Below are 56,702 nucleotides of genomic sequence, written 5' to 3'. Positions count from 1 at the left end.
CCCGATAATATTCCCCTGCGCGTTACAGCATTAGCGCCCTTACCGGATACATTCTTTCTCTGCGGCATGTGTTGCCGCTCTCATTTTCTTGCCGCGCCGCTGGCACCCTATAACAAACTGATTACACTGTCAGGTCTGACCTCCTTGGCAATGATGCTGCGGTCGCGGTTAACAGGTGAGAATAATGAGCAGAGCGCTTCCTTTGCTGACGCGTCAGGGCGATCGCATCGCCATTACCCACGGGCTTCGCACCCCGTTTGCCCGTCAGGCGACGGCGCTGCATGGCATCCCGGCGGTTGAACTTGGCAGAATGGTGATCGGCGAACTGATGGCCCGTAGCGAAATCCCGGCGGAGATCATCGAACAGCTGGTTTTCGGACAGGTGATTCAAATGCCCGAAGCGCCCAATATCGCGCGCGAAATCGTGTTAAGCAGCGGGCTTGATGTCACAACCGATGCCTACAGCGTGAGCCGCGCCTGCGCCACCAGCTTTCAGGCGGTGGCGAACCTGGCGGAAAGCCTGCTGGCTGGCAACGTCCGCGCCGGGATCGCCGGCGGGGCCGACTCCTCATCCGTATTGCCGATTGGCGTCAGCAAAAAGCTGGGCAGAACGCTGGTCGATCTCAATAAATCCCGCACCCTGAGTCAAAAAATTAAACTATTCAGCCAGCTGCGTCCGCGAGATTTGTTGCCGGTGCCGCCTGCGGTGGCGGAGTATTCTACCGGGTTGCGCATGGGCGATACCGCCGAACAGATGGCGAAAAGTCATGGCATCAGCCGTGAGCAGCAGGATGCGCTGGCGCATCGCTCCCATCAGCGTGCGGCGCAGGCCTGGCGGGAAGGTAAATTAGCCGATGAAGTGATGACCGCCTGGGTGCCGCCTTGGCGCGCGGCGCTACAGCAAGATAATAACGTGCGGGAAAACAGCGCCGTCGAGGATTATGCCCGGCTGCGTCCCGCCTTTGATCGGCAGCACGGCAGCGTGACGGCAGCGAACAGCACGCCGCTGACCGACGGCGGTGCCGCGGTTATTCTGATGACCGAATCGCGGGCGCGCGAGCTGGGCATTACGCCGCTGGGCTATCTGCGCAGCTACGCCTTTACCGCCACCGATGTCTGGCAGGACATGCTGCTGGGCCCTTCTTACGCTTCGCCGCTGGCGCTGGATCGTGCTGGCGTCACGCTACAGGATCTGACGCTGATCGATATGCACGAGGCGTTCGCCGCACAAACGCTGGCTAATCTGAAAATCTTCCGTGATGAACGCTTCGCCCGTGAGGTATTAAATCGCCCTGCGGCGCTGGGGGAGGTGGACGAAGAGAAATTCAACGTGCTGGGTGGTTCGATTGCCTATGGACATCCCTTTGCCGCCACCGGCGCGCGCATGATTACACAAACGCTGAATGAGCTGCGGCGGCGCGGCGGCGGGCTTGGTCTGGTTACCGCCTGTGCGGCGGGCGGCCTGGGTGCGGCAATGGTACTGGAGGTTGAATAAGGTCATGGAACAGCAATCCGCATTTCATCTGAGCATGCGCAGCGACAACGTCGGCGTCATTGTGATCGATGTGCCCGATGAAAAAATGAATACCCTGAAGGCGGCGTTTATTGCGCAAATTCGCGCGGTGATTAGTCAGGCGCGGCAAAACCCGGCGCTGGCCGGGCTGGTGTTTATTTCCGGCAAGCCGGACTCATTTATTGCCGGTGCGGATATCAGTATGATCGACCGCTGCCGCAGCGCTGACGAAGCGCGTCAGCTGGCCGAACAGGGGCAACGCGTGATGTCAGAGATCGCCGCGCTGTCGGTGCCGGTGGTGGCCGCGATTCACGGCGCCTGCCTTGGCGGCGGGCTGGAGCTGGCGCTGGCTTGCGATCGACGTGTCTGTACGCTGGATGATAAAACCCGCCTTGGGCTGCCGGAAGTGCAGCTTGGCCTGCTGCCCGGCAGCGGCGGCACGCAGCGTCTGCCACGGTTGATTGGCGCATCGCAGGCATTGAATATGATTCTTACCGGCAAAACTCTGCGGGCAAAACAGGCGCTGAAGCTGGGGCTGGTGGATGATGCGGTGCCGCACAGCATTCTGCTGGAGACGGCAATTAAAATGGCGCTGAAAGGAAAAAGCCCACGGCGCACATTGCCATTGCGCGAGCGCCTGCTAAACGGTCCGGCGGGACGCGCCATCCTGTTCCAGCTGGCGGCGCGCCAGAGCGAGGCGAAAACCCACGGCAATTATCCGGCCACGCGGCGCATTCTGGAAGCGGTCAGAACCGGACTGGAGCAGGGGATGCGCGCCGGTCATGAAACAGAAGCGCTGGCCTTTGGCGAGCTAACCATGACTCAGCAGTCCGCCGCGCTGCGCCAGATCTTTTTTGCCAGCACCGCGCTGAAAAAAGAGTATGACGCCGAGCCTGCCGCGCTGCGCACCATTGGCGTGCTGGGCGGTGGCCTGATGGGTGGCGGCATCGCAGCGGTTACCGCCGCCAAAGCGCAGCTGCCGGTACGCATCAAAGATATCAGCGTGGAAGGGATTAACCATGCGATGAAATATAGCTGGGATCTGCTGAGTAAAAAGGTCAAGCGCCGACAAATGAACGCCGCTGAACGACAGCGACAAATGGCTCTGATCACCGGCAGCACCGACTATCGCGGCTTTCACCAGCGCGATCTGATTATCGAAGCGGTATTCGAGGATCTCAACTTAAAACAGCAGATGGTGGCGGAAATTGAGCAGCATTGCGCCGCACACACTATTTTCGCCTCGAACACCTCATCACTGCCCATAGCTCAGATCGCCGCACGGGCGCAGCGCCCGGAAAACATTATCGGCCTGCACTACTTCAGTCCGGTAGATAAAATGCCGCTGGTGGAGGTGATACCCCATCAAACCACCGCCGAACGCACTATCGCCACCACCGTGGCGCTGGCGAAGCGGCAGGGCAAAACGGCAATTGTGGTGGCCGATCGTCCGGGCTTTTACGTTAACCGCATTCTGGCGCCCTATATAAATGAAGCCATGCGCTGTGTGCTGGAAGGTGAGCCGATAGAGGCGGTGGATAAGGCGCTGATCAAATTTGGCTTCCCGGTGGGGCCGGTACAGCTGTTGGATGAGGTAGGGATCGATGTCGGAACCAAAATCCTGCCGATTCTGGAGCAGGAATATGGTATGCGTTTTGCCGCGCCGGATGCGTTCGCCGCCGTGCTGAACGACAACCGCAAAGGGCGCAAGAACGGGCGCGGCTTCTACCGTTATCAGGGCGGAAAAAAACGGCCCGATAAAAGCATCTACGCACTGCTGCATATTCAGCCGCAGCGGCGGCTGGACGGTGCGCTGATTGCGCAACGCTGCATCATGATGATGCTGAACGAGGCGGCGCGCTGCCTGGATGAAGGCGTTATTCGCAGCCCGCGCGACGGGGACATTGGCGCCGTATTCGGCATCGGTTTTCCGCCTTTCCTCGGCGGCCCTTATCGCTATATGGATAGCCTTGGCGCAGCCAATGTGGTTAACACATTAGCCAGCCTGATGCATCAATATGGCGATCGTTTTGCTCCGTGTGAGGCGCTGCGCCAGCGCGCCGAGCGCGGCGAACACTTTTACAATTCATCGACAAATGCCAATACCCACAATGATTCAGCGGCTTAGGTTGCAGGTGGTTTTGTTGCGTCAGACGACGGATTCCGACAATAGCTCGTTTAATAAACAATCGGTTGACTATACTCAAGTCATTAGGTTACAACACAGCGTTCATTCGCAGAATGAAGCGTCGGACAGCCTGATGATCCGACGATTTTGTTAAACAACAGCGGTGCTTTATGCAAGTTTTTATCATGCGTCACGGCGACGCTGCACTTGAGGCAGCCAGTGATTCGGTTAGGCCTCTTACCCATTGTGGCTGTGATGAATCACGCCAGATGGCAAGCTGGCTGAACAGCCAGACTCTGGATATTGAACGGGTGCTGGTCAGCCCTTACCTGCGCGCGGAGCAGACATTAGCCACGGTGCGTGAAGCTCTGCGCCTGCCGCCGGAGCAAGAGGTGTTACCTGAGCTGACGCCGGGCGGCGATCCGGCGCTGGTGGCCTGCTATATACAGGCGCTGGCGCAAGAAGGGGTGAAATCGGTGCTGGTTATTTCGCATCTTCCTCTGGTGGGCTATCTGGTGTCGGAGCTGTGTCCGCAGGAGCCGCCGCCGATGTTTGCCACCTCGGCCATTGCCTGTATCGATTTTGATGCCGGGAACAGCGAAGGGAGCTTAAAGTGGCAGGTCAGTCCTTCCAGGCTGGCAAAAGCGATCTAATCCTCCTCTGCCGTCAGGGTAACTCTGGCGGCTGCCACTCTTCTACCTCAATCAGCACCAGCAACGCCGCATCGCCGCCAAAGGCTTTAGGCGCCTGGTGGAACGCCATCACGAAAGGATGCTGCGCCAGCCACAGCGGCGTTTGCTGCTTCAGCACATGCTTGCCGTGACCGTGCATCACGCTGGCGCAAAAAATATGTTCGCGCCGACAGGCGGCCAACAGCGCGCCCAGCTCCTGTTTAGCCTGCTGCTGCGTTAATCCATGCAGATCGAGAAAGATTTCCGGTGAATAGTCGCCACGGCGCAGTTTTTTCAGCTCATAGTGGCTGACGTCGCTGCGCACATAGCGCACCGGGCCTTCTTCCGCCAACAGCGGCTGAAATTCATCCGAAAAGTAGTGGCTGTTATCCGCCTGTTCCGACAGCTGGCGCTTCAGCGACACCTCCGCTTTTTTACGGGCGGGTTTATGCACCAGGGTATCCTGCTTTAGCTTACGCGTGCCGGTCATCAGCTGGCGAAACAGCGTTTTATCATCGTCGCTGAGCTGCTCTTTTTTCTTCATAATCGTCAATTTCTGGTGGGTGAATGGCGCAGGTTGCACGGCCTGCCGGCTACGATAACCCGCATTGTCAACAAAAGTCAGCTTTTTCACCTCGTCGCGCTGAATTCTCGCCCGCTTCATGGCAAACTACCCGCCGTAATTACGGAACGGCCTGTGGAGGGCAAGTGGACAAAATTTTCGTCGATGAAGCAGTGAATGAACTGCATACCATTCAGGACATGCTGCGCTGGGCGGTCAGCCGGTTTGCCGCCGCCAATATTTGGTATGGCCACGGTACCGATAATCCCTGGGACGAAGCGGTTCAATTGGTTTTGCCCACGCTTTACCTGCCGCTGGATATTCCTGAAGAGATGCGTAATGCACGCCTGACCTCCAGCGAGCGTCACCGCATCGTTGAGCGCGTGATCCGCCGCGTGAATGAACGCATTCCGGTCGCCTATCTCACCAATAAATCCTGGTTTTGCGGTCACGAATTTTATGTGGATGAGCGCGTGCTGGTGCCGCGTTCACCGATTGGCGAGTTGATTAACAGCCGCTTCGCCGGGCTGGTCAATCAGACGCCGCAGCATATTCTGGATATGTGTACCGGCAGCGGCTGTATCGCCATCGCCTGCGCTTACGCGTTCCCGGAAGCGGAAGTGGACGCGGTGGATCTCTCGCTTGATGCGCTGGCGGTTGCCGAGCAGAATATCGACGAACACGGTATGATTCATCAGGTTACGCCAATCCGCTCCGACCTGTTCCGCGACTTGCCGAAGCTGCAATACGATCTGATTGTCACCAATCCGCCCTATGTGGATGCGGATGATATGGACGATCTGCCGGATGAGTATCAGCATGAACCGGAGCTGGGGCTGGCGGCGGGCAGCGATGGCCTGAAGCTGGTGCGGCGTATTCTCGCCTGCGCGCCGGACTATTTACAGGAAGAGGGCGTGCTGATTTGCGAAGTGGGCAACAGCATGGTGCATATGATGGAGCAATATCCTGATGTGCCCTTTACCTGGCTGGAATTTGATAACGGCGGCGACGGCGTCTTTATGCTGACCCGTCAGCAAATTATCGACGCCCAGCATCATTTCAAATTTTTCAAAGATTAATCGCACAATAACGGAGCCGAGATGGCAGGCAACACGATTGGACAGATTTTTCGCGTCACCACTTTTGGTGAGTCGCATGGCATTGCGCTGGGCTGTATCGTTGACGGCGTGCCGCCGGGGATTCCGCTCACCGAGGCGGATTTACAACACGATTTGGATCGGCGTCGTCCGGGCACCTCGCGTTATACCACCCAGCGGCGCGAACCGGATCAGGTGCGCATTCTGTCCGGCGTGTTTGAAGGCGTGACCACCGGCACCAGCATTGGCTTATTAATTGAAAATACCGATCAGCGCTCGCAGGATTATGGCGCGATCAAAGATCTGTTCCGTCCAGGCCACGCTGATTATACCTATGAGCAAAAATATGGCCTGCGCGACTATCGCGGCGGCGGGCGCTCCTCCGCGCGCGAAACGGCGATGCGCGTGGCGGCAGGCGCCATTGCGAAAAAATATCTGCAGATGAAATTTGGCGTGCAGGTGCGCGGTTATCTGGCGCAGATGGGCGATATCGCCTGTGAGCTGAAAGCGTGGGACCAGGTTGAGCAAAACCCGTTTTTCTGTCCCGATCCCGCTAAGCTGGAGGCGCTGGACGAGCTGATGCGCGCGCTGAAAAAAGAGGGCGACTCCATTGGCGCGAAGGTCACCGTAGTGGCGGAGAATGTGCCGGTTGGCCTGGGCGAGCCAGTGTTCGATCGCCTGGACGCCGATCTGGCCCATGCGCTGATGAGCATCAACGCGGTGAAAGGCATTGAAATCGGCGACGGTTTCGCCGTGGTCAACCAGCGCGGCAGCCAGCATCGCGATGAGATCCGCGCCAACGGTTTTCAGAGCAACCATGCAGGCGGCATTCTTGGCGGCATCAGCAGCGGCCAGGCGGTGGTGGCGCATCTGGCGATGAAACCTACCTCAAGCATTACCGTGCCCGGCAAAACCATCACCCGCAGCGGCGAAGAGGTAGAGATGATCACCAAAGGCCGTCACGATCCTTGCGTGGGGATTCGCGCGGTGCCGATCGCCGAAGCGATGATGGCGATCGTACTGATGGATCACCTGCTGCGCCATCGCGCGCAGTGTGCTGACGTTTCAACCAACGTGCCGCGCTGGTAATGATGAAAAAACCGTTTCTTATGCTGGCCGCGCTGCTGCTGAGCGCATCGGCGCTGGCCGCCACGCCGTGGCAGCGCATTGCCCAGCCGATTCCCGGTGCGCCGCAGGCAATTGGCGGCTTCGCTAACGGCTGTATTGTCGGTGCCGAAGCGCTGCCGCTGAACAATCCGGCCTATCAGGTGATGCGGCCCGATCAGCGACGCTATTTTGGCCATCCCGATCTGCTGCTGTTTATTCAACGTCTGACCACGCAGGTGCATAACCTGAGGCTGGGTCAGGTGCTGATTGGCGATATGGGCATGGCGGCCGGCGGGCGCTTTAGCAGCGGTCACACCAGCCATCAGAGCGGGCTGGATGTGGATATCTGGTTACAGCTGCCGCAGCAACGCTGGACGTCGCAGATGCTGTTAAAGCCGCAGCCGCTGGATTTGGTGAGCGCCGATGGCAAGCGCGTTGTGGCGCGCCACTGGCAGCCGGAAATCGACAGCCTGATTAAGCTGGCAGCGAAAGATGAGCAGGTCACACGCATTTTTGTTAATCCGGCGATTAAAAAGCAGCTTTGCGCCGATGCCGGTAGCGATCGCGACTGGCTGCGCAAGGTGCGCCCGTGGTTTGGTCATCGCGCCCATATGCATGTGCGCCTGCGCTGTCCGCCAGAGAGTCTGGAGTGCCTGGATCAGACGCCACCGCCGCCGGGCGACGGCTGTGACGCCGAGCTGGAAAGCTGGTTCTTGCCGAAAAAACCGGGCAGCGGCGCGCCGGTGAAGCGTGAACCGCCGCCGTTGCCGCCATCCTGTCAGGCGCTGCTGGATAAACATCTACTTTAGGACATTACATGGAATGGTTGGTTGTCTCGCCGCAGATGATAGCGGTACTGTTTTTCATCGCTATGCTGGCGTCGTTTATTGATTCGATCGCTGGCGGCGGCGGCCTGCTGACCGTTCCTGCGCTGCTTTCCGCCGGGCTGACGCCCGCTCAGGTGCTGGCAACGAATAAGCTGCAGGCGGTGGGCGGATCTTTTTCCGCCAGCCTCTATTTTGTACGGCGCGGCGCGGTAAAGCTGCGCGAACAGCGTCTGAATATTGCGATGACCTTTATCGGCGCGCTCTGCGGTACGCTGCTGGTGCAGCACATACGCTCTGACTTTTTGCGCCAGGTGTTGCCGCTGCTGATTATCGGTATCGGTCTCTATTTTCTGCTGATGCCGCGCTTAGGCGAAGAGGATCGGCAGCGCCGTCTTCATGGTCTGCCGTTTGCGCTGATAGCGGGCGGCACGGTGGGCTTTTACGACGGTTTTTTCGGTCCAGGAGCCGGTTCTTTCTATGCGTTGGCTTTCGTGACGTTAGCCGGTTTTAATCTGGCGAAATCCACCGCGCATGCCAAGGTGCTGAATTTCACCTCAAACTTTACCAGCCTGCTGTTTTTTATGCTGGGCGGCAAAGTGGTGTGGGGCATTGGGCTGGTGATGCTGGTGGGGTCGATTTGCGGCGCGCGCCTTGGCGCACGCATGGTGCTGTCGCGCGGGCAGTCGCTGATCCGTCCGATGGTGGTGATCGTTTCGGTGGTGATGAGCAGCAAGCTGCTGTATGAAGATTACGGCGCGGCGATAGGCCAGTGGCTAACGCACCTTGTTGGATAATGCTCGTCAATGCGCACGCTTAGTGCGACAATTTGCGCGTTTTTTTTAGCAGACGTTTAGGTATATGAACACGACGCACCACTATCAGGACCTGATTAACGTATTCGATCGCTGTTTCCAGGATGATTTTCAGACGCGTCTAATTAAAGGCGACGACGAACCCATTTATCTTCCGGCGGATGAGACGTCGCCCTGGCATCGCGTGGTGTTTGCGCATGGTTATTACGCCAGTGCGCTGCATGAGATTTCCCACTGGTGTATTGCCGGGGCCGAGCGGCGCAAGCTGGTTGATTTTGGTTACTGGTATTGTCCCGACGGACGTGACGCCACGACGCAAAATCAGTTTGAATCCGTCGAGATTAAACCGCAGGCGCTGGAGTGGATGTTCAGCGTGGCGGCGGGCTTTCCCTTTAACGTAAGTTGTGACAATCTCAATGGCGATCATGAGCCGGATCGCATTGCGTTTCAGCGTAAGGTTCATGCGCAGGTTATGCACTATTTTGCCAACGGTATTCCGGCGCGTCCGGCCCGTTTTATCGCTGAGCTACAGCGTTTTTATCACACGCCCCCGCTGACGGCGGCGCAGTTTCCCTGGCCGGAAGATCTGCGCTGAACGGAGGCGCGACTTAATGAGGAATTGAGATGATCGCAGAATTTGAAACGCGTATTCTGGCCCTGATTGACGATATGGTCGAGCATGCCAGCGATGATGAGTTGTTTGCCAGCGGCTACCTGCGCGGTCACCTCACTCTGGCGGTAGTGGAGCTGGAAAAGAGCAATGAACATACCGCCGAGGCGTTACAAATCCAGGTGCAGAATAGTTTGCAGAACGCGATTGCTGCCGGTGAGCTTTCACCGCGCGATCAGGCGCTGGTGATCGGTATGTGGGATAATCTGTTTTTGCAGGCGCGTCAGCCCGCCTGATAGCGTTGGTTGGCATTTTGCGGGAAATCATACTGTGCCTGCATGGGACATCACACCGTGCCTGCGTGGAGAAACAACTACCGTGCCCGCACGGGGCGTCCAGGCAGATCGTAAAGACGCAACAAACGTCATCCCTGACAGCTCGGCCCGCGCCATCCATGGCGCGGGACGCTTTACTCTTCTGCCTGGACGCCCCGCGCCTTGCGTTCAGTGTAAATTTGTATTCAACGTAACGTCGCGTTCGGCAAAATAAAAAAGTGGATTTTTGGACGCTTTACTCTTCTGCCTGGACGCCCCGCGCCTTGCGTTCAGTGCAAATTTGTATTCAACGTAACGTCGCGTTCGGCATAATAAGAAAGTGGCTTGTTGGCCGTTTGTGGACGCTTTACTCTTTTGCCTGGACGCCCCGCGCCTTGCGTTCGGTGCAAATTTGTATTCAGCGTAACGTCGCGTTCGGCACAATAAAAAAGCGGCTTGTTGGCCGCTTTTTTCCTTCAGATACAAATGGCTGTTAGTCCATCTTTTGCATGTATCAGGCGCTGTTAGTTCACCGGTTTGCCTTTTAACAGTTTGCGTACCCAGTAGCGATTAGGATTCAGGGCGGTGAGCGTGTTGCTGTCCAGCGGGATCGGCTCGTCGCACAGCTGCGCCGCTAATACTTCCGCCGCCAGCGGGCCGCTGCATAAGCCGCGCGAGCCCAGCGCGCCCAGCACAAACAGGCCTGACCATGTGGGCGCGGAGGTTATCTCTGCCTGGGCGTCGCGCTGGCGCGGCAGGTCGGCATAGCAGGCGAGCAGCCTTTCATAATCGGGCAGGTTGCCCGCCATCGGCAGATGGTCGCGCGTGGCACAGCGTACGCCGTTGCGCGCTTCGCCAGCGCTAACGTCCACCGCCTCCGTCCAGTCGCACTCCGGCAGACAATGTTGCAGCCGCTGACGATTCTCCTGCTGATCCTCTTCACGATAGCGCACCGAAGTATCACCGCGATGATAGCTGGCACCAATACAGTGCGTGTTAAATTCAGGGCTGACCGGCGTCAGATAGCCTTCATAGCAGAGTACCTGCTGCAAATCAGCCAGGCCGGATACGCTTGGAATATGGCTGACCTGGCCGCTCACCGGATAGACCGGCAGCTTCGCGCTTTGCGCCAGTGCGCTAATGGCATGACCGTTCGCCAGCACCACGTTCTGATGCTGCTGCTGTGGCGCGTCGGCAAACTGTAGTCGCCAGCCGCTATCCGCCTCTTCCAGCTGCACTACGCGATGCCGCCAGTGAACCTGCAATCCCTGCTGCTGCGCCAGCGCAAATAGCGCCGTGGTCAGCTCCGCCGGAGCCAGCCAGCCACCGGCGGGATAATGAATGCCGCCGCAGCCAAGCGCCACGCCCGCCAGCCGTTCAGCCTGCGCTGTATCAACGCCCTGCGCCAGCGCTTCCGGCAGCGCCATCGCCAGCATGTGCTGGATTTTATCGTGACTTTTCTGATCCCACGCCAGCTGCGTAACGCCGCACCAGTCATGGGCAAAGGCCACCGGCAAACTGTCATATAGCCGTCGCGCAAAGCTAAAGGCGGCGGGGAAAAACTGTGCCAGCGCCGGGTCGTGCTGATTAAGCAGAGGATAGAGCGCGCCCTGACGATTTCCGGAAGCGTTTTGCGCCGGTGCGTCATCCGCACAGTAAAGCGTCACCTGCTTTCCGCGCCGCAATAGCGCCAGCGCCAGCAGCATGCTGGCGATACCGCCGCCGATAACGGCAATATCGTTGCCCGCGGCAGGCGTGCGCGCGTACCAGGGCGCGGAGCAGGGTAGCGCGGGCGCATCAGCGAGCGTGCCGCACAGCATTTCGCGCTTGTGTCCGAACCCTTTGCGCCGGATCACCGTGAAGCCGGCCTGTTCCAGTCCACGCCGGACAAAGCCTGCGGCGGTAAAGGTGGCAAAGCTGCCGTCGGCACGCGCCAGACGCGCCATGGCCGCAAACAGCGCGGGCGTCCACATTTCCGGATTTTTTGACGGCGCGAAGCCATCCAGAAACCAGGCGTCTACGCTGCGCTGCAAACTGTCATCAAAATGATGAATAAGCGTATTAACATCGCCAAACCAGAGATCCAGCGTGACGCGCCCGCCATCCAGCAGCAAACGATGACAGCCCGGCAAGGCCAGCGGCCACTGTTGACGCAGTTGGTCTGCGTAGGGTGCCAGCTCCGGCCAGCGTCGGTGGGCATCAGCCAGATCTTGCTGCGTCAGAGGGAATTTTTCCATGCTGATAAAATGCAGACGCTGCAATGTCGCCTGCGGCTGGGCCTGATGAAAGCGATCAAACGCGTGCCACAGCGTCAGAAAATTAAGGCCGGTGCCAAAACCAGTCTCCGCAGCCACAAACAGCGCGCGCGTATGCGTGGCGAAGCGGGCAGGCAGATTATTGCCGCCCAGAAACACATACTGCGTCTCTTCCAGACCGTTCTGATTAGAAAAATAGACGTCGTCAAATTCTCGGGATACAGGTGTACCCTGATCGTTCCAGTCCAGTTTTGCATGTTCTATCGGGATGTTTTTCAACGGGAATGGCTCACTTATCAGGCAATGTCGCGATTTTAGCGAGAGCGGTCACATCACGCAAATTTACACAAGAATTTTGCTGATCGGACTTGTTCGGCGTACAAGTGTAAGCTAGAGTGCCTGTCAAAACCTAATTATGATGATGGAAGAGGTATTTTTGATGAAACGTGCAGTGATTACTGGCCTGGGGATCGTTTCCAGCATTGGCAACAACCAGGAAGAAGTCCTGGCATCTCTGCGTGAAGGTCGCTCCGGCATCACCTTCTCTCAGGAGATGAAAGATTCCGGCATGCGTAGTCACGTCTGGGGTAACGTTAAGCTCGATACCACTGGCCTCATCGATCGCAAAATCGTGCGCTTTATGAGTGATGCGTCCATTTATGCTTATCTTTCTATGGCTGAAGCGGTTAAAGACGCTGGCCTGAGCGAAGAAACCTATCAAAGCAACCCGCGTGTTGGCCTGATTGCCGGTTCCGGCGGCGGTTCTCCGCGCTTCCAGGTGTTTGGCGCTGATGCGATGCGTAGCCCGCGCGGCCTGAAAGCCGTCGGCCCGTACGTGGTGACCAAAGCGATGGCCTCCGGCGTTTCTGCCTGCCTGGCAACGCCGTTTAAAATCCACGGTGTGAACTACTCGATCAGCTCCGCCTGCGCCACCTCCGCGCACTGCATCGGCAACGCGGTAGAGCAGATCCAACTGGGCAAACAGGATATCGTTTTTGCTGGCGGCGGCGAAGAGCTGTGCTGGGAAATGGCCTGCGAATTTGACGCCATGGGCGCGCTTTCTACCCGTTATAACGAGACCCCGGAAAAAGCGTCCCGTACCTATGATGCGAACCGCGACGGCTTCGTTATCGCTGGCGGCGGCGGCATGGTTGTGGTTGAAGAGCTGGAACACGCGCTGGCGCGCGGCGCGCATATCTATGCCGAGATCGTTGGCTATGGCGCAACCTCTGACGGTGCCGATATGGTGGCTCCGTCTGGCGAAGGCGCAGTGCGCTGCATGAAAATGGCGATGCAGGGCGTGGATACCCCAATCGACTATATCAATACCCACGGTACTTCTACGCCGGTAGGCGATGCGAAAGAGCTGGGCGCGATTCGTGAAGTGTTTGGCGACAACCAGCCAGCTATCTCGGCAACCAAAGCCATGACCGGTCACTCGCTGGGCGCGGCGGGCGTACAGGAAGCGATCTATAGCCTGCTGATGCTGGAACACGGCTTTATTGCCCCGAGCATCAACGTGGAAGAGCTGGATCCGATAGCGGAAGGAATGAACATCGTCACCACCGCCACCGAACGTAAGCTGACCACGGTGATGTCCAACAGCTTCGGCTTTGGCGGCACCAACGCCACGCTGACGCTGCGTAAATATCAGTAACCGCATCATAAAAAGCCCGGCGCAAGCCGGGCTTTTTTGTGTCTGCTACCCCATATCGACATCATATTGCCTGCGCCTTGAGGGTAATGTCGGTTGTCAGCGCCCGGCTGGCGACAAATCCGCGCCCGGGCAATATTCAGGAGAGACGTGACGCATGTCCGCAACGACAATCACCGCTTCTTCCCGGAGCAAGGCGTTAGTCGCCTGCACCTCCTTCGCTGTGTTTTTAACCTACCTCACCGCAGGCCTGGCGCTGCCGGTGATCCCGCTATTTGTGCATCAGGAACTGGGCTACAGCAACGTGATGGTTGGCGCGGCGGTGGGCATTCAGTTTTTCGCCACGCTGCTCACGCGCGGGCTGGCGGGGAAACGCGCCGATCGCCACGGTGCGAAAATCACCACGCAGCAAGGCATGCTGGCGATTGCGCTGGTGGGCGTCGCCTATCTGCTGGCGGCGCAGCTGGCGCTGCCAGCGGCGGGAAAATTTGCGCTGCTGGTGGTGGGACGCCTGCTGCTGGGATTTGGCGAAAGCCTGCTGTTAACCGGCAACATGACCTGGGGGCTGGGACTGGTGGGGCCGAAGCGCTCTGGCCTGGTGATGTCCTGGAACGGTATGGCAATTTATGGCGCGCTGGCGGCTGGCGCGCCGCTGGGGCTGTGGATCCATGGACGCTGGGGATTCAGCGGATTAGGCATCGTCGCGCTGGTGCTGCCGCTGATCGCGCTGGCATTGAACAGCGGCATTCGCGCGGTTCCGACGCAAAGCGGCGAGCGGCCTTCGCTGTGGCGCGTGGTAGGGCAGATCCTGTCGCCGGGCAGTGCGCTGGCGCTACAGGGCGTGGGCTTTGCCGTGATTGGCACCTTTACCTCGCTCTGGTTTGCGGAACGTCACTGGGGCAATGCAGGTTTTGCGCTGAGCGCGTTTGGCGGCGCTTTTGTGTTAATGCGCATCCTGTTTGGCGGTTTGCCCGATCGGCTGGGCGGCCTGCGCGTGGCGATGGTCTCGCTGGCGATTGAAGCGGGCGGGCTGATGGTGCTGGGATTTGCCGTCAACGGCTGGATGGCGCTGGCGGGCGCGGCGCTCACCGGCTGCGGCTGTTCATTGGTGTTTCCGGCGCTGGGCGTGGAGGTGGTAAAACGCGTTGCGCCGCAGGTGCGCGGCACCGCGCTGGGCGGATTCGCCGCCTTTCAGGATGTGGCTTACGGTATCAGCGGGCCGTTGACCGGCCTGCTGGCGACTTCGCTGGGTTATGGCGCGGTCTACCTGGCCGCCGCGGCCTGCGCTGCGCTTGGCCTGCTGCTGGCGCTGGTGATGCGGCGTCAGGCAACGGCAGGCGCATCCGCGTCGTAACGCCTCGTCGCTGACAACCTGCGCCAGCAGAAACGCGCCGTCAGATGGTGTACGCGTTAATCATTTCCGCGCGTTCCGGCGCGGAAATCTCATCAGAACAGCAGCCACAGCAAACCCATCACCAGCAGCACGATCAAGGCCGCCAGCGCCGGTCGCCTGGCCAGCGGTTGCAGCGGCGCCGGAAGCCAGGGCACCAGCGGATTATAGATGGGCTGCGGATGGATATCGCTGGCGGCGCGCGGCGTCTCGCTTTCGCTGATGCGTTCAGCACGGCGCGAAAATAGCAGATTCAGCAGATCCTGTGCCTGAGCGGTGGTCAGGATCGTCTGCGGCGTCGCCTGGAAATTCTGCTGGCTATACTGCTCCAGCATCTGCTGTTCCGCGTGATCCAGCGGATGCTTCAGAGCCGTTTCCAGCATATGCAGCGTCGGCGCATGCTGCTGGCTTAGCGTCTGGCGAACCTGCAAATATTGCGTCAGCAGCGGAAAGTGGCGTGACGGAATCGGATCGCCGCTTTTCAGGCCCACCAGCTTCAGCGCGGATGACCAAACGGTCGAAGATTGCTCGCCGGTTGCCGCCGCCAGTTTCACCACCTGCTGATTCAGCGTTTGATGCTCAGCAGGCAGCAGCGAGCGATCGCTGTTGCGCATCAGCTGCGGCTGCGGAATCGTCATCTGGCCGTTCTGCAACATCGTCAGCACCTGACGCAGCTGATCCTGCGACAGCGAACTGAGCACCGTATGCCCAAACTGCTGACGAATAAAGTCGCTCACCGCCTGGCGATTATTGCCCTGCGGCAGCAGGTCGGTCAGCTGTTGCAACAGCTGGCGCGTGGCGTGCGTATTCTGTACCTGCGTCAGCTTGCCATTCAGGAAGTTTTCCGCGACAGGAAAATGACGCGATTGCAGCTCGGCATCGTTTTTTACCCCTACCTCACGGCGTAATCCTGCCCACAGCTCAGGCGCTTTTAACGTGCTGAGCGACATAATACGCACCACTAACCGTTCCAGCGTGGTGCGCTGGCCGGGAGAGAGCGGTTGCTCGCCGGGCGTGCCGCCGCTGCGAGGGGGCTGGCCAGATACAGCTGTACGATCGCCCAGGGGCGCGCCGGGGCCAGTAAGAGGTTGCATGGCGGAATCCTTAAAACGGCAGGTCAATATCCGGGGCGCGCCGGAAAAATAGAATAGTCGGTTATGATACCAATCCTGGCGGGGAAAATGTAGGGAATCAGACCGGATAATTCACCGCTGGCGGCGTTTATTGCCGGCCGATGCGCAGGCATAGCGACATCGGCCCTGAAAATGCGGAAAAAGCGGGCAGCATTGCCTTCACTCCGTGGGATGCTGGCGCGCTTAGCGCGCTGATTTCAGCGGCGTGCGCAGGCGTTGCGCCACTATCACGCCAAGCAGCGTGATGCCGCCGCCGATGAAATGATAGCTGTGCAGGGTTTCATGCAGAAACAGCACCGCAATCACCGCGGTAAAGATCGGCACCAGATTCATAAAAATGCTGGTGGTGCTGGCGCCGATGCGCAGCACGCCCTGAATCCACAGATAGGGGGCGATAATCGAGGCGGGGATGCCGGCAAACAGCACCAGCGGTATGTTTTGGGCGTTAAGGCTGACATCCGGCGCGTGCAAAAAGCCAGGCAGTAACAGCAGCACGCCAAAGAAAATCTGCATATACAGGCTTTGCCAGCCCGGCAGAGTCAGCGCCCAGCGTCGCGTCAGCACGCCATACAGCGCATAGGCGGTGGAGGCGGCAAACATCATCAGCTCGCCGGTGCCCAGACCGTGCGTCAGCAGCTGCGCCGGACTCCCCTGGCTAACCAGCCAGATAAGCCCGCCAAACGAGAGCAAACTGCCCAGCAAAATACCCAGCGTCGGCGCAACGCGCAAAATCACCACGCTTAGCAGCACCGTTAGCAACGGAATCAGGGCGTTCAGAATGCCCATAAACAGGGCGGTAACGCTGTGCGCCGCGTAATAGGTTAAACACTGATACAGCACCATGCCCAACAGGCCCAGTACCAGCAGCTTCCACCAAACCTGCGCTATCGCGCGGCGGTTGCGCCAGACGGCGGGCAGCACAAAAGGCGTCAGCGCCAGCCACGCCAGCGCCCAGCGATAGAAAGAGATTGCCGCCGGATCGATCGCGCCAGCGGAAAGCTTGCTGACAATGGCGTTAACCGACCAAATCAGGACTGCAAACAGGGGAAACAAGTAGTTCATCGTCATTTCATGGTGTCTGAATTCATGGCGGGCAGTGTACGCTTGTCCGTTTTCAAACGGATAGTTAAAATCGGACAAAATTAATCACTGACCGGACAGATTAACGTTCGGCGCAACCGGGAGCAGAGATGGTGCAGCTTGTGTATCAGGAACCGGCGTTTGCCAGCGATTTTCGCTTCTTCCTGCGTTATGAGCAGACCAACGCCCGGACGGAATATTTGCCGCACGCGCATCGCTGGGGGCAGCTGATTTTTGTCGAAGGAAACGTGTTACAGATTGAGGCGCAGGGCAAACGTCTGCTGACGCCTGAGGCGTTTCCGGTCTGGATCCCGCCTGAACTTGAACACGCCAGCTATAACCATAAGCATACCCGGCTGCTGACCTTTAATATCGCGGTGGAAAACTGTGTCGGCATGCCGCAGCAGGCCTGCCTGATCCAGAGCGGGCCGATCGTGAAAGCGATAATGGCGGACTTCGCCGCGCGTCAGCTGCATCTGCCGCAGCGCGCAGCGGATATGCGCCTGTGCGAAGTGGTGCTGGATCAGCTGCTGCAGGCGTCGGTGCAGGAGAGCTATCTGCCGCGTTCCGATGATAAATATCTGGCGCCGGTGCTACAGGCGCTGGAAAACCATCCCGGCGATAACCGTACGCTGGCGCAATGGGCGCAGCAGGTTTATACCACCGAGCGCACACTGGCGCGACGCTGTCAGGCGCAGCTGGGCATGTCCTTTAGCGAGTGGCGACAGCGGCTGCGTTTCCTGCGGGCGATCTCGCTGTTGGAGCAGGGCAGGCAGGTACAGGATATTGCGCTGGAACTGGGCTACAGTTCATCTTCTGCGCTGATCGTAATGTTTCAGCAGCAGGCGGGCACCACGCCGGAACGTTACCGGGCGCGCCGACGGCACGTCGCGGCATGAATTCCCTCTGCGGCTATGGCAACATAACCGCCACTTTTTCAGTCGATGCAGGAACGCCATTGTGAAAATTCTGGTAGATGAAAATATGCCTTACGCCCGCGAGCTGTTTAGCCGTACCGGCGAGGTGATCGCCGTGCCCGGCCGCCCGGTGCCTGAAGAGGCGCTGGAAAATGCTGATGCGCTGATGGTGCGCTCGGTCACCAAAGTGAACGAGGCGCTGCTGGGCGACAAAAAGATCAGGTTTGTCGGCACCGCCACGGCGGGCACCGATCATATTGATGAGGATTTTCTGGCGCGCGCCGGAATTGGCTTTTCCGCCGCGCCCGGCTGTAACGCCATCGCCGTGGTGGAATATGTGTTTTCCGCGCTGCTGATGCTGGCGGAGCGCGACGGCTTCCAGCTCGCTGACCGCACCGTTGGCATTGTCGGCGTCGGCAACGTCGGCGGCCGCCTGCAAAAACGGCTGGAGGCGCTGGGCATCAAGACGCTGCTGTGCGATCCGCCGCGTGCTGACCGCGGCGACGCCGGTGAGTTTTACCCGCTGGAAACGCTGGTGGCGCAGGCGGACGTGCTGACTTTCCATACGCCGCTGCATAAAGCGGGGCCTTATCAAACCCTGCATCTGGCGGATGAGGCGCTGTTGCAGGCGCTGAAGCCGAATACGATTTTAATCAATGCCTGCCGTGGGCCGGTGGTGGATAACGCCGCTCTGCTGCGGGTGCTGCAACAGCGCCGCGATCTCAGCGTGGTGCTGGATGTCTGGGAGCCGGAGCCGGATCTAAACGTGGCGCTGCTGGATCGGGTGGATATCGGCACTGCGCATATTGCTGGCTATACGCTGGAGGGCAAAGCGCGCGGCACCACGCAGGTTTTTGAGGCCTGGACGCGCTTTATCGGGCAGACGCAGCAGGTGGCGCTGGAGACGCTGCTGCCTGCGCCAGAGTTCGGCCGCATTACGCTACATGGCCCGCTGGATCAGCCAACGCTAAAACGTCTGGCGCATCTGGTGTATGATGTGCGCCGCGATGATGCGCCACTGAGAAAAGTCGCAGGCCAGCCCGGCGAATTTGATCGCCTGCGCAAGCAGTATCTGGAGCGCCGGGAATGGTCATCGCTGCGGGTTGAGTGTGATAACGCGGAGGCGGCGGCGCAGCTGCAAAAGCTGGGCTTTAATGCGGTGCATCAGCCAGCATAATCCTTATTATTTGCCTGCCTGTGGCGCAGGGGAATAATCTGAATCAACGGGCGGTGAATATCACCGCCTTCTGTTTTTATGTCATTGTCTGGAGTAAACCAACATGTCTGACGGCTGGAACATTGCGCTTTTAGGCGCGACAGGCGCAGTAGGGAACGCTTTACTGGAGTTGCTGGCCGAACGCCAGTTCCCGGTTGGTGAAATGTATTTGCTGGCCAGCGAGCGCAGCGCCGGAGAGAGCGTGCGCTTTGCCGGACAGTCGCTGCGCGTGCAGGACGCCAGTGATTTTGACTGGTCGCAGGCGCAGTTGGCGTTTTTCGTTGCCGGTCGCGACGCCTCGGCGCGCTACGCGGAAGAGGCGGCCAGCGCGGGTTGTCTGGTGATCGACAGCAGCGATCTGTTTGCGCTGGAGCCGGATGTGCCGCTGGTGGTGCCGGAGGTCAATCCGCAGGTGCTGGCCGATTACCGTAACCGCAATATTATCAGCGTGGCGGATAGCCTCACCAGTCAACTGCTGAGCGCCATCAAACCGCTGACCGATCAGGCGGGCCTGGGACGTCTACAGGTCACCAACCTGCTGTCGGTTTCGGCGCACGGCAAGGCGGCGGTGGATTCGCTGGCGGGCGAAAGCGCGCGGTTGCTGAACGGCTTGCCTGCGGAAGACCATCACTTTGGTCGTCAGCTGGCGTTTAACCTGTTGCCGCAGTTGCCGGATAGCAGTGGCAGCGTAGAGAGCGAACGCCGCCTGGTGGATCAGGTACGTAAAGTGTTGCAGGACGAAGGCTTGCCGATTGCGGTTAGCAGCGTGCAGGCGCCGGTGTTTTACGGCAACGCGCAGATTGTGCATCTGGAAAGCCTGCGACCGCTTTCCGCCGAAGAGGCGCGTGATGAGCTGGCGCGCATGGATGACATTGTGCTGTCGGATGAGGATAGCTATCCGACGCAGGTCACCGATGCCTCTGATAACGCTAACCTTAACGTCGGCTGCCTGCGCAACGACTACGGTATCCCGGAACTGCTACAGTTCTGGTCGGTGGCCGATAACGTGCGCTTCGGCGGCGCGCTGATGGCGATCAAAACCGCTGAGAAGCTGGTACAGGAGTATTTGTACTAATGACGGAGGCGGTGAACCCGAACGTGCAGAAACTGGCGCTCGGTATTGAATATGACGGCAGCCGCTACTACGGCTGGCAGCGACAGCAGGAAGTGCGCAGCGTGCAGGCGCGTCTGGAGCAGGCGCTGTCGCAGGTGGCAAACCATAACGTAACGGTATTTTGCGCCGGACGCACCGATGCGGGCGTACACGGCACCGGTCAGGTGGTGCATTTTGAAACCACCGCGCAGCGCAAAGATGCCGCCTGGACGCTGGGCGTTAACGCCAATCTGCCGGACGATATCGCGGTGCGCTGGGTAAAAGCGGTGCCGGAAGCGTTTCATGCGCGCTTTAGCGCCACGGCGCGGCGTTATCGCTACGTGATTTATAATCACCGGCTGCGACCGGCGATTCTGCACGGCGGCGTTACCCATTTTCACTTTCCGCTGGATGTGGAAAAAATGCACCGTGCCGGGCAATGTCTGCTGGGCGAAAACGACTTTACCTCGTTTCGGGCGGTGCAATGCCAGTCGCGTACGCCGTGGCGTAATGTGATGCATCTTAACGTCAGCCGCCACGGCGGTTATGTGGTGGTGGATATTAAGGCCAACGCGTTTGTTCACCATATGGTGCGCAATATTGTTGGCAGCCTGCTGGAGATCGGCTGCGGCAATCAGCCTGAAGGCTGGATGGCGGAGCTGCTGGCGGCCAAAGATCGTAAATTGGCCGCTGCAACGGCAAAAGCGGAAGGGCTTTACCTGGTCGCCGTTGATTATCCCGCGCAGTTTGCTTTACCCCGGCCTCCGATGGGGCCGCTTTTTCTCGAAGATTAACTTTCAGGCGCTGCCGCTCACTAAGGAAGAGTTATGGATCTAATCCGTTTTGTTGTCGATTTTATCCTGCATATTGATGTCCATATGGCCGAGCTGGTGGCGCAGTATGGTATCTGGGTTTATGCCATTCTGTTTTTGATTTTATTTTGTGAAACCGGTCTGGTGGTGACGCCATTTTTGCCCGGCGATTCGCTGCTGTTTGTAGCGGGCGCGCTGGCGGCGCTGCCCACCAACGACCTTAACGTGCATCTGATGGTGACGCTGCTGGTGATTGCCGCGATCCTTGGCGATGCGGTGAACTACACGATTGGGCGGCTGTTTGGCGCAAGATTATTCAGCAACCCCGATTCGCGTATCTTCCGCCGCAGCTATCTGGATAAAACCCACGCTTTTTACGAGCGTCACGGCGGAAAAACCATTATTCTTGCGCGCTTCGTGCCGATCGTTCGCACCTTTGCGCCGTTCGTCGCGGGCATGGGACATATGTCCTATCGCCACTTCGCGCTGTTTAACGTCACCGGCGCGCTGCTGTGGGTGCTGTTGTTCTCCTATGCGGGCTACTTCTTTGGCGCCTTGCCGATGGTGCAGGAAAACCTGAAGCTGTTAATTGTGGCGATCATCGTGGTTTCGATATTGCCGGGCGTGGTAGAAGTGTGGCGTCATCGCCGTGCGGCCCGCCAGCAAAAACAGCCTTAAACTATCGGCGCTAACGGGTAGGACCAGATTTTTATCCACAGCGCGTAATGGTTATGGTTTAATGAGCGACATTTATGGTCTGCTGAAGACGGCTTCAGCAGCAACAAGAAAAACTGGTCTCACCAGGTTCAAACAGAAAGGTCATCAATGAGCTGGATTGAACGAATTCTCAATAAGAGCACAATCACCCCGTCGCGCAGAGCAAACATTCCTGAAGGGGTCTGGACAAAATGCGACAGCTGCGGGCAAGTGCTTTACCGTGCTGAGCTGGAGCGCAATCTGGAAGTTTGTCCAAAATGCGACCATCACATGCGTATGCATGCGCGCGAGCGCCTGCACAGCCTGTTAGATCAAGGCACGCTGGTTGAGCTGGGCAGCGAACTGGAACCGAAAGACGTTCTCAAGTTCCGCGACTCCAAGAAGTATAAGGATCGTCTGGCTGCGGCACAGAAAGAAACCGAAGAGAAAGATGCGCTGATCGTCATGAAGGGCACGCTGCACAGCATGCCGATCGTGGCCGCCGCGTTTGAGTTCTCTTTTATGGGCGGCTCCATGGGCTCGGTGGTCGGCGCGCGTTTTGTCCGTGCCGTCGAACAGGCGCTGGAAGATAACTGCCCGCTGATCTGTTTCTCTGCCAGCGGCGGCGCCCGTATGCAGGAAGCGCTGATGTCGCTGATGCAGATGGCGAAAACCAGCGCAGCGCTGGCGAAAATGCGCGAGCGCGGTCTGCCTTATATCTCTGTATTAACCGACCCAACCATGGGCGGCGTTTCCGCCAGTTTCGCCATGCTGGGCGATCTGAACGTGGCGGAACCGAAAGCGCTGATCGGCTTTGCTGGCCCGCGCGTGATTGAGCAGACGGTACGTGAAAAACTGCCGCCGGGCTTCCAGCGCAGCGAGTTTCTGATCGAAAAAGGCGCGATCGATATGATTATCCGTCGCCCGGAAATGCGCTTTAAGCTGGCGAGCCTGCTGGCGAAAATGCAGAATCTGCCCGCACCGCTGCCGGACAGCGAAGAGCTGCCGGATGAGCCGAAAGCGGAAAGCCAAGAGGCCTGACAGATGATGGAAAGGCGTCTTTCATGACGCCTTTCACCAATGAACCGTAACTTTGTGAACGGGATCCATGGAAAATCTTCACCTTCCTCAAGCCACGTCGCCTCTGGCCGCGTGGCTTTATTATCTTGAGCGTCTGCATACCCAGGCCATCGATCTGGGTCTGACGCGCGTTGAACGCGTAGCCCGCACGCTCAATCTGTTAAAACCCGCCCCCTTTGTGTTTACCGTTGCCGGTACTAACGGCAAAGGCACCACCTGCCGTACGCTGGAAACGCTGTTGATCGCCGCCGGTTATCGTGTGGGCGTCTATAGTTCGCCGCACCTGTTGCGCTATACCGAACGGGTACGCATTCAGGGCGATGAGCTGCCGGAAGCGGCGCATTCCGCCAGCTTTGCCGCTATCGAAGCGGGGCGCGGCGCAACCTCGCTGACCTATTTTGAGTTCAGCACGCTATCGGCGCTGCAGCTGTTTAAACAGGCGGCGCTGGACGTGGTGATTCTGGAAGTCGGGCTGGGCGGACGTCTTGACGCCACCAATATCGTGGATGCCGATGTCGCAGTGGTGACCAGCATCGCGCTGGATCATACCGACTGGCTGGGACCGGATCGTGAAAGCATCGGCCGCGAAAAAGCGGGCGTTTTCCGTGCCGCTAAGCCTGCCGTGGTCGGCGAGCCCGATATGCCGCAGAGCATTGCCCTGGTGGCGCAGGAAAAAGGCGCGCAGCTACAGCAGCTGGGCCGCGACTGGCACTGGCAACCGCAGCAGGACGGCTGGCGTTTCAGCAATGCCAGCATGACGCTGGAGAATCTGCCGCTGCCGCAGGTGCCGCTGCCGAATGCGGCGACGGCGCTGGCGGCGCTAAGCGCATCCGGTTTGCAGGTCAGCGAAGCGATTATTCGCCAGCATCTGGCTAAAGCCGTGCTGCCAGGGCGCTTCCAGACCGTGGCGCAGCAGCCGCAGCTGATTCTGGACGTGGCGCACAACCCGCACGCCGCAGGCTATCTGGCCGGACGGCTGGCGCAGCTGCCGAAAGCGGGGCAGGTCCATGCGGTGGTGGGAATGCTGCATGATAAAGACATTGCCGGTACGCTGGCGTGTCTGGCGCCTCAGGTGGATTGCTGGTACTTAGCGCCGCTGGAAGGCCCGCGCGGCGCCAGCGCGGAACAGCTGATGGCAGAGCTGCAAACGGATCGGGCGCGCGCCTTTGGTTCTGTGACCGAGGCATGGCGGGCCGCCATGCAGCAGGCGTCTGAACAGGATATTGTGCTGGTATGTGGCTCGTTCCATACCGTGGCACAGGTCATGGAAGCGATGGAAACGGAGAAGGGCAGTGGCAAGTAAGTTTCAGAACCGTTTAGTCGGCACGGTGATTCTGGTCGCCGTTGGCGTCATTGTGTTGCCGGGCCTGCTGGACGGGAAAAAAAAGCATTACAAAGAAGAGTTTGCCGCGATCCCGCTGGTGCCGAAGCCGGACGACCAGCAGGATGGGGATATCGTGCCGCCGGTGACGCAGTCGCTGCCTGCGCAGCCGCCAGAGGGCGCTGGGGCGGCGATCGGGGGGGACAGCAATCGTCCGCAGCAGTCGGCCGATAATGGCACCGCCGTGCCGCAGCACAACAGCGAACCTTCCGTGGTCGCGCCGCCGCCGGTGGTTCAAGCGCCGCCGCAGGTGAAAACGGAACAGCCGAAGCCGAAACCGGTTGAGCAGCCGAAACCGAAGCCGGTAGAAACACCGAAGCCAAAACCGGTGGAAACGCCTAAAGCCACCGAGCAAACGGCACCAGCGGGCCAGGCCTGGATGGTGCAGCTGGGCGCGCTGAAAAATGCGGCGAAGGTTAATGAGATTGTGGCGCAGCTGCGTCTCTCTGGCTATCGCGCCTGGACCGTGCCGTCAACGCCGGTGCAGGGACAGATTACCCGCATCTATGTTGGTCCGGATGCCTCTAAAGCGAAAATGCAGGCGGCAGTCGGCGAACTGAAAAGCGTTTCTGGCCTGAGCGGCGTGGTTAAACCTTACAGCGCCCGCTAAGTAACGGCGCGGCAGCGGATTTCGCCGCTGCGCCTCTGCCCGCTTCGCTTTTTTTGTCCGCTTTTTATTTATTTGGTGAAGGGGAAAACGCTACGCAAACGTTTTCTTTTTCTGTTAGAATGCGCCCCGAACTGGATGCAGGGGCATTGTCGCTGGAAGAGTTCATGGTCTGGATAGATTACGTCATCATTGGGATTGTTAGTTTTTCTGCTCTTGTCAGCCTGATCCGTGGGTTTGTTCGGGAAGCTTTATCTCTTATCACCTGGGGATGCGCATTCTTTGTTGCCAGCCGTTACTATCCCTTCCTTGCTGTCTGGTTCACCGGATTTGACGAGCAGCTGGTGCGCAACGGCATCGCCATCGCCGTTCTTTTTATCGCTACCCTGATTGTCGGGGCGATTGTGAACTATGTGATTGGCTCGCTGGTCGAAAAAACGGGGTTGTCGGGAACCGACAGAGTACTGGGTGTCTGCTTCGGGGCGCTGCGTGGCGTGCTAATCGTTTCAGCGATGCTGTTCTTCCTCGATACCTTTACCGGCTTTTCCAAAAGCCCGGACTGGCAGCAGTCCCAATTGATCCCTGAGTTCAGTTACATCATCAGATGGTTCTTTGACTATCTGCAAAGCACGTCGAGTTTTTTACCCCGGTAATCGCGCCGGGTGTGCGGCCAATGAGGATATGACAACATGTGCGGTATTGTCGGTATCACCGGTTTTATGCCGGTCAACCAGTCGATTTATGACGCGTTAACGGTGCTGCAGCACCGTGGGCAGGATGCCGCAGGCATTTGTACCATCGATGCGCTGAACTGTTTCCGTCTGCGTAAGGCGAACGGGCTGGTAAACGATGTGTTCGAGGCTCGCCATATGCAGCGTTTGCAGGGCAATATGGGCATCGGGCATGTACGTTACCCTACCGCCGGTAGCTCCAGCGCCTCTGAAGCGCAGCCTTTTTATGTCAACTCCCCGTACGGTATTACCCTGGCCCACAACGGCAACCTGACTAACGCTCACGAGCTGCGTAAACAGCTGTTTGAGAGCGGCCGCCGTCACGTTAATACCACCTCTGACTCGGAAATCCTGCTGAATATTTTTGCGCAGGAGCTGGACCGCTGTTCGCATCATCCGCTGGAAGCGGACGACATTTTCTCCGCCGTGGCGGCCGTTCATCAGCAGGTGCGCGGCGCCTACGCCTGCGTGGCGATGATTATCGGCCACGGCATGGTGGCTTTCCGCGATCCTAACGGTATTCGTCCGCTGGTGATGGGCAAGCGCGAACTGGCTGAAGGCCGCACCGAATATATGGTGGCGTCAGAAAGCGTGGCGCTGGATACGCTGGGCTTTGAGTTTCTGCGCGACGTTGCGCCGGGCGAAGCGGTGTATATCACCGTTCACGGCCAGCTCTACACCCGCCAGTGCGCTGAAAACCCGCGTAACAACCCCTGCCTGTTTGAGTATGTTTACTTTGCGCGCCCGGACTCGTTCCTGGATAAGATTTCGGTCTACAGCGCACGCGTACGTATGGGCACCAAGCTGGGGGCGAAAATCGCCCGCGAGTGGGAAGATTTAGATATCGATGTGGTGATTCCGATCCCGGAAACCTCCACCGACGTGGCGCTGGAAATCGCCCGTATTCTGGATAAGCCTTATCGTCAGGGCTTCGTGAAAAACCGCTACGTTGGCCGCACTTTTATTATGCCGGGCCAACAGCTGCGCCGTAATGCGGTGCGCCGTAAGCTGAATGCCAACCGCGCCGAGTTCCGTGATAAAAATGTGCTGCTGGTGGATGACTCCATCGTGCGCGGCACCACCTCGGAGCAAATTATCGAGATGGCGCGTGAAGCGGGCGCGCGCAAGGTTTACCTGGCTTCGGCTGCGCCGGAGATTCGCTTCCCGAACGTTTACGGCATCGATATGCCAAGCGCCACTGAGCTGATCGCTCACGGACGTGAAGTGGAAGAGATTCGTCAGCTGATTAAGGCTGATGGGCTGATCTTCCAGGATCTCGACGATCTGATCGAAGCGGTACGCGAAGAGAACCCCGATATCGAGCAGTTCGAATGTTCGGTGTTTAACGGTATTTACGTCACCAAAGATGTCGATCTGCAATATCTGGAATATCTGCAATCGCTGCGCAATGACGATGCCAAAGCGCTGGCGCGTCAGAATGAGGTGGAAAGCCTCGAAATGCACAACGAAGGTTAATCTTCACTGCGGGCCGGTTATCCGGCCCGCGCTTTTTTGTTTCCTCTCTTCCGCTCTGTTACTGTTTTTACCGATAACGTCTTTCAGGCGAAAATAGGTCGGAAAGCATTGAAAGACGCGCGCCGTTACCGCCTTTTACTCGTGAAACCGCCATTGATAAAGTTACATGATTCACTTAGTTAATCGTGTAAGTTATTGATATTTTTCAATTTGGTTGTTGAGTTCTACGTCGGGATATGCCATTTTTTATCCTGCAATTGTCATCATAAGGATATGATGTATGAGCTTCAGCCTGCCCGGAAACGATCTTTATTACCTGCCGCGCGACGATCTTCCGCCGGAAAAATATGATGAAATCATCAGGCCTGTTTTTGCCTGGCCGAAAATCGACAGTAACTATGTGTTTGACGATCGTATGCATTTCGGTTTTCAGCTGATTAATATGCGGCAACGCGCTTTTAACGGTTATACCCATCAGCTGCCGCCGCACGGACCACGCGAGCGGGAAAAGCTGAAAAATATGATCTATCGCGGCGAAGTGGTGATGCTGGGCGGTTTTTCTGGGACGAAAGGCGAGCTGTTTTATATCGATGAACAGGGTGAGCTGATTTGCCGCGATCCGCGGGCATTTAACTTCGGCGGGGCGCAGGACGTTATTCGTGAATATAAACGATCGGTCGCCCGCCGGGACTACAGCAGCCGTGGCGGTAAACCGCGTCCCACCGTTTTACCGGGTTCTCTATCCGGCGTTAAACAACCCGCTGCGCTGAGCACCCTTAACAGTAAAGCTGCCGGATGGCTTCTGGCGGCTGGCGGGATCTATAACGGCAACCCTGAAGGCTTCAGGCAAGCCGCGCAGCAGCTCGGCGGCGATGCACCTGCGGGTTACGACCAGATGATGTCCGAACAGGCGAAAGGCCTGCTGATTGCTGGCGCTTCTGTTGCTGCGGGTTTGGGTATGGGAAGGGTAAACATTGCAGGCGACAACGCTATGCGAAAAGCGGCGGCGGCCAAACCTATAATAGATAATAAGGGAAAAGCTGCCAGGAATAATAGCGTTGTAAATTCGCTTAGAAACAGTGCGGAAACGCAAAACAGTATCGATAAAAAGTTAGCTACTTATTTACTAAACAAGCATCACCCTGTTGGATCCAGTAAGGCGGAGTGGTTCGATAGCGCACTTGGGTTTAACCAACGAAACTTAAGCGAGCTTTCAAAACAGATCATTTTTGATGCTTCTAAAGCTGTTAAGATCGCAGAAACACGCTTTGGAAATAAATACGATCAAACGATAGCAATAGCTGGTATGAACGGTAGAATAATTAACGTTAAGTTTTGTTGGATTGAGAATAATGATGGTGTGGTTCGACTTGTTACTGCACTTCCCACTAAAAAGTAAACATATACAGAGGCTTGATGTATGTTGAATGAATACGATGTGGTAAAAGCAAAAAGGGAGCTTTCGGATAAAGTGTTACAAGGGACGAGGGGAGCGATTGTATTAGTATATGAAGATCCTGTTTTAGGTTATGAAGTTGAGTTTGTTGATAATAAAGGAGATTCACTGAGCGTTTTAACGGTTTGCCCAAATGATATTGAATTATTAAAATAAAAATATGGGGAAGCAGATACGCCCACAGGCGCCTTTCAGCTAAATGGAAGCAAACCGCTGCGAATCGCCCTGCATATAAATGATAAAATTTGTTCTGCATATTTTTCTGGCTATGGCGCAATCTCAAAAAGTCTTCAGTCTAAAATAATAACCTTCTCTGCCAGAACTGTCTCAAGCGACGATTACTTCAGGCAAGCCGCGCAGCAGCTCGGTGGCGATGCGCCTGCGGGGTAACGACCAGATGATGTCCGAACAGGCGAAAGGCCTGCTGATTGCTGGCGCTTCTGTTGCTGCTCCTTACTGGATCCACAGGTAAAAAAATGACGAAGAAAAATTTAGAGCTTTTTTTCCAGCCCAAATGAATATGAAGAGCTGACTCTTGAAATCCAACTGGATCGAGAGAGAATTATTGAGATTAATCAGGATAAAGGTGTGAATCAGCTGGAGGCTGAGCTTTTTGACACCGACTTCGCCCATGGATTTGTTGCCAGAATGCCCCTTGATGACCTTATTGCTATTTTAATGGAAGCGAAAGACGCCCTTAAAAGTAAATAAAGCGCAGCGCCAATAATATAATCCACTCGTTTAAAATAGCCGCCGTGGCAAGCTATTAAACAGCTTGTTCATGATATAGCAAAGCGCTAATAAGGGGTTCACACCGCGGCAAACCCCATAAACATTAATTTCGTGCAGGGGCCGGTAACAGCAGCACAGGCGCCAGGCTGAACATAATTGCCGCTGAAGCGGTCAGCAGCACTCCTTCAACCGAAGTAAAGCGCAGCAGCAGGCTGCCTGCCAACGCGCCCAATCCAATGGCCGCGTTAAAAATAGCAACATAAATTGCCGATGCGGCCTGCGCAGCTTCACCCGCCAGACGTAACAACCATGTCTGAAAGCCGACAAAAATCACCGCAATCCCTGTGCCCCAGCCCAGCAGAAGTAGTCCAATCGCGGCCGGATGTCCTTGCACCGGCAGAATAGCCAACAGCGCAACCGCGGCGGCAGCTAACACTAATGCCGCAATCGCCAGGCCTTTCAGGTGGCGGTCAATAAACTTGCCTGCCACTACATTGCCGCCAACGCCCGCCAGTCCAAAAACCAACAGCAGGATGCTGACCAGCGACGCAGGCAGGCGTAAGGTCTCTGACAGCAAAGGTTCTATCCAGGTAAAGGCGGCAAAATGAGCGGTAATCACGCAGGCAGTAGCGAAATAAAGCTGTAAAAAAGCGCGCTGCGTTAAAAGAAGCCACAGCGCACGCAGCCCGAGCGGCGCAGCTGCTTTTAATTGCGGTACGCTCCAGGCAATCACACAGGCGGTTAACAGAGCAATTGCTGCAATGAGGGTAAAGGCGCTGCGCCATCCGGCGACATGCGCCAGAAAATTGGTTAACGGCACGCCCGCAACGCTGGCCGCCGATACGCCCCCAAAAATAATCGCGGTCGCCAGGCCGAGACGAGCAGGAGGCACCAGCTGGGCAGCAACGGTGCCGATTAGCGCCCAAAATGCGCCATGGGCCAGCGCACCGGTAATACGCGCAGCCAGCAGCAGGTTAAAAGAACCGGCCCAGGCAACGGCGAGGCAAGAGAGCGCCAATAACAGCATCAGGCCGGTCAGCAGCAGACGACGTGAAATGCGCTGCGGCAGTGCGCCGGAAAGCAGCGCCGCCACCGCCGCCACCCAGGCATAAGCCGTGACAACAATGCCGGTGCTGGCCTGAGGCTGGTTAAAATCCTGCGCCAGCGCCGAAAGCAGGCCGATCGGCGCCAGTTCGCTGGTTACGATAGTAAAAGCGCTAATGCCCAACGCCACCACCGCCAGCCAGCGCCGCCAGGTATAGGATGTCGGGGCTGCAAACGTTGCGGTTCTGCTCATATTTCTCTCCTTTATTTGTCGTTGCTCACGCATCAAGACCTTTCATACCTTCGTGGGTATAGCGCTCGCCCATCACCGGTAGTGCCGTTACCGCTTCCCGTAACGTTGCTAACTCATGCGACGTTAACTTTATTGTCATCGCGCGGCCCGTATAATTCACTCATTCCTATGCAGCCCAGCCCCAGCGCGGAAACCGGTAAATTTTTCGTCAGTTGTCGTTGTTGCATGTTTGCTCCTCCAGTTGGTTGCGAGAAGTATCAGCTTTTCTCTGATGGCTAAGTAGCGCTAAAATCGGCGTCCCGTTTTCCATTATTGAAAAATGACATGCACGCTGCTGTTCACTGGGATGACACCCGAATATTTCTTGCCGTTGCCCGCTGCGGCACCTTAAGTCGTGCTGCTGATGAGCTGCGTATGGGCATCGCGACCCTGTCACGTCGCCTGGATCGGCTGGAGTCCGCCCTTGGCGTACCGCTTTTTAGCCGCCATCAAACCGGCTATCGCCTGACTGATGAAGGTGAAGCATTGCTGGAACGGGCGGAAGCCATGGAGTATGCCGCGCTCGCGTTTGGCGAGGCGGCGCAGTTACAGGGCAAGGTCGCAGGGCTGGTACGTCTGGCCACGGCGGAGAATCTGGCGAATCCGCTGATTGTGCCGTCGCTGGGCGCGCTGTTTGCCCAGCACCCGGAGCTGCGCATAGAGGTGGTCAGCGGTTTGCAAACGGTGAACCTGCACCGGCGCGATGCCGATTTGGCGATCAGAATGGTGCGTCCCGAAGCGGGTAATCTCACCATCAAGCGGCTGGGCACGCTGGGTTTTGGCCTGTATGGCTCCGCCGCTTATCTGGCGTCCCGGCAGCCTGATAAGGAAAACGCCGCGTTTGAGCATGATGATTTCATTGGCTGGGCGGAAACCCATCACCATCTGCCAGCGGCAAAGTGGGTGTTGCGCACTTTACGCGGGCGTCCTTGTCGGCTGGAAACCAATACGCTGTCAGCGCAGCTCGCCGCCGTGGTGGCCGGAACGGGATTAGCGGTGCTGCCCCATTTTCTTGCGCAGCAGGCAGGGCTGCACTGCGTGCTGGCCGAGCTGGGCGTTGAGCAGCCCATCTGGCTGGTGATGCATGCCGATATGGCGCATTCGCGGCGAGTACGGGTGGTCGCGGATCATCTTATTGCGCTGTTTGCCACGCAGGCGGAAGCGCTGAAGGGTGTGGCAACAGCGGTTTGATTGTAATCTTGTGGGCGGGCGTCCAAACTACCCTCCCACCAATAAGTAAGGTATGTTCATGAAAAGAGTCATCGTCGGCATTTCCGGCGCCAGCGGCGTTATTTATGGCGTGCGGATGTTGCAGCTATTGAAGCCGTTGCCGGAGATTGAAACACACCTGGTGATGAGTAACGCCGCGCGTCAGACGCTGGCGCTGGAGACCGATTTTACCCTGCGTCAGGTGCAGGCGTTCGCTGATGTGGTACACGATGTACGTGATATCGCCGCCAGCATCTCTTCTGGCTCGTTTAGAACCGAAGGCATGGCGATTTTGCCCTGCTCAATGAAAACCTTATCGGGCATTGTTCACAGCTACAGCGACGGGCTGCTGACGCGCGCCGCCGATGTGGTGCTGAAAGAGCGCCGTCGTCTGGTGCTGTGCGTGCGGGAAACGCCACTGCATCTGGGGCATTTACGCTTAATGACCAGCGCCGCAGAGCTGGGCGCAATCATCATGCCGCCGGTGCCCGCCTTTTATCATCGCCCGCAGAGCCTGATGGATGTAGTCGATCAAACGCTGAACCGGGTGCTGGATCAGTTTGATATTACGCTGCCGGAAGATCTGTTCACGCGCTGGCAAGGTGCATAACGTCACATAAAATGTGCTGTTTTGGTGCATTAATTCGGCCTGGATCACTATTCGTGCAGGTCATGCACCAAAACGTAACAATGTCGCTTTTTCCTGTTTTCAAGCCTGCTATATTTCATTCACAAACGAAGCGCCTGTGCCGGTTTTTGCGGCGCTTACGGCCGAATATCGATCGTGCCGCAGCGCGCCAAACTGGCATGAAAAGTGCAATTCCCTGAATGCAAACCCGTCATATCTCACATAACGATAAGCCTTTCACTTGAGGATACCCCATGAAAAAGCGCGTTCTGGCTCTCTCTTTGTTGCTGGCTTTCGCAGGCACAGTTGGCGCTGCCGTACCGAAAACGCTGCGTATCGGTAACGATCCTACTTATCCACCGTTTGAGTCAAAAAACGCGCAGGGCCAGCTGGTGGGTTTTGATATCGATCTGGCGAATGAGATCTGTAAGCGTATTGACGCGCAGTGCACCTATGTGGAGAGCGATTTTGATGCGCTGATCCCATCGCTGAAGGCGAAAAAAATCGATTTTATTATCTCTTCGCTCTCGATCACCGAGAAGCGTCAGCAGGAGATCGCCTTCTCTGAGAAGCTTTACGCAGCGAACGCGCGTCTGGTCGCGCCGAAAGGCGCGAAGCTGGAGCCGACGCCGGAATCGTTAAGAGGCAAAAATATCGGCCTGCTACAGGGCACCACCCAGGAAACCTACGCTAATCAATACTGGCGTCCGAAGGGTGTCACCGTTACGCCTTACGCGAACCAGGATCTGGTCTATCAGGATTTGAACGCAGGCCGCATCGATGCGGCTTTTCAGGATGAGGTGCAGGCAAGCGAAGGCTTCCTGAAACAGCCGGTAGGGAAAGATTACGCTTTTGCCGGTCCGGCGGTGAAGGATGACAAAATCTTCGGCGTCGGCACCGGTATCGGGCTGCGCAAAGAAGATGGCGAACTGAAAGCCGCCATTGATAAAGCGTTTGCCGAAATCCGTAAAGATGGCACCTACGATAAGATCGCGAAAAAGTATTTTGATTTTAACGTTTACGGTGATTAATCGCCGACCGTTATGGCCGCTCGCTTACCGCGAGCGGCGCGTTGTCTCTTCTGTTACGCCAGGATTTCGTTGATGCTGTATGGCTATTCTGAAGTTATCTTGCGCGGCGCGCTGGTGACGCTGGAGCTGGCGCTCAGTTCGGTGCTGATCGCGGTGATGTTAGGGCTGGTGGGCGCGGGTGCGCGACTGTCGCGCTATCGTCCGCTGGCGCTGCTCTCTGAAGCGTACACCACGCTGATACGCGGCGTGCCGGACTTGGTGTTGATGCTGCTGATCTTCTACGGGTTGCAGATCGCGCTGAATGAGATCACCAGCGCGCTGGGCATGGCGCAGTTTGATATCGATCCGATGACGGCCGGGGTGCTGACGCTGGGCTTTATCTACGGCGCTTACTTTACTGAGACTTTTCGCGGCGCCTTTATGGCGGTGCCGAAAGGGCAGATCGAAGCGGCGACCGCCTTTGGCTTTACCGGCGCGCAGGTATTTCGCCGCATACTTTTTCCTTCCATGATGCGCTTTGCGCTGCCCGGCATCGGCAATAACTGGCAGGTGGTGCTAAAGGCCACGGCGCTGGTATCGCTGCTGGGGCTGGAGGATGTGGTAAAAGCGACCCAGCTGGCTGGTAAAAGTACCTGGCAGCCGTTCTGGTTCGCGCTGGTAGCGGGCATTATCTATCTGCTGTTTACCACCTTATCAAATGGCGTGCTGTGGTGGCTGGAGCGTCGCTATTCCGTGGGCGTGAAGAAGGCCGAGCTATGATCGAGATTTTACAGGAGTACTGGAAAGCGCTGCTCTGGAGCGATGGCTATCGCTTTACCGGCGTGGCGGTGACGCTGTGGCTGCTGATCCTTTCCGTGGTGATTGGCGGCTGTCTGGCGGTGCTGCTGGCTATTGCGCGCGTCTCGCCCAACAAAGCGGTGCGCGCGCCGGTGTGGCTGTTTACCTGGATTTTTCGCGGCACGCCGCTCTATGTGCAGCTGCTGATTATCTATTCCGGCATGTACACGCTGGAAGTCGTGAAAGGATCGGAGCTGCTCAGCGCCTTTTTCCGCAGCGGCCTGAACTGTACGCTGCTGGCTTTTACGCTGAACACCTGCGCCTATACCACCGAGATCTTTGCCGGTGCGATTCGCTCGGTATCCCACGGTGAAATCGAGGCGGCGCGCGCCTACGGTTTTTCAACCTTTAAGCTTTATCGCTGCATTATTTTGCCTGCGGCGCTGCGTATCGCGCTGCCCGCCTACAGTAATGAAGTGATTTTAATGCTGCACTCAACGGCGCTGGCCTTTACCGCCACCGTGCCCGACTTGCTGAAAATTGCGCGCGATATCAACGCCGCCACCTATCAGCCCTTTACCGCTTTTGGCATCGCGGCGGCGATCTATTTAGTGATTTCTTACGTGTTGATTAGCCTGTTCCGCAAGGCGGAAAAGCGCTGGCTGGCGCACCTTAAACCTTCATCGTCCCACTGAGTACGACTATGGCTGAAAATAAACTCAACGTTACCGAACTGCATAAACGCTATGGTGAACATGAGGTGTTAAAAGGCGTTTCGCTACAGGCCAACGCTGGCGATGTGATTACCATTATCGGCTCGTCCGGCTCCGGGAAAAGCACCTTTCTGCGCTGTATTAACTTCCTGGAAAAGCCGAGCGAAGGCACGATTATGGTCAATAACCAGCCCATTAATCTGGTGCGTGACAGCGACGGGCAGCTGAAGGTGGCGAATAAAGAGCAGCTGCGTCTGCTGCGCACGCGTCTTACCATGGTGTTTCAGCACTTTAATCTCTGGAGCCACATGACGGTGCTGGAGAATGTGATGGAAGCGCCGATTCAGGTGCTGGGGTTAAGCAAGGCGGAGGCGCGCGAGCGGGCGCTGCGCTATCTCAATAAAGTCGGCATTGATGAGCGCGCCCAGGCGAAGTATCCGGTTAACCTCTCCGGCGGCCAGCAGCAGCGCGTCTCCATTGCGCGCGCGCTGGCGATGGAGCCGGATGTGCTGCTGTTCGATGAGCCGACCTCCGCGCTCGATCCTGAGCTGGTGGGCGAAGTGCTGCGCATTATGCAGAAGCTGGCGGAAGAGGGCAAAACCATGGTGGTGGTCACCCATGAGATGGAGTTTGCCCGCCACGTCTCCAGCCACGTTATTTTTCTGCATCAGGGCAAAATTGAGGAGGAAGGGCCGCCAGGGACGCTGTTCAGTCAGCCGAAAAGCGCACGGTTACAGCAGTTTCTTTCCGGGGTGTTGAAATAGCCGTAGCCGCTACGGATAACAGTGCGTCTTTTACAGGCTATGTGCACACGTCCGCCAGCGCTTTATCCAGCTCATGCCAGCGGAAGCGGAAACCGGATGCCTGTAGCCGCTCCGGTAATACATGCTGCCCGCCCAGCACCAGCACCGAAGATTCGCCCATCAGCAATTTTATGGCGCTGGCGGGCGTGCGGATCAGCGCCGGGCGGTGCATTACCTTACCCAGCGTGGCGGCGAACTGCTCATTGCGTACCGCATAGGGCGCCACCATATTAAACGCGCCATGCAGCGGATGATCCAGCAGCCAGAGAATGCCGCTCAGCATATCGTCCAGGTGGATCCACGGCAGGTACTGGCGTCCATTGCCGAGCGGGCCGCCGAGACCCAACATAAAAGGCTTTTTCATCTGCGCCAGCGCGCCGCCTTCTTTGGCCAGCACCACGCCGGTGCGCAGCAGGCAAACGCGGGTCTGCTCGCTGGCGGCGGTCATCGCCAGCGCTTCCCAGCGCGCGCAGAGCTGATGGGTAAACTCATCGTGACCTTTATCCTCTTCGGTCAATACCAGCTCGCCGGTATTGCCGTAATAACCGGTGGCAGAGCCGGAAATCAGTACCGCAGGCGGCTCGCTGCTGGCGTTAATTAACGAGGCCAGCTGCTCAGTAATTTGCCAGCGGCTTTCGCAAAGCAGCTGTTTGTGCTGCGGTGTCCAGCGCTTGCTGGCGATCGGCTCACCGGCAAGGTTAATCACCGCATCGATACCGTTCAGATCGCGCTGTTGATTAAGCCCGGACCAGATGCTGACCTGCGGGCCAAGCAGTTCGCGCGCCGCTTCAACATTACGCGTGACCACGCTTACCCGATTGCCGCGCGCCAGCAGATGCGTCACCAGATGACGCCCAATCAGGCCAGTACCGCCCGTAATTAATATTTGCATGTGAAGCCTTATGCCGGTGTTATTGCTGTTTATTCAGCATAGAAGAGAACCATGGCAAGGGTGTTACTATCGCGCCGTAATAGCCATTGCCAACGCGGAAAATCTCCGGTAAACAAACGGAAGCGGCAACAAACCTGTGCCGTTATCCTGATAGTTGCCCGCTGCGGCAACGACCAATGGCACATAAAGCGTTAACGCGCAGGAGAGAACAGCATGCACTATCCCACCATTAAGCTGTGGTCAGACGCTAATTGCTACAGTCCCTGGGCGATGTCGGTTTATGTCGCCCTGCGGGAAAAAGGGCTGCCGTTTACGCTACAGCGGGTTGATTTGGCGCATCAGCAGCATTTAACCGAAGCGTATGCCGCCGTTTCACTGACCCGACGCGTACCCACGCTGGCGCTGGATAACGTTCAGCTCAGCGAATCCTCGGCGATTACGGAATATCTGGAGGAGTGCTTTCCTGCGCCGGAGTATGAGCGTCTCTATCCGCATGACCGGCAAAAACGCGCCCGGGCGCGCGAGCTACAGGCGTGGCTGCGCAGCGATTTTATCGCTATCCGACAGGAGCGGCCCACCGAAGCGCTGTTTGCCGGACAAAAATATTCACCGCTAAGCGAGGACGCGCGCCATAGCGCCGCTAAACTTATCGATGGCGCGCAACGCCTGCTGGGCGCAGGGCAACAAAATCTATTTGGCGAATGGTCTATTGCCGATACGGATTTGGCTATTATGCTTAATCGGCTGGCGCTGCACGGCGATGCGTTGCCGGAAAATCTGGCGCACTATGCCTGGTTTCAATGGCAACGCGCGTCCGTTCAGCTGTGGCTGGGTGAGTCGGTTAAAAAAGGCTAATCGCACGGCTTGCGTCTGGCAGGCGAAGCCTTTAAGTTATGGCGGTTTGCGTCAACGTAACGCAAAACCTGTGGGAAATATCATCGCGCAATGGCGCCAGAACGAAAAGGGTTACTGATGGTGGAGCAAGATCAGGATGCCGGCACTGAATGGGTCGATATCGTTAGCGAAGATAACGAAGTCATCGCTCAGTCCAGTCGCGCCCAGATGCGGGCGCAACATTTGCGTCATCGCGCAACCTATATAGTGGTGCATGACGGCATGGGTAATATTCTGGTGCAGCGCCGAACGGAAACAAAGGATTTTCTGCCGGGCATGCTGGATGCTTGCGCAGGCGGCGTGGTGCAAAGCGGGGAAGGGTATCTGGAATCCGCGCGCCGCGAAGCGGAAGAAGAGCTGGGGATCGCCGCGGTGCCTTTTGCCGAGCATGGCCAGTTCTATTTTGAAGATGAACACTGCCGCGTTTGGGGCGCGCTGTTTAGCTGCGTGTCGCACGGGCCATTCGCCATGCAGCCGGAGGAAGTTGATGAAGTTTTCTGGCTGACCCCGGAAGAGATCACTGCCCGCTGCGATGAATTTACCTCAGATTCACTGAAGGCGCTGTCGCTGTGGCTTAGTCGCAACGCCAGGAACGAACCGGTAAGACAAGAGAAACAGGTCAAGGCGGAATAACAGCCGTAAAAAAGGCGGGAGAAGCTCCCGCCTTTTTCATTTTACCGCTTATTTAATCACGTTTGATAGGGCGCTGATTGCTCAGTACCTGACGTGGCTGAGTACGACGGCCTACCATGCCCATTACGCCCGCCAGAATGGCTTCGATAATCAGCATAAAGAAGGCAAACCAGCTGGCTTTAGCGGTAGCGGCTGCGGCTTTATCTGCAGCTTCACGCGCTTTTTGTTCCGCCTGCTGTTTTAACTCATTATATTTTTGCCGCGCCTGTTGATAGCTTTTTTCTGTCTGAGCGACAATTTGTTCAGCTTCTGCGTCGGTTTTTCCGGTACGCGCTTTAATAATATTCTTCAGCGCATCACGGTCGGCTGCCTGCAGGGTATCCTGATTGCGGCTAATTAAACCTTTAACCCAGTTGGCAATATCCGTATCCGCATTTTGTGGATTATTCGCCGTGGTCTGCGCCTGATTCTGCGCGCTGTCGGCGGCATTCTGCGCATCATTTTGCAGATTTTCCGGCTGCAGCTCAGGTTTACCCGTCTGACGCAGCGTGGTTTCTAATTCATTCTGCAAATCATCAAGGTTAATTCCGCTTTCCTGTAATTTATCGCGCGCCATTTGCGTAGCCTGCGGCGCGACGGCGCTGATGCTGCTACCGATAGCGCTCAGGCCTGCGCCCATTACGTTCATGGCACCGCTCATGGCGTAATTCACTAACATCACCGCCAGCCAGAGGCTAAACAGCGTATTCACGCCGAACATCAACAGGCCATGCAGCATCCCTTCGCGCTGCGCCAGACGTCCGCTAACCCAGGCACCCACGGCAATCGAAACCAGCATGCTCAGGCCGGTCCAGATGGCTGCGCCGGTGCCAATACCGTCAAGCGGATTTTGCTCCTTCATCGGATCAATACTGGACAAACCGATCGCCGTTCCCAACAGCGATAAAATTAAATGAATTAATACCGCAGCGATAACGCCGGCAAAGATAGCGCTCCATGAAATGCGCTTCAGCGGTACACCATTCACCGGTTCCACCCAGGCAGTATCCTGCCGATTGCGGAGATGATCAGGATGTTCACTCATAATATTTACTCCCTATGTTTATCTTTTTAACCCGTTGCCACTGTATTAATTTTTCACCAGACGTGAAAAATAACGACACCTCAATTTCAGGTATTTTAAGGCTAGTTAGGGAATGCGGATTTGACCAAAGTAATTTCACAAAATGTGGATAAAATAAGCAAATTAGTTGTCGTTGCGCTTATTTATTTCCGGAAATGGATTTGATTTTCTCTATTTAAGTCGCTGCCGCTGCGCTTATTTATGGCGTAGTTGAAGGCGCGCTATAGCGCAAGGAAAAAAGATTTACCGTGAAGGGGAATTTGCAACGCCATCGTTTCTGGCGCGGAAAATAAAAAGGCGGCCCCCAGGCCGCCTTTAATTTGCGATTAAAATTAGTTTTGCTGCTCTTCCGCCTGCGCGGCCTGAATTGCAGTCAGGGCGATGGTATAGACGATATCGTCAACCAGCGCGCCACGAGACAGGTCGTTGACCGGCTTACGCATGCCTTGCAGCATCGGCCCGATAGAGATCAGATCGGCTGAACGCTGTACCGCTTTATAAGTGGTGTTACCGGTGTTCAGATCCGGGAAGATAAATACCGTAGCGCGACCGGCAACCTGAGAGTTTGGCGCTTTAGACTTCGCCACATCTTCCATAATTGCCGCGTCATACTGCAGCGGGCCGTCGATTACCAGATCCGGGCGTTTTTCCTGGGCGATACGCGTTGCTTCACGGACTTTTTCCACATCGCTGCCCGCGCCGGAGTTACCGGTAGAGTAGGAGATCATCGCCACGCGCGGCTCAATGCCGAAAGCCGCAGCGGAATCTGCCGACTGGATAGCGATTTCCGCCAGCTGCTCGGAGGTCGGATCCGGGTTGATGGCGCAGTCGCCATAAACCAGCACCTGCTCCGGCAGCAGCATAAAGAACACGGACGAAACCAGCGAACTGTTGGGCGCGGTTTTGATCAGCTGCAGCGGCGGACGGATGGTGTTGGCGGTGGTATGGACTGCGCCAGACACCAGGCCATCTACTTCGTCGCGCTCCAGCATCATGGTGCCCAGCACCACGTTATCTTCCAGCTGCTCCTGCGCCACCACCTCGGTCATGCCTTTGTTTTTACGCAGTTCAACCAGGCGAGCCACATATTCTGTGCGGGCCACTTCCGGGTCAACGATCTCAATGCCTTTGCCCAGCTCAACGCCTTGCGCTGCGGCAACGCGCTGAATTTCTTCCGGGTTACCTAACAGCACGCAGTTGGCGATGCCGCGCTCGGCGCAGATTGCCGCCGCCTTAACGGTACGCGGCTCATCGCCTTCCGGCAGCACAATGCGTTTGCCCGCTTTACGCGCCAGCTCGGTGAGCTGATAACGGAAGGCGGGCGGCGACAGGCGGCGGCTGCGCTCGGAGGTGGCGCTCAGCGATTCAATCCAGTCGCTGCTGATATGGCTGGCGACATATTCCTGCACTTTCTCGATACGCTGCGTATCGTCGCTGGGCACTTCCAGATTGAAGCTCTGCAGGCTAAGCGAGGTTTGCCAGGTATTGGTCTCCACCATAAACACCGGCAGGCCAGTCTGGAAGGCACGTGCGCAGAGTTTGGCAATCCGGTCATCAATTTCATAGCCGCCGGTCAGCAGAATCGCACCGATTTCAATGCCGTTCATCGCCGCCAGGCAGGCCGCAACCAGCACATCAGGACGATCAGCGGAGGTGACCAGCAGCGAGCCTGGACGGAAATGCTCCAGCATATGCGGCAGGCTGCGTGCGCAGAACGTGACGGATTTTACGCGGCGCGTCTGGATTTCACCTTCATTGATCACGCGCGCGTTCAGGTGATGACACATATCGATCGCTCGGGTAGCGATCAGATCGAAACTCCAGGGAATGCAGCCCAGTACCGGCAGCGGGCTGTTAGCAAACAGCTGGCTCGGATCGATATTCGCGACGCTGGCTTTGGTGGAGTCATCAAAGATCTCTGACAGATCCGGGCGGGTGCGGCCCTGTTCATCGACCGGTGCGTTCAGTTTGTTGATGATAACGCCGGTGATATTTTTATTTTTGCTGCCGCCAAAGCTGCTTTGCGTCACTTCGATACGCTCTTTCAGCTGCGCGGGTGAATCGTTGCCCAGCGCGGTAACAAAGATGATTTCCGCATTCAGGGTCTTGGCGATTTCGTAGTTAAGCGCGCTGGCGAACTGATGTTTACGCGTGGGCACCAGGCCTTCCACCAGCACCACTTCTGCGTCCTGGGTATTGGCGTGATAGCGGGCGATAATCTCTTCCATCAGCACGTCCTGCTGGTTGGAACCCAGCAGCGATTCTACGCGTGACATCTGCAGCGGCTCAGCGGCGGGAATGGAAGAGTTTTTACGAATAATGGTGGTGGTCTGGTCAGGCGTATTGCCACCGGCGCGCGGTTGCGCGATGGGCTTGAACACGCTGAGGCGAACCCCTTTGCGCTCCATCGCACGAATGACGCCCAGGCTGACGCTGGTCAACCCGACGCTGGTGCCGGTAGGGATAAGCATTATGGTACGTGACACAGTTAACCTCTCAGGAATTTCAGGCGGTAAAAACAACTCCGTCAGCCTGAGCTGACGGAGAGAGTCTTATGCGGTAAGGCGCGCGGCGTCGCGGGCGATAACTAACTCTTCATTGGTCGGGATAACCAGGGCCGGACGGGTGCCTTCTTTGTTAATAAAGCCTTCCTGTCCGAAGCGCGCCGCCAGATTGCGTTCGTGATCCACTTCGAAGCCCAGCAGCGCCAGTTTTGCCAGCGATAGCTCGCGTACCATGGCCGCATTTTCACCGATACCGCCGGTAAACACCACGGCATCAAGGCGACCATCCATCATCGCGCTGTAAGAGCCGATGTATTTCGCCAGGCGATGACAAAATACGTTCATCGCACGTTTGGCATCTTCTTTGGTCTCGTAGTTATCTTCTACGTAGCGGCAGTCACTGGTGACGCCGGTCAGGCCCAGCAGGCCCGATTCTTTGGTCAGCAGCTTATTAATGGCATCGATATTCATGCCCAGCGTATCGTGCAGGAAGAAAATGATCGCCGGATCGATATCGCCGCTGCGCGTACCCATCACCAGGCCTTCCAGCGGGGTCAGGCCCATGGAGGTATCCACGCATTTACCGTTGCGGATAGCTGAGACGGAAGCGCCGTTGCCCAGGTGGCAGGTGATCACGTTCAGCTCTTCCACCGGTTTATTCAACATGCGGGCCGCTTCAATCGACACATAATAATGGCTGGTGCCGTGGAAGCCGTAACGACGGATGCCATGTTCTTTATAAAGATTATAAGGCAGGGCATAGAGGTAAGACTCTTCCGGCATTGTCTGATGGAACGCCGTATCGAAAACCGCTACGTTTTTATCAGACAGGTGCGGGAAGTTTTTCAGCGCTTCGTCGATGCCGATCAGATGCGCCGGATTATGCAGCGGTGCGAAAGGCGAGGCTTCTTTGATATCCTGCACCACTTCATCGCTAATCACCACGGAGTGGGTCAGCTTTTCGCCGCCGTGAACAATACGATGGCCGATTGCAGCAATTTGTGCCGACAGCTCTGGTTTTTGTGCCAGAATGTTTTTAACAATGAAGTTCAGGGCTTCGCTGTGAGCTGCGCCCGCGCCCAGTTCAGCTTCCTGTTTAGATCCGTCCAGCTTCCATTTAATGCGTGCTTCAGGCAGATGGAAACATTCGGCCAGACCTGACAGATACTCTTTACCGTCAGCCGGATTAAGGATGGCAAACTTCAGGGAAGAGCTGCCGCAGTTCAGAACCAGTACTAACTTACTCGACATGGAAGTACCTATTAGTCAAAAGTGGCTAAAAAAAAAGCAATCAGTCTATCATCGTAGTGTATGAAAGCTGGTACATTAATGATTATCATCATACTGCCAGCAAAAAGTTATCCGATAACAAAAAAACTCGGTAATTTTACGTAAAATTTTGAAAGTTGTGTCGCCTTCGACGGCTCCACCTCAAAATAATAAGAATTATTCGCTTTAGCAGCGCTGATAACGCGCTCAGAATAACGGCAGCGCCGCGTAAAAACAAAATTTTTTGAAGGTTGTCACATAAAGTTGTTTCGTTGCTTAAATTTTTTAAATCTTGCAAAAGAAGTTGAGGTGAGCCATGGCAAATGAATCCAGCGTCGGTTGGTTTAAAACATTCCAGCTTGGACAGCACTACATGAAAACATGGCCGAACGATAAACGCCTCGCGCCGGTTTTCCCGGAAAACCGTATCAGTACCGCCACGCGCTTTGCGATCCGTTTTATGCCGCCATTAGCGATTTTTACCCTGACCTGGCAAATCGCGCTGGGCGGTCAGCTCGGCCCGGCGGTGGCGACCGCGCTGTTTGCCTGTAGCCTGCCGATGCAGGGGTTATGGTGGCTGGGACGCCGTTCCGTGACGCCGTTGCCGCCCGCGCTATTAAACTGGTTTCATGAGGTCCGTGAGAAGCTGCAGCAGGCCGGGCAAGCCATTGCGCCGGTTGAAGGTAAACCCACCTATCAGGCGCTGGCAGATCTGCTGAAACGCGCTTTTCGCCAGTTAGATAACACCTTCCTTGATGATCTCTGAATAAAGCGCGGGTTGCCCGATAATTTTTCTACGGCAACCCGGCTTAAATCAAAGAAAGGCTGGCTTGTGATACCGCCTTTTGGTGCGTCGTGCGATTCTTGAACATCCTTTTCTGGTGCCTTAATACAGGAGTTAAAGATGGACATGACGCACGCGCAGCGCTTAATTCTCTCCAACCAATACAAACTCATGACCCTGCTCGACCCCGATAACGGCGAGCGCTATCGTCGCCTGCAAACCATTATTGAACGCGGATATAGCCTGCAAATGCGCGAGTTAGATCGCGAATTTGGCGAGCTGACTGAAGAGGTTTGCCGCGCCATCATTAACGTGATGGAAATGCACCATGCGCTGCGGGTATCCTGGGAAAACCTGAAGGATCGCGCCGCCATTGACGAACGTCGGTTACACTTTCTGGGTTTTGATGCGGCAACCGAAGCGCGCTATTTGGGCTATGTGCGTTTTATGGTGAACACCGAAGGGCGCTATACGCATTTCGATGGCGGCACACACGGCTTTAATGCCCAGACCCCGATGTGGGAAAAATACCAACGTATGCTGGCCGTCTGGCAAACCTGCCCACGGCAGTATCATCTGTGCGCGACCGAGATTGCGCAAATCATCAACGCCTGACAGAGAAGGAAACGTGAGTGAAGTGTAAAGGTTTTTTGTTTGATTTAGACGGTACGCTGGTCGATTCTTTGCCGGTTGTGGAACGCGCCTGGAGTAACTGGGGAAAGCGTCACGGTATTGATACGGATGAAATCCTTGATTTTATTCACGGCAAGCAGGCTATCACTTCATTGCGTCACTTTATGTCCGGCAGCAGCGAAGAGGCGATCCAGCAAGAGTTTACGCTGCTGGAAAAAACTGAAGCTGAGGATACGGACGGCGTAACGGCGCTGCCTGGTGCGTGCGAACTGCTGGCGCATTTAAACGCGCTTGAGATCCCCTGGGCGATTGTGACGTCCGGCTCCATGCCGGTGGCTTCTGCGCGCCGACAGGCGGCAGGGCTACCGCTGCCCACCCATTTTGTTACCGCCGAGCGGGTTAAAAAGGGGAAACCGGAGCCGGATGCCTACCTGCTAGGCGCCGAGCTGCTTGGCCTCTCTCCGTCCGACTGCATTGTGGTGGAGGATGCGCCTGCCGGTATTCTTTCCGGCCTTGCGGCGGGCTGCGCGGTGATTGCGGTGAATGCGCCAGCAGATACGCCGCGCCTGGCGGAAACCGCGCTGCAACTGACGACGCTTAGCGCGCTACGCATCAGCAAAGCCGAGGATGGCACAATAACGGTGCTAACCCAAAAGTGATTGATGTAACCCCGCTATCGCGGGGTTTATTTTATGGCATGCTGCACGCCTTGAGGGTTTTGTAGCGCGGAACGGGCGGTGAATAGTCAACTTCTTTGGGTGATAGGGCTGCTGGGCATAACCGTCTGGCTGTTTGCTTCCGGCAGGCTGCGTATGGATGTCGTTGCGCTGCTGGTGATCGTCGCTTTTGTGCTTAGCGGCACGCTGACGCTGCAGGAAGCCACCATCGGTTTTAGCGATCCGAACGTGATTTTAATCGCCGCGCTGTTTGTGATTGGCGAAGGGTTAGTGCGCACCGGCATCGCGTTGCAAACCGGCGAATGGCTGATGAAAGTAGCTGGCAACAGCGAAAGCAAAATGATTGTATGGCTGATGCTGACCGTCGCCGGGCTGGGCGCCTTTATGAGCTCGACCGGCGTAGTGGCAATCTTTATCCCTGTGGTGCTGAGCGTGGCAGCAAAAATAGGCTCATCGCCCGCCAGGCTCATGATGCCGCTGAGCGTCGCCGGGCTGATTAGCGGCATGATGACGCTGGTAGCTACGCCGCCAAACCTAGTGGTGAACAGTGAACTCCAGCGTGAAGGGCTGGCGGGTTTTAGCTTTTTTGCCGTTACGCCCATTGGGCTGACCGTGCTGGCGCTGGGTATCGGCTATATGCTGGTGGCGCGCTACTGGCTGGCGGCGTCCTCTACTGAATCCTCGCAAGCTTCTGCGCCGCGCCGCCGTAATTTTCGCGATTTGATTCGTGAATATCGCCTGAGCGGTCGCGCTCGTCGCCTGGCCATCCGCACCGGTTCGCCGCTGATAGGGCACCGCCTTGACGATCTTAAGCTGCGGAAAAAATATGGCGCTAACGTGGTTGGCCTGGAACGCTGGCGCAAGTTTCGGCGCGTAATGGTGACGGTCACCGGGGAAACCACGTTTCGCAGCGGAGATGTACTGCTGATTGATATGTCGGCGGCTGAGATCGATCTGCGGCAGTTTTGCAGCGAGCAGCTGCTGGAGCCGTTGATTTTGCGCGGTGACTATTTTTCCGATCGCGCGCGGGATGTGGGCATGGCGGAAGTGTCATTGATCCCTGATTCAGAGCTGCCGGGCAAAAGCGTACGCGAGCTGGCGTTCCGTCAGCGTTATGGCGTCAGCGTCATTGGAATTCGACGCCGCAACGGCCTGCTGGAGGGTGCCCTGGCGGATGAAGCGCTGGAGGTCGGCGATATCCTGCTGGTGATTGGCGACTGGCGACGCATTCAGCAGCTACAGCAGCAAAAACGCGATTTACTGCTGCTGGCGCTGCCTGCGGAGATCGACGAAGCGGTACCGGCGCACAGTCAGGCTCCGCACGCCTTGTTCTGCCTGGCGCTGATGGTAGCGCTGATGATCACCGATGTGATCCCCGGCCCGATTGCGGCGATTATCGCCTGTTTACTGATGGGAAAATTCCGCTGTATCGATATGGAAAGCGCCTATAAAGCGATTCACTGGCCGGGATTGATCCTGATTGCCGGGATGATGCCGTTTGCGCTGGCGCTGCAAAAAACCGGCGGCGTGGCGCTGATTGTGCAGGGGCTGATGGATGTTGCGGGCGGTCAGGGCCCGCATATTATGCTGCTCTGTTTATTTATTCTCTGCGCCAGCATCGGGCTGTTTATTTCCAATACCGCGACTGCCGTGTTGATGGCGCCGATTGGCGTGGCGGCCGCGCAGCAGATGGGCGTGTCGCCTTACCCCTTCACCATGATCATCGCCATTGCCGCCTCTGCCGCTTTTATGACGCCGGTCTCGTCGCCGGTTAACACGCTGGTATTGGGGCCGGGCGGCTATCGCTTCGGCGACTTCGTGAAAATTGGCGTGCCATTTACGCTGGTGGTGATGGTGGTTAGCGTTCTGCTGGTGCCGCTGCTGTTTCCGTTTTGAGTTACAGCGGCGTATCCTGCGATATTTCATCCAGCGACAGATTAAAGCTGGGAACGAAAACCGCGATGAAATAGTCCATCTCCTCGCTGCGTCGCCGCTCAAGGGTTTTCTCCAGGCGCGCCAGTGCCCGGCGGAACTCATTATTGCCAGCTGACAGCTCTTCAAGGCATTTCAAATAGGCGCACAGCGCATCGGCCTGTTTCAAAATGGCTGTTTCCGCCTCGCTCTGCTGCTGTTCATCCAGCAGCGGCCGCCACGCATCCTGTAGCTCGGCAGGCAGCATTTCAATCAGCTGATGGCGGGCAATCTCTTCGATTTTTTTATATTCGTGCGCAATTTGCGCGTTGTAATACTTAACCGGCGTGGGCAAATCGCCGGTCAGTACCTCGCTGGCGTCATGGTAGAGCGCAATCAGCGCAATGCGTTCCGCATTCAGGTTACCGTTAAACTTCAGGTTTTTGATCAGCGCCAGGGCATGAGCGACCATCGCCACCTGTAAGCTATGCTCAGAAACATTTTCCGTACGCACGTTGCGCATCAGCGGCCAGCGGTTGATCAGTTTAAGGCGGGAAAGATGGGCGAAAAAATGGCTCTGCTTCATTGAAAAGGTTTCTCCTCTACGCAAACTGCGGAAACCGGCATTTCCGGTCTCCGCAGCAACAGTATCGCCTTTTCATGCCCGGCGCTAGCGCAGGGAACGCGTGCCGGTTTTACTGGCGGTAACCCTCAAGGAAACGGCCAAACTTACCAATCGCCATTTCCAGATCGTCAACGCGCGGCAGCGTCACGATGCGCACATGGTCCGGCCACGGCCAGTTAAACGCCGATCCCTGCACCAGCAGCACTTTTTCCTGTAACAGGAAATCCAGCACCATTTTTTGATCGTCGTGCAGGTTGAATTTTTTCGCGTCGATACGCGGGAACATATAGAGCGCGCCCTGCGGCTTCACGCAGCTGACGCCGGGAATGTCATTAATCAGCTCCCAGGCGCGCTGGCGCTGCTCATATAACCGTCCGCCGGGCATGATGAATTCGCTGATGCTCTGGTAGCCGCCAAGCGCAGTCTGGATGGCGTGCTGCGCCGGAACGTTGGCGCACAAACGCATAGAGGCCAGCATCTCTAGCCCTTCGATATAGCCTTTGGCATGTTTTTTCGGGCCGTTAAGCACCATCCAGCCCTGACGGAATCCCGCCACGCGATAGGTTTTCGACAGGCCGTTAAATGTCACGGTAAGCAGATCGGGCGCCAGCGCGGCAATAGAGTGGTGCTGCGCAGCGTCATAGAGAATTTTGTCGTAAATTTCGTCGGCGAAAATGATCAGATTATGTTCGCGTGCAATCTCCACAATCTCCATCAGCAGCGCTTTGCTGTAGACAGCGCCGGTTGGGTTATTGGGATTGATAATCACAATGCCACGCGTGCGCGGCGTGATTTTGCTGCGAATGTCGTCCAGATCCGGGAACCAGCCCGCCGATTCATCGCACAAATAATGCACCGCGTTACCGCTGGAAAGGGAAACCGCAGCGGTCCACAGCGGATAGTCTGGCGCGGGCACCAGCATCTCATCGCCGCTGTTCAGCAACGCCTGCATCGACTGCACAATCAGCTCGGAAACGCCGTTGCCGATATAGATATCTTCAACGGTAACGTCGCGCATATCACGCGCCTGGTAATGCTGCATAATCGCTTTACGCGCGGAGTAAAGCCCTTTGGAATCACAATAGCCCTGAGCGCCAGGCAGGTTGCGAATAACATCGACCAGAATCTCATCCGGAGCCTCAAAGCCAAACGGCGCGGGATTACCAATATTTAACTTCAGGACCTTATTGCCTTCTTCTTCAAGACGTTTGGCCTCTTTTAACACCGGACCGCGGATGTCATAACAAACATTATCCAGCTTCGACGATTTTTCGATAATTGTATTCATTGCATGTGCCCTAACTGACAGAACTGCGTTCCTGCCGTGGAAATAAACCCGCTCAATTTACTCTTCTGCTTGCGATATTTGAAGGGCACCGCCCGCTTTTGGCGCAACCGGGAATCAATGACGTACTGGGCGGTATGCAACGTCAGGTAATCTTAATTGTCTGGATTAAAACCCCAATTTTTACTTAAAACACAGCATAAAAAACCAACCATCACCGCTCCCTGTAAGCATCTCTTCACAGCATGCGAGCTGGATCAGAAAAAGAAACAAATTAAGATGAAAAATGTAGATTGATACGGAACGAAACAGTTAAATTTTGCTACTTAAACTGCCGATAAGCGGTAGGGGGGATAATGTTTAGACAAATTGAATGCTTTGCTGCCACTTTTGCATCGGGTACCCCATTGCGCCTTAGGATGCTTTTCAGCCAGCGCGCCGTTAAAACCAATCGTTAAAAAAAGAAGCAATAATGCTAAAACGCGGCTTTATTGATAAGAAAAATGCGATTGGGGCTTAAAAATTAGGCGTCGTTGTGGCAGGATATCCATCAACGGACTTTGTGATAAAACCAATATGCCTGACGCCAGCCGGGGGAAACGCGGCGGTTGTTAAGGTTAAGTCCGGTAAAATATTCGTTTTTTTGCGTTGTGACATTTTGCCAGCGCAGCATGTGAAAGTTATGAACCAGCGGCCCCGTAGTTAACTTGCCTGAAGTTGGCGCGGCTTCCATCAATAAGCAGGGCGCGATTTTGCGTCCAGTGTAGTAGCGCCTAAGCGCTGAACGTTTTAACAGGTCAATACCGGCGGCACTGGCTGGTCTGCATGCATTCCTCCAGCGGTATATGAAAAGCAGCTTTTCTTTATGCAGTGTTGAGCTGTCGCTTCCGGTTTTCGGAAACGTCATTATTGCCATCTTAATCTCCGTCTGACATTTGATCGACGGGAGTAACACCAGGGTAGTTGTTCTTAAAAACTTATAAGTGAAGAAAAAATATGACTAATGCAAATCGTCCGATACTCAATCTCGATCTCGATCTGCTGAGAACGTTTGTTGCCGTAGCAGATCTCAACACCTTTGCCGCCGCCGCCGCCGCCGTATGCAGAACCCAGTCCGCGGTTAGCCAGCAGATGCAGCGTCTGGAGCAGCTGGTAGGGAAAGAGCTGTTTGCCCGTCATGGCCGTAACAAGCTGCTGACCGAGCACGGTATTCAGCTGCTCGGCTATGCCCGCAAAATTTTACGTTTTAACGATGAAGCCTGTACCTCACTGATGTACAGCAACGTGCAGGGCGTGCTGACCATCGGCGCCTCTGATGATACGTCAGATACTATTCTGCCGTTCTTGCTGAACCGCGTGACCTCTGTTTATCCAAAACTGGCGATCGACGTACGTGTGAAGCGTAACCCGTTTATGATGGAAATGCTCAATCAGGGCGAAGTTGACCTGGTGGTGACCACCTCCAGTCCGGGCAATTTCACCCATCAGGTACTGCGTACGTCACCGACGCTGTGGTACTGCGCAGCGGATTACATCTTCCAGCGCGGCGAAGCCATTCCATTGGTGCTGCTGGATGAGCCAAGCCCGTATCGCGATATGGCTATCGATCACCTGAATGAAGCCGGTATCCCGTGGCGTATCTCTTATGTCGCTTCCACGCTGGCGGCAGTGCGCGCGGCGGTGAAAGCGGGTCTTGGCGTGACTGCGCGTCCGGTAGAGATGATGAGCCCGGAGCTGCGCGTGATGGGCGCGGCGGAAGGCCTGCCGGTCCTGCCGGATACGCAATATCTGCTGTGCCGTAATCCTGACAGCGAAAATGAGCTGGCGCTGGCTATTTTCAACGCGATGGAATCCAGCAATGACCCGTATAACCTTTCGTTAGCGGGTCAGGGTGATGCAATGTTACTGGATGATGAAGAATAAGTGAAAAAATGAGAGGTTTTCTCATTTAGAACAGGTTTTATCAGCTAACATTGTGAAAAAAAAGCCTCTTAACCTGAAAATGGGTTAAGAGGCTTTTTTATTAAGCTTTTCCCCCGCTTTTTTCCCGCTTCGTTACGACTTTTGATTTTCCTCGCTTAATAAAAGTGAAACGCTTTTTTGAATAAAATCCTTTTTTAACTTATTCCTTTTTTCAGATGCGATTGCTGAAAAAGCAGCCGATCTGATTGACGATTATTTTATCAAAAAGGGCAAAAGTGTGTTCTGGATCAAAAAAATAACCCTGCTAAGGGGCAGGAAATTTACCGTTTTCCTGTCAAAATATGTTTGTTAAATGCGCGATCCAACTGTGCCAATACCCACTACACTTAATTTACATTCCTAAACTGACTCGATTTAGCCTAAATAGTGCGCATTTCGTGTTAATAAAATGATGTAAATGTAAATTAGTCTGTGGATACTTTTGTCAAAGTTGACAAAAGGTTATAGAAAGGGGTAAAAAACCCCATTAAATTGCTGCTTATAGGTTAAAGACAGCATAATTTATAAGGTTTTTCATCCTTCCCTTGAATTAATGTGGTGTGTTCTTCGCTATCGGCATCGCAGGACGCTAAACGCCACTTTTGATGAGTAAGCAGAGAGTATGTCAACAACCACCGAAGTTATCGCTCATCACTGGGCATTCGTTGTTTTTATCGTTGTCGCTTTTGGGCTATGCGTCTTTATGCTGGCCGGCGGCTGGCTGTTAGGCGGTCGCGCGCGCGCGCGTTATAAAAACACCCCATTTGAATCAGGTATCGATCCGGTTGGCAGCACGCATCTGCGCCTTTCTGCCAAATTCTACCTGGTGGCTATGTTCTTCGTGATCTTCGACGTAGAAGCCCTCTTTTTATATGCATGGTCGACCTCTATCCGTGAAAGCGGTTGGATCGGCTTTGTAGAAGCCGCAATTTTCATTTTGGTGCTGTTGGCTGGTCTGGTTTATCTGGTGCGGATTGGTGCGCTGGATTGGGCGCCTGCGCGTCGTCGCGTGGACGTTGATACCGGAAAGGTCACTAACACCAACCCTCAAAAGCAGTAACAGCGAGGCATTAAGATGGACTATACGCTCACCCGCATAGACCCCAACGGTGAGAATGACCGTTATCCCCTGCAGAAACAGGAGGTCGTTTCCGACCCACTGGAGCAACACGTTCACCGCAGCGTTTACATGGGCAAGCTGGAAAACGCGCTGCATGACATGGTGAACTGGGGTCGTAAGAACTCTCTTTGGCCGTTTAACTTCGGCTTATCCTGTTGTTATGTCGAAATGACCACCTCGTTTACCTCGGTGCATGACGTAGCCCGCTTTGGTTCCGAAGTTATTCGTGCTTCGCCGCGTCAGGCTGACTTTATGGTGGTTGCCGGGACGCCGTTCACCAAAATGGCACCGGTGATTCAGCGTTTGTACGATCAGATGCTGGAGCCGAAATGGGTGATCTCGATGGGCGCCTGCGCTAACTCAGGCGGCATGTACGATATCTACTCGGTAGTGCAGGGCGTTGATAAGTTCCTGCCGGTGGATGTCTATATCCCTGGCTGCCCGCCGCGCCCGGAAGCCTATATGCAGGCGCTGCTGCTGTTGCAGGAATCCATTGGTAAAGAACGTCGTCCGCTCTCCTGGGTGGTTGGCGATCAGGGCGTCTACCGCGCCAATATGCAGTCTGAACGCGAAAGGAAACGCGACGATCGCATTGCGGTAACGAACCTGCGTACCCCGGACGAAATTTAATCAACAGTTTATGGATGGGGCCTGACACGCAGCGCAATAATACCACCAACCAACGCGCGCACCCCATCCTGACACCAACGACTTCGTGCCTGTTTTCAGGCCAATGGTGAGTAACGTATGACAGATTTGACCACGCAAGATCTCGCTCAGCCTGCATGGCAAACCCGGGATCACCTGGATGATCCGGTGATCGGCGAGTTGCGTAACCGCTTTGGGCCGGATGCCTTTACCGTTCAGCCAACGCGCACCGGCATTCCGGTTGTTTGGGTTAAGCGTGAACAGCTGCTGGCGATCGCGGAATTTTTACGCAAGCTGCCTAAACCCTATGTGATGCTGTATGACCTGCATGGAACGGATGAGCGCCTGCGTACCCACCGTAACGGGCTGCCCGCGGCGGATTTTTCCGTTTTCTACCATCTGCTCTCTATTGAGCGCAATAGCGACATCATGCTCAAGGTGGCGTTGTCTGAAAATGACATGCACCTGCCGACCCTGACCAAACTTTTCCCCAACGCCAACTGGTATGAGCGTGAAACCTGGGAAATGTTCGGCGTCACCTTTGACGGGCATCCTCACCTGACGCGCATCATGATGCCGCCAACCTGGGAAGGTCACCCGCTGCGCAAAGACTATCCGGCGCGTGCGACGGAATTCAATCCTTTTGAGCTGACCAAGCAGAAAGAGGATCTGGAGATGGAAGCGCTGCGTTTCAAGCCGGAAGACTGGGGCATGAAGCGCGGCACCGAAAACGAGGACTTTATGTTCCTCAACCTCGGCCCGAACCACCCGTCAGCACACGGTGCTTTCCGCATCGTTATGCAGCTGGATGGTGAAGAGATCGTCGACTGCGTGCCTGATATCGGTTATCACCACCGCGGCGCGGAAAAAATGGGCGAGCGTCAGTCCTGGCACAGCTATATTCCTTACACCGACCGTGTGGAATATCTGGGCGGCTGCGTTAATGAAATGCCTTATGTGCTGGCGGTTGAGAAGCTGGCGGGCATCGTGGTGCCGGATCGCGTTAACGTGATTCGCGTCATGCTCTCTGAGCTGTTCCGCATCAATAGCCATCTGCTCTATATTTCGACGTTTATTCAGGACGTCGGCGCGATGTCGCCGGTGTTCTTTGCCTTTACCGATCGCCAGAAAATTTATGATGTAGTGGAAGCGATTACCGGCTTCCGTATGCACCCGGCCTGGTTCCGTATCGGCGGCGTCGCGCATGACCTGCCGAAAGGCTGGGAGCGTCTGCTGCGTGAGTTCCTTGACTGGATGCCGAAGCGTCTGAAGGAATATGAAACCGTCGCGCTGAGAAACAGCGTGCTGGTTGGCCGTGCTAAAGGCGTTGCCGCTTATGGTAAAGATGAAGCGCTTGCCTGGGGCACCACCGGCGCAGGCCTGCGTGCGACCGGCATCGATTTCGACGTGCGTAAATGGCGTCCTTACTCTGGCTATGAAAACTTCGATTTTGAGATTCCGGTGGGCAGCGGCGTCAGCGACGCCTACACCCGCGTGATGCTGAAAATGGAAGAGATGCGCCAGAGCCTGCGTATTCTTGAGCAGTGCCTGAACAACATGCCGGCCGGACCGTTTAAAGCCGATCATCCGTTGACCACGCCGCCGCCGAAAGAGCGTACGCTGCAGCACATTGAAACCCTGATTACCCACTTCCTGCAGGTTTCCTGGGGACCGGTGATGCCTGCTAACGAATCATTCCAGATGATCGAAGCGACCAAAGGGATCAACAGCTATTACCTGACCAGCGACGGCAGCACCGTAAGCTATCGCACGCGTATTCGTACGCCAAGCTTCCCGCACCTGCAGCAGATCCCTTCGGTGATCCGCGGCAGCCTGGTATCCGACCTGATCGTTTACCTGGGTAGTATCGATTTTGTTATGTCAGACGTGGACCGCTAATTATGCACGATCAAAAAATTGCCATCGAAACGATCGACCCGACCGAGGTCTTTGAGCTAAGTGCGGCAGAACGCGACGCGATTGAGCATGAAAAACACCATTACGAAGATGCACGCGCCGCCTCGATTGAAGCGCTGAAAATCGTGCAGAAACAGCGCGGCTGGGTGCCGGATGGTGCGATTAATGCCATTGCCGAGGTGTTAGGCATCCCTGCCAGCGATGTGGAAGGGGTGGCGACCTTTTACAGTCAGATTTTCCGTCAGCCGGTGGGCCGTCACGTGATCCGCTATTGCGATAGCGTGGTGTGCCACATTACCGGCTATCAAGGCATTCAGGCCGCGCTGGAGCAGTCATTGAATATCAAGCCAGGCCAGACCACGGCGGATGGCCGCTTCACGCTGCTGCCAACCTGCTGCCTCGGTAACTGCGATAAAGGCCCGACGATGATGGTGGATGAAGATACCCACGTTCACCTGACGCCGGAAAATATTCCATCGTTACTGGAGCAGTATCAATGACAGTAAAAGAGATCATTCGTACTGCGGAAACGCACCCGCTTACCTGGCGCATGCGTGATGACCAGCAGCCGGTGTGGTTTGACGAATACCGCAGCAAAAACGGCTACGCGGGCGCGGAAAAAGCGCTTAAAAGCCTGGCGCCTGACGAAATCGTCGCGCAGGTAAAAGATTCCGGCCTGAAAGGGCGCGGCGGCGCAGGCTTCTCCACGGGTTTGAAGTGGAGCCTGATGCCGAAAGATGAGTCGATGAACATCCGTTACCTGCTGTGTAACGCCGATGAGATGGAGCCGGGCACCTATAAAGACCGCCTGCTGATGGAGCAGATGCCGCACCAGCTGGTGGAAGGGATGCTGATCAGCGCTTTTGCGCTGAAAGCGTATCGCGGCTACATCTTCCTGCGTGGCGAATATATCGAGGCGGCAGTGAATCTGCGTCGCGCTATCGCCGAAGCCACCGAAGCGGGCTTCCTGGGGAAAAATATCCTTGGCACCGGTTTTGATTTTGAACTGATCGTGCATACCGGCGCGGGTCGTTATATCTGCGGTGAAGAGACGGCGCTGATTAACTCGCTGGAAGGCCGTCGCGCTAACCCGCGCTCCAAGCCGCCATTCCCGGCTTCCGCTGGCGCCTGGGGCAAACCGACCTGCGTAAACAACGTCGAGACGCTCTCTAACGTGCCGGCCATCCTCGCCAACGGCGTGGAGTGGTACAAGGGGCTGTCGAAGAGCGAAGACGCGGGCACCAAAATGATGGGCTTCTCGGGCCGGGTAAAAAATCCAGGCGTCTGGGAATTGCCGTTTGGCATTACGGCGCGTGAAATTCTGGAAGATTATGCTGGCGGCATGCGCGACGGGCTGAAGTTTAAAGCCTGGCAGCCGGGCGGCGCAGGCACCGACTTCCTTACCGACCAGCATCTCGATCTGCCGATGGAATTTGCCAGCATCGGTAAAGCGGGCAGCCGTCTGGGCACCGCGCTGGCGATGGCGGTGGATCACGAAATCAATATGGTTTCGCTGGTGCGTAACCTGGAAGAGTTTTTTGCCCGTGAATCCTGCGGCTGGTGTACGCCTTGCCGTGACGGCCTGCCGTGGAGCGTGAAAATTCTGCGCGCGCTGGAGCAGGGGAAAGGGCAGCCGGGCGATATCGAAACGCTGCTGCAGCTTTGCCGCCAGCTTGGCCCGGGTAAAACCTTCTGTGCTCACGCGCCTGGCGCCGTAGAGCCATTACAAAGCGCGATCAAATATTTCCGTGAAGAGTTTGAAGCCGGTATGGCGCCGCAGGTGTTCGGTAATACGCGTGCCATTAACGGCATTCAGCCGAACCTGTTAAAAGCGCGCTGGTAAAACAGAGCCGCAACGGAAAAGGTACGCGCCGCTTACCCACAGCATTTCGGGTTGCAGCAAGGCGGCAACTGAACGAATCCCGCGAGCTTACATAAGTAAGTGAGCGCGGTGAGTAAAAGCAGCCAACACCGCTGC

General features: G+C 56.3%; 52 protein-coding genes and 2 pseudogenes. 42 read left to right on the top strand and 12 right to left on the bottom strand.

Annotated elements, in window-relative coordinates:
- The first annotated feature begins 184 nt into the window (after positions 1–184).
- The 3 genes from fadI (at position 185) to sixA (ending at position 4,294) form a co-directional block, all read left to right on the top strand.
- The gene (gene fadI, locus J2X14_RS19580; protein ID WP_352412823.1) at positions 185–1,495 is read left to right on the top strand and encodes an acetyl-CoA C-acyltransferase FadI; all 1,311 of its coding nucleotides are present in this window, start codon (positions 185–187) and stop codon (positions 1,493–1,495) included.
- Positions 1,496–1,499: 4 nt separating this feature from the next.
- On the top strand, positions 1,500–3,641 hold the full coding sequence (gene fadJ / locus J2X14_RS19575) for a fatty acid oxidation complex subunit alpha FadJ (RefSeq protein ID WP_352412822.1): 2,142 nt from the start codon (positions 1,500–1,502) through the stop codon (positions 3,639–3,641).
- Between the two features lie 170 nt (positions 3,642–3,811).
- Complete coding sequence (sixA, locus tag J2X14_RS19570) at positions 3,812–4,294, top strand: phosphohistidine phosphatase SixA (RefSeq protein WP_352412821.1); 483 nt, start codon at positions 3,812–3,814, stop codon at positions 4,292–4,294.
- Positions 4,295–4,307: 13 nt separating this feature from the next.
- Here the strand turns inward: sixA and smrB are convergent, their stop codons facing one another.
- Entirely contained in the window at positions 4,308–4,856 is a 549-nt protein-coding gene (smrB, locus tag J2X14_RS19565; protein WP_352412867.1) for an endonuclease SmrB, read from the bottom strand.
- Between the two features lie 164 nt (positions 4,857–5,020).
- On the opposite strand from smrB, the gene prmB reads away from it, so the two are divergent.
- The 6 genes from prmB to J2X14_RS19535 all read left to right on the top strand — a co-directional run bounded on the left by prmB (position 5,021) and on the right by J2X14_RS19535 (position 9,623).
- A complete protein-coding gene (prmB, locus tag J2X14_RS19560) occupies positions 5,021–5,953 on the top strand; it encodes a 50S ribosomal protein L3 N(5)-glutamine methyltransferase (protein ID WP_352412820.1) in 933 nt (310 codons plus the stop codon).
- Positions 5,954–5,974: 21 nt separating this feature from the next.
- Positions 5,975–7,060 carry a chorismate synthase gene (gene aroC, locus J2X14_RS19555; RefSeq protein WP_352412819.1) on the top strand — a complete coding sequence of 362 codons (1,086 nt, stop codon included), beginning with the start codon at positions 5,975–5,977 and terminating at the stop codon, positions 7,058–7,060.
- A gap of 2 nt (positions 7,061–7,062) precedes the next feature.
- The gene (gene mepA, locus J2X14_RS19550; protein WP_352412866.1) at positions 7,063–7,887 is read left to right on the top strand and encodes a penicillin-insensitive murein endopeptidase; all 825 of its coding nucleotides are present in this window, start codon (positions 7,063–7,065) and stop codon (positions 7,885–7,887) included.
- 8 nt (positions 7,888–7,895) lie between these two features.
- A complete protein-coding gene (locus J2X14_RS19545; protein ID WP_352412818.1) occupies positions 7,896–8,699 on the top strand; it encodes a sulfite exporter TauE/SafE family protein in 804 nt (267 codons plus the stop codon).
- A gap of 64 nt (positions 8,700–8,763) precedes the next feature.
- On the top strand, positions 8,764–9,312 hold the full coding sequence (locus J2X14_RS19540; protein ID WP_352412817.1) for an elongation factor P hydroxylase: 549 nt from the start codon (positions 8,764–8,766) through the stop codon (positions 9,310–9,312).
- A gap of 29 nt (positions 9,313–9,341) precedes the next feature.
- Entirely contained in the window at positions 9,342–9,623 is a 282-nt protein-coding gene (locus J2X14_RS19535; protein WP_352412816.1) for a YfcL family protein, read from the top strand.
- Positions 9,624–10,165: 542 nt separating this feature from the next.
- Here the strand turns inward: J2X14_RS19535 and mnmC are convergent.
- The gene (gene mnmC, locus J2X14_RS19530; RefSeq protein WP_352412815.1) at positions 10,166–12,175 is read right to left on the bottom strand and encodes a bifunctional tRNA (5-methylaminomethyl-2-thiouridine)(34)-methyltransferase MnmC2/FAD-dependent 5-carboxymethylaminomethyl-2-thiouridine(34) oxidoreductase MnmC1; all 2,010 of its coding nucleotides are present in this window, start codon (positions 12,173–12,175) and stop codon (positions 10,166–10,168) included.
- 160 nt (positions 12,176–12,335) lie between these two features.
- Here mnmC and fabB point away from each other — a divergent pair, with 160 nt between their 5' ends.
- On the top strand, positions 12,336–13,553 hold the full coding sequence (fabB, locus tag J2X14_RS19525; protein WP_352412814.1) for a beta-ketoacyl-ACP synthase I: 1,218 nt from the start codon (positions 12,336–12,338) through the stop codon (positions 13,551–13,553).
- A gap of 154 nt (positions 13,554–13,707) precedes the next feature.
- Positions 13,708–14,904 (top strand): arabinose transporter, encoded by a 1,197-nt coding sequence (locus J2X14_RS19520; RefSeq protein ID WP_352412813.1) that lies wholly within the window; start codon positions 13,708–13,710, stop codon positions 14,902–14,904.
- A 92-nt stretch (positions 14,905–14,996) separates the two neighbouring features.
- On the opposite strand, the gene flk is transcribed toward J2X14_RS19520, so the two are convergent.
- Positions 14,997–16,034 (bottom strand): flagella biosynthesis regulator Flk, encoded by a 1,038-nt coding sequence (gene flk, locus J2X14_RS19515; RefSeq protein WP_352412812.1) that lies wholly within the window; start codon positions 16,032–16,034, stop codon positions 14,997–14,999.
- Between the two features lie 222 nt (positions 16,035–16,256).
- Positions 16,257–17,135 (bottom strand): DMT family transporter, encoded by an 879-nt coding sequence (locus J2X14_RS19510; protein ID WP_352412811.1) that lies wholly within the window; start codon positions 17,133–17,135, stop codon positions 16,257–16,259.
- 128 nt (positions 17,136–17,263) lie between these two features.
- Between J2X14_RS19510 and J2X14_RS19505 the strand changes: the two genes are divergently transcribed.
- The 13 genes from J2X14_RS19505 (at position 17,264) to J2X14_RS19445 (ending at position 29,329) form a co-directional block, all read left to right on the top strand.
- Positions 17,264–18,052, top strand: a complete 789-nt coding sequence (locus tag J2X14_RS19505; RefSeq protein ID WP_352412810.1) for a helix-turn-helix domain-containing protein — start codon at positions 17,264–17,266, stop codon at positions 18,050–18,052.
- 61 nt (positions 18,053–18,113) lie between these two features.
- On the top strand, positions 18,114–19,247 hold the full coding sequence (pdxB, locus tag J2X14_RS19500; protein ID WP_352412809.1) for a 4-phosphoerythronate dehydrogenase PdxB: 1,134 nt from the start codon (positions 18,114–18,116) through the stop codon (positions 19,245–19,247).
- Between the two features lie 103 nt (positions 19,248–19,350).
- Positions 19,351–20,361 carry an aspartate-semialdehyde dehydrogenase gene (locus J2X14_RS19495; RefSeq protein WP_352412808.1) on the top strand — a complete coding sequence of 337 codons (1,011 nt, stop codon included), beginning with the start codon at positions 19,351–19,353 and terminating at the stop codon, positions 20,359–20,361.
- Positions 20,361–21,173: a tRNA pseudouridine(38-40) synthase TruA gene (gene truA, locus J2X14_RS19490; protein WP_352412807.1), complete on the top strand. Its 813-nt coding sequence runs from the start codon at positions 20,361–20,363 to the stop codon at positions 21,171–21,173. The genes J2X14_RS19495 and truA overlap by 1 nt, the downstream gene beginning before the upstream one ends.
- Before the next feature lie 33 nt (positions 21,174–21,206).
- On the top strand, positions 21,207–21,869 hold the full coding sequence (locus J2X14_RS19485; RefSeq protein WP_352412806.1) for a DedA family protein: 663 nt from the start codon (positions 21,207–21,209) through the stop codon (positions 21,867–21,869).
- Positions 21,870–22,016: 147 nt separating this feature from the next.
- On the top strand, positions 22,017–22,928 hold the full coding sequence (gene accD / locus J2X14_RS19480) for an acetyl-CoA carboxylase, carboxyltransferase subunit beta (protein ID WP_352412805.1): 912 nt from the start codon (positions 22,017–22,019) through the stop codon (positions 22,926–22,928).
- A gap of 67 nt (positions 22,929–22,995) precedes the next feature.
- Positions 22,996–24,270, top strand: a complete 1,275-nt coding sequence (folC, locus tag J2X14_RS19475; RefSeq protein WP_352412804.1) for a bifunctional tetrahydrofolate synthase/dihydrofolate synthase — start codon at positions 22,996–22,998, stop codon at positions 24,268–24,270.
- Positions 24,260–24,958 carry a cell division protein DedD gene (dedD, locus tag J2X14_RS19470; RefSeq protein ID WP_352412803.1) on the top strand — a complete coding sequence of 233 codons (699 nt, stop codon included), beginning with the start codon at positions 24,260–24,262 and terminating at the stop codon, positions 24,956–24,958. The genes folC and dedD overlap by 11 nt, the downstream gene beginning before the upstream one ends.
- Positions 24,959–25,122: 164 nt before the next feature.
- Positions 25,123–25,608, top strand: a complete 486-nt coding sequence (gene cvpA / locus J2X14_RS19465) for a colicin V production protein (RefSeq protein ID WP_352412865.1) — start codon at positions 25,123–25,125, stop codon at positions 25,606–25,608.
- A 36-nt stretch (positions 25,609–25,644) separates the two neighbouring features.
- Complete coding sequence (gene purF / locus J2X14_RS19460; protein WP_352412802.1) at positions 25,645–27,162, top strand: amidophosphoribosyltransferase; 1,518 nt, start codon at positions 25,645–25,647, stop codon at positions 27,160–27,162.
- A gap of 280 nt (positions 27,163–27,442) precedes the next feature.
- Positions 27,443–28,561, top strand: coding sequence for a DUF8093 domain-containing protein (locus tag J2X14_RS19455; RefSeq protein WP_352412801.1), 1,119 nt, complete (start codon positions 27,443–27,445; stop codon positions 28,559–28,561).
- A gap of 21 nt (positions 28,562–28,582) precedes the next feature.
- A complete protein-coding gene (locus J2X14_RS19450; RefSeq protein ID WP_352412800.1) occupies positions 28,583–28,774 on the top strand; it encodes a DUF4926 domain-containing protein in 192 nt (63 codons plus the stop codon).
- 432 nt (positions 28,775–29,206) lie between these two features.
- Positions 29,207–29,329, top strand: a complete 123-nt coding sequence (locus J2X14_RS19445; RefSeq protein WP_352412799.1) for a hypothetical protein — start codon at positions 29,207–29,209, stop codon at positions 29,327–29,329.
- A gap of 124 nt (positions 29,330–29,453) precedes the next feature.
- Here the strand turns inward: J2X14_RS19445 and J2X14_RS19440 are convergent.
- Positions 29,454–30,628, bottom strand: a pseudogene (locus J2X14_RS19440) (MFS transporter).
- 343 nt (positions 30,629–30,971) lie between these two features.
- On the opposite strand from J2X14_RS19440, the gene J2X14_RS19435 reads away from it, so the two are divergent.
- The 6 genes from J2X14_RS19435 to hisP all read left to right on the top strand — a co-directional run bounded on the left by J2X14_RS19435 (position 30,972) and on the right by hisP (position 35,808).
- Positions 30,972–31,877 carry a LysR family transcriptional regulator gene (locus J2X14_RS19435; protein ID WP_352412797.1) on the top strand — a complete coding sequence of 302 codons (906 nt, stop codon included), beginning with the start codon at positions 30,972–30,974 and terminating at the stop codon, positions 31,875–31,877.
- A 58-nt stretch (positions 31,878–31,935) separates the two neighbouring features.
- A complete protein-coding gene (locus tag J2X14_RS19430) occupies positions 31,936–32,505 on the top strand; it encodes a UbiX family flavin prenyltransferase (RefSeq protein WP_352412796.1) in 570 nt (189 codons plus the stop codon).
- A gap of 272 nt (positions 32,506–32,777) precedes the next feature.
- Positions 32,778–33,554 carry a lysine/arginine/ornithine ABC transporter substrate-binding protein gene (locus tag J2X14_RS19425; protein ID WP_352412795.1) on the top strand — a complete coding sequence of 259 codons (777 nt, stop codon included), beginning with the start codon at positions 32,778–32,780 and terminating at the stop codon, positions 33,552–33,554.
- A 72-nt stretch (positions 33,555–33,626) separates the two neighbouring features.
- Positions 33,627–34,313: a histidine ABC transporter permease HisQ gene (locus J2X14_RS19420; protein WP_352412794.1), complete on the top strand. Its 687-nt coding sequence runs from the start codon at positions 33,627–33,629 to the stop codon at positions 34,311–34,313.
- Entirely contained in the window at positions 34,310–35,026 is a 717-nt protein-coding gene (locus tag J2X14_RS19415; RefSeq protein ID WP_352412793.1) for an ABC transporter permease, read from the top strand. The genes J2X14_RS19420 and J2X14_RS19415 overlap by 4 nt, the downstream gene beginning before the upstream one ends.
- An 8-nt stretch (positions 35,027–35,034) precedes the next feature.
- Positions 35,035–35,808 (top strand): histidine ABC transporter ATP-binding protein HisP, encoded by a 774-nt coding sequence (gene hisP, locus J2X14_RS19410; protein ID WP_352412792.1) that lies wholly within the window; start codon positions 35,035–35,037, stop codon positions 35,806–35,808.
- Positions 35,809–35,845: 37 nt separating this feature from the next.
- On the opposite strand, the gene J2X14_RS19405 is transcribed toward hisP, so the two are convergent.
- Positions 35,846–36,739: a TIGR01777 family oxidoreductase gene (locus tag J2X14_RS19405; protein WP_352412791.1), complete on the bottom strand. Its 894-nt coding sequence runs from the start codon at positions 36,737–36,739 to the stop codon at positions 35,846–35,848.
- Between the two features lie 213 nt (positions 36,740–36,952).
- Here J2X14_RS19405 and yfcF point away from each other — a divergent pair, with 213 nt between their 5' ends.
- Both yfcF and yfcD read left to right on the top strand, forming a co-directional pair.
- On the top strand, positions 36,953–37,594 hold the full coding sequence (gene yfcF / locus J2X14_RS19400; protein ID WP_352412790.1) for a glutathione transferase: 642 nt from the start codon (positions 36,953–36,955) through the stop codon (positions 37,592–37,594).
- Positions 37,595–37,711: 117 nt separating this feature from the next.
- Complete coding sequence (gene yfcD, locus J2X14_RS19395) at positions 37,712–38,266, top strand: NUDIX hydrolase YfcD (RefSeq protein WP_352412789.1); 555 nt, start codon at positions 37,712–37,714, stop codon at positions 38,264–38,266.
- A 52-nt stretch (positions 38,267–38,318) separates the two neighbouring features.
- On the opposite strand, the gene J2X14_RS19390 is transcribed toward yfcD, so the two are convergent.
- The 3 genes from J2X14_RS19390 to ackA form a co-directional block, all read right to left on the bottom strand.
- Positions 38,319–39,350 (bottom strand): TIGR04086 family membrane protein, encoded by a 1,032-nt coding sequence (locus J2X14_RS19390; protein WP_352412788.1) that lies wholly within the window; start codon positions 39,348–39,350, stop codon positions 38,319–38,321.
- 371 nt (positions 39,351–39,721) lie between these two features.
- Positions 39,722–41,860: a phosphate acetyltransferase gene (gene pta / locus J2X14_RS19385; protein WP_502890035.1), complete on the bottom strand. Its 2,139-nt coding sequence runs from the start codon at positions 41,858–41,860 to the stop codon at positions 39,722–39,724.
- Between the two features lie 81 nt (positions 41,861–41,941).
- A complete protein-coding gene (gene ackA, locus J2X14_RS19380) occupies positions 41,942–43,144 on the bottom strand; it encodes an acetate kinase (RefSeq protein ID WP_352412786.1) in 1,203 nt (400 codons plus the stop codon).
- 334 nt (positions 43,145–43,478) lie between these two features.
- Here ackA and yfbV point away from each other — a divergent pair, with 334 nt between their 5' ends.
- The 4 genes from yfbV to J2X14_RS19360 all read left to right on the top strand — a co-directional run bounded on the left by yfbV (position 43,479) and on the right by J2X14_RS19360 (position 47,152).
- Complete coding sequence (gene yfbV / locus J2X14_RS19375) at positions 43,479–43,928, top strand: terminus macrodomain insulation protein YfbV (protein ID WP_249891713.1); 450 nt, start codon at positions 43,479–43,481, stop codon at positions 43,926–43,928.
- A gap of 138 nt (positions 43,929–44,066) precedes the next feature.
- A complete protein-coding gene (locus J2X14_RS19370) occupies positions 44,067–44,561 on the top strand; it encodes a YfbU family protein (protein WP_352412785.1) in 495 nt (164 codons plus the stop codon).
- Positions 44,562–44,578: 17 nt separating this feature from the next.
- The gene (locus tag J2X14_RS19365) at positions 44,579–45,238 is read left to right on the top strand and encodes a sugar phosphatase (RefSeq protein WP_352412784.1); all 660 of its coding nucleotides are present in this window, start codon (positions 44,579–44,581) and stop codon (positions 45,236–45,238) included.
- 78 nt (positions 45,239–45,316) lie between these two features.
- A complete protein-coding gene (locus tag J2X14_RS19360) occupies positions 45,317–47,152 on the top strand; it encodes an SLC13 family permease (RefSeq protein ID WP_352412783.1) in 1,836 nt (611 codons plus the stop codon).
- A 1-nt stretch (position 47,153) separates the two neighbouring features.
- On the opposite strand, the gene yfbR is transcribed toward J2X14_RS19360, so the two are convergent.
- The 3 genes from yfbR to J2X14_RS19345 all read right to left on the bottom strand — a co-directional run bounded on the left by yfbR (position 47,154) and on the right by J2X14_RS19345 (position 49,993).
- Positions 47,154–47,753, bottom strand: coding sequence for a 5'-deoxynucleotidase (gene yfbR / locus J2X14_RS19355; RefSeq protein WP_352412782.1), 600 nt, complete (start codon positions 47,751–47,753; stop codon positions 47,154–47,156).
- Positions 47,754–47,862: 109 nt separating this feature from the next.
- On the bottom strand, positions 47,863–49,080 hold the full coding sequence (locus J2X14_RS19350) for a pyridoxal phosphate-dependent aminotransferase (RefSeq protein WP_352412781.1): 1,218 nt from the start codon (positions 49,078–49,080) through the stop codon (positions 47,863–47,865).
- 547 nt (positions 49,081–49,627) lie between these two features.
- Positions 49,628–49,993 carry a hypothetical protein gene (locus J2X14_RS19345; protein ID WP_352412780.1) on the bottom strand — a complete coding sequence of 122 codons (366 nt, stop codon included), beginning with the start codon at positions 49,991–49,993 and terminating at the stop codon, positions 49,628–49,630.
- Positions 49,994–50,073: 80 nt separating this feature from the next.
- Between J2X14_RS19345 and lrhA the strand changes: the two genes are divergently transcribed.
- The 6 genes and pseudogenes from lrhA to nuoF all read left to right on the top strand — a co-directional run bounded on the left by lrhA (position 50,074) and on the right by nuoF (position 56,567).
- Entirely contained in the window at positions 50,074–51,000 is a 927-nt protein-coding gene (gene lrhA / locus J2X14_RS19340; protein WP_352412779.1) for a transcriptional regulator LrhA, read from the top strand.
- A gap of 661 nt (positions 51,001–51,661) precedes the next feature.
- Positions 51,662–52,099 carry an NADH-quinone oxidoreductase subunit A gene (locus J2X14_RS19335; RefSeq protein ID WP_352412778.1) on the top strand — a complete coding sequence of 146 codons (438 nt, stop codon included), beginning with the start codon at positions 51,662–51,664 and terminating at the stop codon, positions 52,097–52,099.
- Positions 52,100–52,114: 15 nt separating this feature from the next.
- Positions 52,115–52,789 (top strand): NuoB/complex I 20 kDa subunit family protein, encoded by a 675-nt coding sequence (locus J2X14_RS19330; protein ID WP_352412777.1) that lies wholly within the window; start codon positions 52,115–52,117, stop codon positions 52,787–52,789.
- Between the two features lie 117 nt (positions 52,790–52,906).
- Positions 52,907–54,706 carry an NADH-quinone oxidoreductase subunit C/D gene (nuoC, locus tag J2X14_RS19325; RefSeq protein WP_352412776.1) on the top strand — a complete coding sequence of 600 codons (1,800 nt, stop codon included), beginning with the start codon at positions 52,907–52,909 and terminating at the stop codon, positions 54,704–54,706.
- Positions 54,681–55,224, top strand: a pseudogene (gene nuoE, locus J2X14_RS19320) (NADH-quinone oxidoreductase subunit NuoE). Before nuoC ends, nuoE begins: the two are co-directional and overlap by 26 nt.
- Entirely contained in the window at positions 55,221–56,567 is a 1,347-nt protein-coding gene (gene nuoF, locus J2X14_RS19315) for an NADH-quinone oxidoreductase subunit NuoF (RefSeq protein ID WP_352412775.1), read from the top strand. The pseudogene nuoE and the gene nuoF overlap by 4 nt, the downstream one beginning before the upstream one ends.
- The last annotated feature ends 135 nt before the right edge of the window (positions 56,568–56,702 follow it).

This window comes from Mixta sp. BE291 (assembly GCF_031457955.1).
Classification (GTDB): domain Bacteria; phylum Pseudomonadota; class Gammaproteobacteria; order Enterobacterales; family Enterobacteriaceae; genus Mixta.
Note: the sequence above shows the minus strand (reverse complement) of the source record. Positions and strands in the feature narration are given on the sequence as shown.

Bases quoted from the DNA above. Each gene is read 5' to 3' on its own strand.
- fadI (WP_352412823.1), top strand. From the start codon at position 185: ATGAGCAGAGCGCTTCCTTTGCTGACGCGTCAGGGCGATCGCATCGCC.
- fadJ (WP_352412822.1), top strand. From the start codon at position 1,500: ATGGAACAGCAATCCGCATTTCATCTGAGCATGCGCAGCGACAACGTC.
- sixA (WP_352412821.1), top strand. From the start codon at position 3,812: ATGCAAGTTTTTATCATGCGTCACGGCGACGCTGCACTTGAGGCAGCC.
- smrB (WP_352412867.1), bottom strand. From the start codon at position 4,856: ATGAAGAAAAAAGAGCAGCTCAGCGACGATGATAAAACGCTGTTTCGC.
- aroC (WP_352412819.1), top strand. From the start codon at position 5,975: ATGGCAGGCAACACGATTGGACAGATTTTTCGCGTCACCACTTTTGGT.
- mepA (WP_352412866.1), top strand. From the start codon at position 7,063: ATGAAAAAACCGTTTCTTATGCTGGCCGCGCTGCTGCTGAGCGCATCG.
- J2X14_RS19545 (WP_352412818.1), top strand. From the start codon at position 7,896: ATGGAATGGTTGGTTGTCTCGCCGCAGATGATAGCGGTACTGTTTTTC.
- J2X14_RS19540 (WP_352412817.1), top strand. From the start codon at position 8,764: ATGAACACGACGCACCACTATCAGGACCTGATTAACGTATTCGATCGC.
- J2X14_RS19535 (WP_352412816.1), top strand. From the start codon at position 9,342: ATGATCGCAGAATTTGAAACGCGTATTCTGGCCCTGATTGACGATATG.
- fabB (WP_352412814.1), top strand. From the start codon at position 12,336: ATGAAACGTGCAGTGATTACTGGCCTGGGGATCGTTTCCAGCATTGGC.
- J2X14_RS19520 (WP_352412813.1), top strand. From the start codon at position 13,708: ATGTCCGCAACGACAATCACCGCTTCTTCCCGGAGCAAGGCGTTAGTC.
- flk (WP_352412812.1), bottom strand. From the start codon at position 16,034: ATGCAACCTCTTACTGGCCCCGGCGCGCCCCTGGGCGATCGTACAGCT.
- J2X14_RS19510 (WP_352412811.1), bottom strand. From the start codon at position 17,135: ATGAACTACTTGTTTCCCCTGTTTGCAGTCCTGATTTGGTCGGTTAAC.
- J2X14_RS19505 (WP_352412810.1), top strand. From the start codon at position 17,264: ATGGTGCAGCTTGTGTATCAGGAACCGGCGTTTGCCAGCGATTTTCGC.
- J2X14_RS19495 (WP_352412808.1), top strand. From the start codon at position 19,351: ATGTCTGACGGCTGGAACATTGCGCTTTTAGGCGCGACAGGCGCAGTA.
- truA (WP_352412807.1), top strand. From the start codon at position 20,361: ATGACGGAGGCGGTGAACCCGAACGTGCAGAAACTGGCGCTCGGTATT.
- J2X14_RS19485 (WP_352412806.1), top strand. From the start codon at position 21,207: ATGGATCTAATCCGTTTTGTTGTCGATTTTATCCTGCATATTGATGTC.
- accD (WP_352412805.1), top strand. From the start codon at position 22,017: ATGAGCTGGATTGAACGAATTCTCAATAAGAGCACAATCACCCCGTCG.
- folC (WP_352412804.1), top strand. From the start codon at position 22,996: ATGGAAAATCTTCACCTTCCTCAAGCCACGTCGCCTCTGGCCGCGTGG.
- cvpA (WP_352412865.1), top strand. From the start codon at position 25,123: ATGGTCTGGATAGATTACGTCATCATTGGGATTGTTAGTTTTTCTGCT.
- purF (WP_352412802.1), top strand. From the start codon at position 25,645: ATGTGCGGTATTGTCGGTATCACCGGTTTTATGCCGGTCAACCAGTCG.
- J2X14_RS19455 (WP_352412801.1), top strand. From the start codon at position 27,443: ATGAGCTTCAGCCTGCCCGGAAACGATCTTTATTACCTGCCGCGCGAC.
- J2X14_RS19450 (WP_352412800.1), top strand. From the start codon at position 28,583: ATGTTGAATGAATACGATGTGGTAAAAGCAAAAAGGGAGCTTTCGGAT.
- J2X14_RS19435 (WP_352412797.1), top strand. From the start codon at position 30,972: ATGCACGCTGCTGTTCACTGGGATGACACCCGAATATTTCTTGCCGTT.
- J2X14_RS19430 (WP_352412796.1), top strand. From the start codon at position 31,936: ATGAAAAGAGTCATCGTCGGCATTTCCGGCGCCAGCGGCGTTATTTAT.
- J2X14_RS19425 (WP_352412795.1), top strand. From the start codon at position 32,778: ATGAAAAAGCGCGTTCTGGCTCTCTCTTTGTTGCTGGCTTTCGCAGGC.
- J2X14_RS19420 (WP_352412794.1), top strand. From the start codon at position 33,627: ATGCTGTATGGCTATTCTGAAGTTATCTTGCGCGGCGCGCTGGTGACG.
- J2X14_RS19415 (WP_352412793.1), top strand. From the start codon at position 34,310: ATGATCGAGATTTTACAGGAGTACTGGAAAGCGCTGCTCTGGAGCGAT.
- hisP (WP_352412792.1), top strand. From the start codon at position 35,035: ATGGCTGAAAATAAACTCAACGTTACCGAACTGCATAAACGCTATGGT.
- J2X14_RS19405 (WP_352412791.1), bottom strand. From the start codon at position 36,739: ATGCAAATATTAATTACGGGCGGTACTGGCCTGATTGGGCGTCATCTG.
- yfcF (WP_352412790.1), top strand. From the start codon at position 36,953: ATGCACTATCCCACCATTAAGCTGTGGTCAGACGCTAATTGCTACAGT.
- yfcD (WP_352412789.1), top strand. From the start codon at position 37,712: ATGGTGGAGCAAGATCAGGATGCCGGCACTGAATGGGTCGATATCGTT.
- J2X14_RS19390 (WP_352412788.1), bottom strand. From the start codon at position 39,350: ATGAGTGAACATCCTGATCATCTCCGCAATCGGCAGGATACTGCCTGG.
- pta (WP_502890035.1), bottom strand. From the start codon at position 41,860: ATGCTTATCCCTACCGGCACCAGCGTCGGGTTGACCAGCGTCAGCCTG.
- ackA (WP_352412786.1), bottom strand. From the start codon at position 43,144: ATGTCGAGTAAGTTAGTACTGGTTCTGAACTGCGGCAGCTCTTCCCTG.
- yfbV (WP_249891713.1), top strand. From the start codon at position 43,479: ATGGCAAATGAATCCAGCGTCGGTTGGTTTAAAACATTCCAGCTTGGA.
- J2X14_RS19370 (WP_352412785.1), top strand. From the start codon at position 44,067: ATGGACATGACGCACGCGCAGCGCTTAATTCTCTCCAACCAATACAAA.
- yfbR (WP_352412782.1), bottom strand. From the start codon at position 47,753: ATGAAGCAGAGCCATTTTTTCGCCCATCTTTCCCGCCTTAAACTGATC.
- J2X14_RS19350 (WP_352412781.1), bottom strand. From the start codon at position 49,080: ATGAATACAATTATCGAAAAATCGTCGAAGCTGGATAATGTTTGTTAT.
- J2X14_RS19345 (WP_352412780.1), bottom strand. From the start codon at position 49,993: ATGGCAATAATGACGTTTCCGAAAACCGGAAGCGACAGCTCAACACTG.
- lrhA (WP_352412779.1), top strand. From the start codon at position 50,074: ATGACTAATGCAAATCGTCCGATACTCAATCTCGATCTCGATCTGCTG.
- J2X14_RS19335 (WP_352412778.1), top strand. From the start codon at position 51,662: ATGTCAACAACCACCGAAGTTATCGCTCATCACTGGGCATTCGTTGTT.
- J2X14_RS19330 (WP_352412777.1), top strand. From the start codon at position 52,115: ATGGACTATACGCTCACCCGCATAGACCCCAACGGTGAGAATGACCGT.
- nuoC (WP_352412776.1), top strand. From the start codon at position 52,907: ATGACAGATTTGACCACGCAAGATCTCGCTCAGCCTGCATGGCAAACC.
- nuoF (WP_352412775.1), top strand. From the start codon at position 55,221: ATGACAGTAAAAGAGATCATTCGTACTGCGGAAACGCACCCGCTTACC.